Annotated in this window: 53 protein-coding genes (2 of these 53 only partly in view); 32 read left to right on the top strand and 21 right to left on the bottom strand. The window is 70.4% G+C overall.

Annotation, left to right across the window (positions count from 1 at the left end; all coding sequences use genetic code 11):
- Positions 1-160, top strand: partial view of a DNA polymerase I gene (gene polA / locus Pph01_RS02370; protein ID WP_204071187.1) — the final stretch only. 2,522 nt of this gene lie to the left of the window's left edge; only the last 160 of its 2,682 coding nucleotides appear in the window; its start codon lies beyond the left edge, outside the window; it ends in the stop codon at positions 158-160.
- Here the strand turns inward: polA and Pph01_RS02375 are convergent.
- Entirely contained in the window at positions 154-1,155 is a 1,002-nt protein-coding gene (locus Pph01_RS02375) for a DUF2127 domain-containing protein (RefSeq protein ID WP_204071188.1), read from the bottom strand. The genes polA and Pph01_RS02375 overlap by 7 nt on opposite strands.
- A gap of 51 nt (positions 1,156-1,206) precedes the next feature.
- Here Pph01_RS02375 and Pph01_RS02380 point away from each other — a divergent pair, with 51 nt between their 5' ends.
- The 7 genes from Pph01_RS02380 to uvrB all read left to right on the top strand — a co-directional run bounded on the left by Pph01_RS02380 (position 1,207) and on the right by uvrB (position 9,593).
- Positions 1,207-2,283 (top strand): polysaccharide deacetylase family protein, encoded by a 1,077-nt coding sequence (locus Pph01_RS02380; RefSeq protein ID WP_204071189.1) that lies wholly within the window; start codon positions 1,207-1,209, stop codon positions 2,281-2,283.
- A gap of 199 nt (positions 2,284-2,482) precedes the next feature.
- Positions 2,483-3,952, top strand: a complete 1,470-nt coding sequence (gene rpsA / locus Pph01_RS02385) for a 30S ribosomal protein S1 (protein ID WP_204071190.1) — start codon at positions 2,483-2,485, stop codon at positions 3,950-3,952.
- Positions 3,953-4,164: 212 nt separating this feature from the next.
- The gene (locus Pph01_RS02390; protein ID WP_239116362.1) at positions 4,165-4,620 is read left to right on the top strand and encodes a GNAT family N-acetyltransferase; all 456 of its coding nucleotides are present in this window, start codon (positions 4,165-4,167) and stop codon (positions 4,618-4,620) included.
- Positions 4,621-4,644: 24 nt separating this feature from the next.
- Positions 4,645-5,235 (top strand): dephospho-CoA kinase, encoded by a 591-nt coding sequence (gene coaE / locus Pph01_RS02395; RefSeq protein WP_204071192.1) that lies wholly within the window; start codon positions 4,645-4,647, stop codon positions 5,233-5,235.
- A 56-nt stretch (positions 5,236-5,291) separates the two neighbouring features.
- Complete coding sequence (locus Pph01_RS02400) at positions 5,292-6,476, top strand: ArsB/NhaD family transporter (RefSeq protein ID WP_373315613.1); 1,185 nt, start codon at positions 5,292-5,294, stop codon at positions 6,474-6,476.
- Positions 6,477-6,592: 116 nt separating this feature from the next.
- Positions 6,593-7,348 carry a helix-turn-helix domain-containing protein gene (locus Pph01_RS02405; protein ID WP_239116363.1) on the top strand — a complete coding sequence of 252 codons (756 nt, stop codon included), beginning with the start codon at positions 6,593-6,595 and terminating at the stop codon, positions 7,346-7,348.
- A 133-nt stretch (positions 7,349-7,481) separates the two neighbouring features.
- Entirely contained in the window at positions 7,482-9,593 is a 2,112-nt protein-coding gene (gene uvrB / locus Pph01_RS02410) for an excinuclease ABC subunit UvrB (RefSeq protein WP_204071195.1), read from the top strand.
- A 216-nt stretch (positions 9,594-9,809) separates the two neighbouring features.
- Here the strand turns inward: uvrB and Pph01_RS02415 are convergent, their stop codons facing one another.
- Positions 9,810-11,117 carry an MFS transporter gene (locus Pph01_RS02415; RefSeq protein ID WP_204071196.1) on the bottom strand — a complete coding sequence of 436 codons (1,308 nt, stop codon included), beginning with the start codon at positions 11,115-11,117 and terminating at the stop codon, positions 9,810-9,812.
- A gap of 83 nt (positions 11,118-11,200) precedes the next feature.
- On the opposite strand from Pph01_RS02415, the gene Pph01_RS02420 reads away from it, so the two are divergent.
- Positions 11,201-11,704, top strand: coding sequence for an ArsR/SmtB family transcription factor (locus Pph01_RS02420; protein WP_204071197.1), 504 nt, complete (start codon positions 11,201-11,203; stop codon positions 11,702-11,704).
- A gap of 3 nt (positions 11,705-11,707) precedes the next feature.
- Positions 11,708-12,397: a hypothetical protein gene (locus Pph01_RS02425; protein ID WP_204071198.1), complete on the top strand. Its 690-nt coding sequence runs from the start codon at positions 11,708-11,710 to the stop codon at positions 12,395-12,397.
- On the opposite strand, the gene Pph01_RS02430 is transcribed toward Pph01_RS02425, so the two are convergent.
- Entirely contained in the window at positions 12,387-13,004 is a 618-nt protein-coding gene (locus Pph01_RS02430) for a DUF4126 domain-containing protein (protein WP_204071199.1), read from the bottom strand. The genes Pph01_RS02425 and Pph01_RS02430 overlap by 11 nt on opposite strands.
- 202 nt (positions 13,005-13,206) lie before the next feature.
- Positions 13,207-13,908 (bottom strand): acyltransferase, encoded by a 702-nt coding sequence (locus Pph01_RS02435; protein WP_204071200.1) that lies wholly within the window; start codon positions 13,906-13,908, stop codon positions 13,207-13,209.
- A gap of 102 nt (positions 13,909-14,010) precedes the next feature.
- Between Pph01_RS02435 and pyrG the strand changes: the two genes are divergently transcribed.
- The 4 genes from pyrG to Pph01_RS02455 all read left to right on the top strand — a co-directional run bounded on the left by pyrG (position 14,011) and on the right by Pph01_RS02455 (position 18,323).
- Positions 14,011-15,750: a CTP synthase gene (gene pyrG / locus Pph01_RS02440; RefSeq protein ID WP_275412786.1), complete on the top strand. Its 1,740-nt coding sequence runs from the start codon at positions 14,011-14,013 to the stop codon at positions 15,748-15,750.
- 2 nt (positions 15,751-15,752) lie between these two features.
- Complete coding sequence (locus Pph01_RS02445) at positions 15,753-16,358, top strand: NUDIX domain-containing protein (RefSeq protein WP_239116364.1); 606 nt, start codon at positions 15,753-15,755, stop codon at positions 16,356-16,358.
- A 35-nt stretch (positions 16,359-16,393) separates the two neighbouring features.
- Complete coding sequence (gene xerD / locus Pph01_RS02450) at positions 16,394-17,308, top strand: site-specific tyrosine recombinase XerD (protein ID WP_239116365.1); 915 nt, start codon at positions 16,394-16,396, stop codon at positions 17,306-17,308.
- A gap of 121 nt (positions 17,309-17,429) precedes the next feature.
- A complete protein-coding gene (locus Pph01_RS02455; protein WP_425570109.1) occupies positions 17,430-18,323 on the top strand; it encodes a ParA family protein in 894 nt (297 codons plus the stop codon).
- 208 nt (positions 18,324-18,531) lie between these two features.
- On the opposite strand, the gene Pph01_RS02460 is transcribed toward Pph01_RS02455, so the two are convergent.
- Entirely contained in the window at positions 18,532-19,656 is a 1,125-nt protein-coding gene (locus tag Pph01_RS02460) for an NAD(P)/FAD-dependent oxidoreductase (protein ID WP_204071201.1), read from the bottom strand.
- 98 nt (positions 19,657-19,754) lie between these two features.
- Between Pph01_RS02460 and Pph01_RS02465 the strand changes: the two genes are divergently transcribed.
- The 6 genes from Pph01_RS02465 to Pph01_RS02490 all read left to right on the top strand — a co-directional run bounded on the left by Pph01_RS02465 (position 19,755) and on the right by Pph01_RS02490 (position 26,722).
- On the top strand, positions 19,755-20,111 hold the full coding sequence (locus Pph01_RS02465; protein ID WP_204071202.1) for a winged helix-turn-helix transcriptional regulator: 357 nt from the start codon (positions 19,755-19,757) through the stop codon (positions 20,109-20,111).
- A 1,008-nt stretch (positions 20,112-21,119) separates the two neighbouring features.
- A complete protein-coding gene (locus tag Pph01_RS02470) occupies positions 21,120-21,998 on the top strand; it encodes a segregation and condensation protein A (RefSeq protein ID WP_204071203.1) in 879 nt (292 codons plus the stop codon).
- Positions 21,999-22,473: 475 nt separating this feature from the next.
- A complete protein-coding gene (gene scpB / locus Pph01_RS02475; RefSeq protein ID WP_275412789.1) occupies positions 22,474-23,016 on the top strand; it encodes an SMC-Scp complex subunit ScpB in 543 nt (180 codons plus the stop codon).
- The gene (locus Pph01_RS42580; protein ID WP_239116367.1) at positions 23,013-25,103 is read left to right on the top strand and encodes a pseudouridine synthase; all 2,091 of its coding nucleotides are present in this window, start codon (positions 23,013-23,015) and stop codon (positions 25,101-25,103) included. The genes scpB and Pph01_RS42580 overlap by 4 nt, the downstream gene beginning before the upstream one ends.
- 113 nt (positions 25,104-25,216) lie before the next feature.
- A complete protein-coding gene (gene aroH / locus Pph01_RS02485) occupies positions 25,217-25,576 on the top strand; it encodes a chorismate mutase (protein WP_203880467.1) in 360 nt (119 codons plus the stop codon).
- Between the two features lie 51 nt (positions 25,577-25,627).
- Entirely contained in the window at positions 25,628-26,722 is a 1,095-nt protein-coding gene (locus Pph01_RS02490; protein ID WP_204071204.1) for a prephenate dehydrogenase, read from the top strand.
- A gap of 54 nt (positions 26,723-26,776) precedes the next feature.
- Here Pph01_RS02490 and Pph01_RS02495 read toward each other — a convergent pair whose 3' ends face one another.
- Entirely contained in the window at positions 26,777-28,933 is a 2,157-nt protein-coding gene (locus Pph01_RS02495) for an MMPL family transporter (RefSeq protein ID WP_204071205.1), read from the bottom strand.
- Positions 28,934-29,088: 155 nt separating this feature from the next.
- Here Pph01_RS02495 and Pph01_RS02500 point away from each other — a divergent pair, with 155 nt between their 5' ends.
- The 5 genes from Pph01_RS02500 (at position 29,089) to Pph01_RS02520 (ending at position 33,971) form a co-directional block, all read left to right on the top strand.
- Positions 29,089-29,718, top strand: coding sequence for a MerR family transcriptional regulator (locus Pph01_RS02500; protein ID WP_204071206.1), 630 nt, complete (start codon positions 29,089-29,091; stop codon positions 29,716-29,718).
- A 143-nt stretch (positions 29,719-29,861) separates the two neighbouring features.
- Positions 29,862-30,509: a (d)CMP kinase gene (gene cmk / locus Pph01_RS02505; protein WP_204071315.1), complete on the top strand. Its 648-nt coding sequence runs from the start codon at positions 29,862-29,864 to the stop codon at positions 30,507-30,509.
- 26 nt (positions 30,510-30,535) lie between these two features.
- Positions 30,536-32,014 carry a ribosome biogenesis GTPase Der gene (der, locus tag Pph01_RS02510; protein ID WP_204071207.1) on the top strand — a complete coding sequence of 493 codons (1,479 nt, stop codon included), beginning with the start codon at positions 30,536-30,538 and terminating at the stop codon, positions 32,012-32,014.
- Positions 32,015-32,085: 71 nt separating this feature from the next.
- Positions 32,086-33,333, top strand: coding sequence for a sensor histidine kinase (locus tag Pph01_RS02515; RefSeq protein ID WP_204071208.1), 1,248 nt, complete (start codon positions 32,086-32,088; stop codon positions 33,331-33,333).
- Positions 33,324-33,971, top strand: a complete 648-nt coding sequence (locus Pph01_RS02520; protein WP_204071209.1) for a response regulator transcription factor — start codon at positions 33,324-33,326, stop codon at positions 33,969-33,971. The genes Pph01_RS02515 and Pph01_RS02520 overlap by 10 nt, the downstream gene beginning before the upstream one ends.
- Positions 33,972-33,978: 7 nt before the next feature.
- Here the strand turns inward: Pph01_RS02520 and Pph01_RS02525 are convergent, their stop codons facing one another.
- The 3 genes from Pph01_RS02525 to Pph01_RS02535 all read right to left on the bottom strand — a co-directional run bounded on the left by Pph01_RS02525 (position 33,979) and on the right by Pph01_RS02535 (position 36,795).
- Positions 33,979-35,460 carry an MFS transporter gene (locus Pph01_RS02525; protein ID WP_204071210.1) on the bottom strand — a complete coding sequence of 494 codons (1,482 nt, stop codon included), beginning with the start codon at positions 35,458-35,460 and terminating at the stop codon, positions 33,979-33,981.
- Between the two features lie 7 nt (positions 35,461-35,467).
- Positions 35,468-36,121: an LppX_LprAFG lipoprotein gene (locus tag Pph01_RS02530; protein ID WP_239116368.1), complete on the bottom strand. Its 654-nt coding sequence runs from the start codon at positions 36,119-36,121 to the stop codon at positions 35,468-35,470.
- Between the two features lie 206 nt (positions 36,122-36,327).
- Positions 36,328-36,795, bottom strand: a complete 468-nt coding sequence (locus Pph01_RS02535; protein ID WP_204071211.1) for a MarR family winged helix-turn-helix transcriptional regulator — start codon at positions 36,793-36,795, stop codon at positions 36,328-36,330.
- Positions 36,796-36,829: 34 nt separating this feature from the next.
- Here Pph01_RS02535 and Pph01_RS02540 point away from each other — a divergent pair, with 34 nt between their 5' ends.
- Positions 36,830-37,795, top strand: coding sequence for a cation diffusion facilitator family transporter (locus Pph01_RS02540; RefSeq protein WP_239116386.1), 966 nt, complete (start codon positions 36,830-36,832; stop codon positions 37,793-37,795).
- Between the two features lie 16 nt (positions 37,796-37,811).
- On the opposite strand, the gene Pph01_RS02545 is transcribed toward Pph01_RS02540, so the two are convergent.
- A complete protein-coding gene (locus Pph01_RS02545; RefSeq protein WP_204071212.1) occupies positions 37,812-38,459 on the bottom strand; it encodes a 4'-phosphopantetheinyl transferase family protein in 648 nt (215 codons plus the stop codon).
- 252 nt (positions 38,460-38,711) lie between these two features.
- On the opposite strand from Pph01_RS02545, the gene Pph01_RS02550 reads away from it, so the two are divergent.
- Positions 38,712-39,140, top strand: a complete 429-nt coding sequence (locus Pph01_RS02550) for a CBS domain-containing protein (RefSeq protein WP_204071213.1) — start codon at positions 38,712-38,714, stop codon at positions 39,138-39,140.
- Between the two features lie 53 nt (positions 39,141-39,193).
- Here the strand turns inward: Pph01_RS02550 and Pph01_RS02555 are convergent, their stop codons facing one another.
- Positions 39,194-42,532 (bottom strand): S8 family serine peptidase, encoded by a 3,339-nt coding sequence (locus Pph01_RS02555; RefSeq protein WP_275412787.1) that lies wholly within the window; start codon positions 42,530-42,532, stop codon positions 39,194-39,196.
- 248 nt (positions 42,533-42,780) lie between these two features.
- Here Pph01_RS02555 and Pph01_RS02560 point away from each other — a divergent pair, with 248 nt between their 5' ends.
- Positions 42,781-43,032, top strand: a complete 252-nt coding sequence (locus Pph01_RS02560) for a Smr/MutS family protein (protein WP_203880454.1) — start codon at positions 42,781-42,783, stop codon at positions 43,030-43,032.
- 16 nt (positions 43,033-43,048) lie between these two features.
- Here the strand turns inward: Pph01_RS02560 and dhaM are convergent, their stop codons facing one another.
- The 3 genes from dhaM to dhaK all read right to left on the bottom strand — a co-directional run bounded on the left by dhaM (position 43,049) and on the right by dhaK (position 45,151).
- Positions 43,049-43,423 (bottom strand): dihydroxyacetone kinase phosphoryl donor subunit DhaM, encoded by a 375-nt coding sequence (dhaM, locus tag Pph01_RS02565; RefSeq protein WP_204071214.1) that lies wholly within the window; start codon positions 43,421-43,423, stop codon positions 43,049-43,051.
- 20 nt (positions 43,424-43,443) lie between these two features.
- Positions 43,444-44,073, bottom strand: a complete 630-nt coding sequence (dhaL, locus tag Pph01_RS02570; RefSeq protein ID WP_204071215.1) for a dihydroxyacetone kinase subunit DhaL — start codon at positions 44,071-44,073, stop codon at positions 43,444-43,446.
- Between the two features lie 85 nt (positions 44,074-44,158).
- A complete protein-coding gene (gene dhaK, locus Pph01_RS02575; protein WP_204071216.1) occupies positions 44,159-45,151 on the bottom strand; it encodes a dihydroxyacetone kinase subunit DhaK in 993 nt (330 codons plus the stop codon).
- Between the two features lie 369 nt (positions 45,152-45,520).
- Between dhaK and Pph01_RS02580 the strand changes: the two genes are divergently transcribed.
- Entirely contained in the window at positions 45,521-46,294 is a 774-nt protein-coding gene (locus Pph01_RS02580) for a cyclase family protein (RefSeq protein WP_204071217.1), read from the top strand.
- Positions 46,291-48,048 carry a thiamine pyrophosphate-binding protein gene (locus tag Pph01_RS02585; protein ID WP_204071218.1) on the top strand — a complete coding sequence of 586 codons (1,758 nt, stop codon included), beginning with the start codon at positions 46,291-46,293 and terminating at the stop codon, positions 48,046-48,048. Before Pph01_RS02580 ends, Pph01_RS02585 begins: the two co-directional genes overlap by 4 nt.
- 45 nt (positions 48,049-48,093) lie before the next feature.
- Here the strand turns inward: Pph01_RS02585 and Pph01_RS02590 are convergent, their stop codons facing one another.
- A complete protein-coding gene (locus Pph01_RS02590; RefSeq protein WP_204071219.1) occupies positions 48,094-48,519 on the bottom strand; it encodes a PPOX class F420-dependent oxidoreductase in 426 nt (141 codons plus the stop codon).
- Between the two features lie 186 nt (positions 48,520-48,705).
- Here Pph01_RS02590 and Pph01_RS02595 point away from each other — a divergent pair, with 186 nt between their 5' ends.
- Positions 48,706-49,578, top strand: coding sequence for an LLM class F420-dependent oxidoreductase (locus Pph01_RS02595; protein ID WP_204071220.1), 873 nt, complete (start codon positions 48,706-48,708; stop codon positions 49,576-49,578).
- 104 nt (positions 49,579-49,682) lie between these two features.
- On the opposite strand, the gene Pph01_RS02600 is transcribed toward Pph01_RS02595, so the two are convergent.
- The 3 genes from Pph01_RS02600 to Pph01_RS02610 all read right to left on the bottom strand — a co-directional run bounded on the left by Pph01_RS02600 (position 49,683) and on the right by Pph01_RS02610 (position 53,448).
- Positions 49,683-50,513 (bottom strand): hypothetical protein, encoded by an 831-nt coding sequence (locus Pph01_RS02600; protein WP_204071221.1) that lies wholly within the window; start codon positions 50,511-50,513, stop codon positions 49,683-49,685.
- Between the two features lie 301 nt (positions 50,514-50,814).
- A complete protein-coding gene (pruA, locus tag Pph01_RS02605; protein ID WP_204071222.1) occupies positions 50,815-52,506 on the bottom strand; it encodes an L-glutamate gamma-semialdehyde dehydrogenase in 1,692 nt (563 codons plus the stop codon).
- Between the two features lie 30 nt (positions 52,507-52,536).
- Entirely contained in the window at positions 52,537-53,448 is a 912-nt protein-coding gene (locus tag Pph01_RS02610; RefSeq protein ID WP_204071223.1) for a proline dehydrogenase family protein, read from the bottom strand.
- Between the two features lie 83 nt (positions 53,449-53,531).
- Here Pph01_RS02610 and Pph01_RS02615 point away from each other — a divergent pair, with 83 nt between their 5' ends.
- The gene (locus Pph01_RS02615; RefSeq protein WP_239116369.1) at positions 53,532-54,587 is read left to right on the top strand and encodes a PucR family transcriptional regulator; all 1,056 of its coding nucleotides are present in this window, start codon (positions 53,532-53,534) and stop codon (positions 54,585-54,587) included.
- A 21-nt stretch (positions 54,588-54,608) separates the two neighbouring features.
- On the opposite strand, the gene budA is transcribed toward Pph01_RS02615, so the two are convergent.
- The 3 genes from budA to Pph01_RS02630 form a co-directional block, all read right to left on the bottom strand.
- Positions 54,609-55,472: an acetolactate decarboxylase gene (gene budA, locus Pph01_RS02620; protein WP_204071225.1), complete on the bottom strand. Its 864-nt coding sequence runs from the start codon at positions 55,470-55,472 to the stop codon at positions 54,609-54,611.
- A gap of 38 nt (positions 55,473-55,510) precedes the next feature.
- Entirely contained in the window at positions 55,511-56,560 is a 1,050-nt protein-coding gene (locus Pph01_RS02625) for a glycosyltransferase (RefSeq protein ID WP_204071226.1), read from the bottom strand.
- A gap of 112 nt (positions 56,561-56,672) precedes the next feature.
- A protein-coding gene (locus Pph01_RS02630; protein WP_204071227.1) for an anti-sigma factor RsbA family regulatory protein crosses the window boundary here: on the bottom strand, positions 56,673-56,986 show its 3' portion. It continues 613 nt past the right edge of the window; 314 of the gene's 927 nt are visible here — the last part of the coding sequence; the start codon falls outside the window, past its right edge — the gene reads right to left on this strand; the stop codon is at positions 56,673-56,675.

Here is a 56,986-nt window from a genome sequence, read left to right on the forward strand (position 1 = left end):
CCTGCAGGTCCACGACGAGCTGGTGTTCGAGGTGGCCCCGGGAGAGCTCGACGAGCTCACCGCGATGGTGCGGGAGCAGATGAGCGCCGCCTACTCCCTGCGGGTGCCGCTCAGCGTCTCCGTCGGCGTCGGCTCGACCTGGGAGGACGCCGGTCACTGAGGGAGCCCGCGCCGTCTCCCGCCGAGGGGGCCGGACGGCTCGTCCCCGGCATTCGGGGGTTGTCCACGCGGCGTGCCCGGCGGTTGCCGGGAGGGTGAGGGTTGCCCGGGTGGTGTGCCCGGTGCCTGCCCGGGCGTGGCCGGTGGCTGTCCGGCGGGCGAGGGCGACGTCCCGGCACGCCCGTAGGCGCCGGGTGGGCCCGCGGTTCTCCCGTCCCCATCCGACGCTCCACCGGCGGCCGTCCGGCGCACGGCCGCCGCCTCGACCTCGAGGATGCTCGCCTCACGCCGCTCCTCCTCGTGCGCGGCCCGACCGCCTCGCAGTCCGAACAATCGCTTGCTCAACGCGATGTAGAGGACGACCGCGATGTTGATCAACAGGATGATCAGGCGTGTCGGAGTGACCTTCCCCACCAGCTCGTGGACCTCCACGGGGATGAACGACGAGGTCGCGATCACGGAGAAGTACTCGCCCCAGCGCTTCAGCAGCCACAGGCCGAGGCCCTCGATCATCCACAACGTGCCCAGGGCGATCAGGGCGAGCATGATCCAGGTCAGCGTCGTCGTCGTTGCCGCCAGGACGGTCCTGACCGTGTGGACCACGCCGGACTGGTCGAGGTTCCAGCCCAGCCGGTCGGCCAGCGGCTGGAGCAGCGGCAGGCTCTCCTTGAAGGCCCGGTTGACGGCGTCGTGGTCGGCCCGGAACCGCCACACCCCGTACGCCGCGCCGAGGACGAGCACGCCTTTCACCCACCGGAACATGGCGATCAGCCGGAGTATCGTGGCGTCACGCAGAGCCCTGCCGCGCAGTACGATCGGCGCGGCTCCGGCAGGCCCGGAGCCGTGGACCTCGCCGACGACGAAGTCGCCGCATCGGAGGCACCGCCAGGCCTCGCCCATGGCGGTGTCCGCGCGGAGACGGCCGCACAGCGCCGGGTCATCGGGCGCGTACGTGACGTGACCGTGCCGGCCGCACGCTCGCAGGCTCCAATCCACACAAAAATTGCAACACAGGCCATCTCGGGCGGAGGGCGGCACTAAGGTCAAATGACTGTGCGGAGTGTTGCCCGAGCCGGTGTTCTCGCCAACGTGGCCGTGGTCGCCGTCGGCCTGGTCGTCGTGGCGCTCCTGCCCTCGTCCGACCACGGCGCGGCGCCGGAGGGCAGAACCCGGATCACCCCCGCCCCGTCGCCGTCCGCGAGCCGTCAGGCCGCCCAGCCGGCGGCCGCCGAGTCCGCACGGAAGGTGAAGGCCAACGAGGCGGGCATGATCCCGGTGATCATGTACCACCGGCTGATGGCCAAGCGGCGGGCGTCCATCGACCGGACCCCCAAGCAACTGCGGGCCGAGCTGGAGCGGCTGGTCCGGGAGAAGTACATGCCGATCACGGCCGCGGAGCTCGTGTCGGGCAAGTTCAACGTCCCGGCCGGGATGCACCCCGTCGTGCTCACGTTCGACGACGGGAGCCCCAGCCACTTCGCCCTCGACGCCCATGGGAACCCCAAGAAGAACACGGCGGTCGAGATCATCTACGAGGTCGCCAAGAAGCATCCGGGCTTCCGCCCCGTCGCCACCTTCTGGGTCAACCGGAACCCGTTCGGGATCAAGGACAGGGCCCAGGAGAAGCGGGCGGTCGCATGGCTCGTCGGGCACGGGTTCGAGGTCGCCAATCACACCTACACCCACCCCGACCTGCACCGGCTGAAGGCCAAGAAGGTGTCGGAGCAGATCGTCAAGCAGGAGCGGCTGCTCAAGGAGATCGGCGTTCCGTCGTCCTCCACGTTCGCCCTGCCGTACGGCTCGGCTCCGAAGAAGCGGGGCGTGGCCCGCGAAGGGGCTTGGGACGGAACGAAGTACCATTTTGACGGAGTTTTTCTGGCGTCTGCCCGGCCGACCGTTTCGCCCTACGCGAAAGGGTTCGATCGCAACGCGATCCCGCGGGTGCAGTCGAACGAGAAGAAGACGGGATGCCCCGTCTACTGCACGCAGTACTGGCTCGATTGGCTGGACAAGAGGCCGGGGGAGCGGTACACGTCGGACGGCGATCCCGCCCACATCGCGGTCCCGAAGAAACTCAGGGGTAAAATCACTCCAAGCAGGGCCAAAAACGTCATCGCGTACTAGCGTGTTCAGGCTTGTATCGGATTGACCCAGCACGCCACGTCTCATATGCTGATCGCTGCGTTGTGGGCTCGCGCGCGTCTCGTACGGAGCGGCTCGCGCTCGATCATCCGATGCTTCGCCAGGTGCCTCCGATGACCGAAAACAGGCCCGCCGCGCTTCCGTCACAACGACATCTGTCCGGTTCGGAGCAACTCCACACATGACGAGCAGCACTGAGGCCACCTCGAACACCCCGCAGGTAGCGGTCAACGACATCGGTTCCGAGGAGGCCTTCCTCGCCGCGATCGACGAGACCATCAAGTACTTCAACGACGGAGACATCGTTGAAGGCACCGTCGTCAAGGTCGATCGAGACGAGGTCTTGCTCGACATCGGCTACAAGACCGAGGGTGTCATCCCCTCGCGTGAACTCTCCATCAAGCACGACGTCGACCCCGCTGAGGTCGTCGCGGTCGGGGAGCACGTCGAGGCCCTGGTTCTCCAGAAGGAGGACAAGGAAGGCCGTCTGATCCTGTCCAAGAAGCGCGCTCAGTACGAGCGGGCCTGGGGCACGATCGAGAAGATCAAGGACGAGGACGGCATCGTCACCGGCACGGTCATCGAGGTCGTCAAGGGTGGTCTCATCCTCGACATCGGCCTCCGCGGCTTCCTGCCGGCCTCCCTGGTCGAGATGCGCCGCGTCCGCGACCTGCAGCCGTACGTCGGCCGCGAGCTCGAGGCGAAGATCATCGAGCTGGACAAGAACCGCAACAACGTGGTCCTGTCCCGCCGCGCCTGGCTCGAGCAGACCCAGTCCGAGGTGCGTCAGACGTTCCTCAACACCCTGCAGAAGGGTCAGGTCCGCAAGGGCGTCGTCTCCTCGATCGTCAACTTCGGCGCCTTCGTGGACCTCGGCGGAGTCGACGGTCTGGTCCACGTCTCCGAGCTGTCCTGGAAGCACATCGACCACCCCTCCGAGGTCGTCGAGGTCGGCCAGGAGGTCACGGTCGAGGTCCTCGACGTCGACATGGAGCGCGAGCGGGTCTCGCTGTCGCTCAAGGCGACGCAGGAGGACCCCTGGCAGCAGTTCGCCCGCACCCACCAGATCGGCCAGGTCGTTCCAGGCCGGGTCACCAAGCTGGTGCCGTTCGGCGCGTTCGTCCGGGTCGAGGAGGGCATCGAGGGCCTGGTCCACATCTCCGAGCTGGCCGAGCGTCACGTGGAGATCCCGGAGCAGGTCGTGCAGGTCGGCGACGAGATCTTCGTCAAGATCATCGACATCGACCTGGACCGTCGTCGCATCTCCCTGTCGCTGAAGCAGGCGAACGAGGGCGCGATCGGCGCCGACGTCGAGTTCGACCCCACGCTGTACGGCATGGCGGCGACCTACGACGACCAGGGCAACTACATCTACCCCGAGGGCTTCGACGCCGAGACCGGCGAGTGGCTCGAGGGCTTCGACAAGCAGCGTGAGGAGTGGGAGCGGCAGTACGCCGAGGCTCAGGCCCGCTTCGAGGCGCACAAGACGCAGGTCGAGAAGGCTCGCGCCGAGGAGGCGGAGGCCAGCGAGGCCGCGCCGTCCTCCTACAGCGGCGAGACCGCCAGCCAGGCTCCGGCGACCGGTGGCGCGCTGGCGTCCGACGAGGCGCTCGCCGCCCTTCGCGAGAAGCTGGCCGGCGGCCAGAGCTGACCGCACCTGAAGTGAACGCAGGCAAGGCCCCGCTTCGGCGGGGCCTTCCTCATGTCCGGGCCTCATGTCCGGGCCTCATGTCCGGGCCTCATGTCCGGGCCTCATGTCCGGGCCTCGTGTCCCGCCCTCGTGTCCTGAGCCGTCCGGGCGGCCTGGCCCCGGAGCGGACGACGGCGCGGCCGGGACTCCGGACCGCCGATAGGGTGTGCGGCGTGGTGGACATCACGCGCGCCCTCCCCGACGACGCGGGGGAGATCCTCACCGTCCAGCGGGCCGCCTACGTGACCGAGGCCCAGTTGTACGGAGACCCGTTCATCGGGCCTCTGGTCGAGACCGCCGAGCAGGTCCGTGAGTTCATCGGGACCGGGGTCGTGCTGAAGGCGACGGCGGGCGGGCGGATCGTCGGGTCGGTCCGGGGCAGGCTCAACGGCGCCACCTGTCTCGTGGGCCGCCTCGTCGTCGTCCCAGACCGCCAGGGCGAGGGGATCGGGGGCGGCCTGCTGTCCGCGCTCCACGACGCCGTGCCGGACGCCACCGCCTTCGACCTGTTCACCGGCCACCTGTCCGGCGGGAACACGCGGCTGTATCGCCGTCTCGGCTACCGCGAGACGCACAGGGAGCGCGTCCAGGACCACCTGACCCTGGTGCACCTCCGGCGCGACGTCTGAGGCCCCTGTCGGTAGGCTTCGGGCGTGCTGAAGGTTGGCCTGACGGGCGGCATAGGTTCGGGAAAGAGCGAGGTCTCCAAGAGGCTCGCGGCCGTGGGCGCGGTGGTCATCGACGCCGACAAGATCGCGCGTGAGGTGGTGGAGCCGGGAACCCCCGGCCTCGCCGAGATCGTCGAGGCCTTCGGCGAGGACATCCTGCGCGCGGACGGCACGCTCGACCGGGAAAGGCTCGGCTCGATCGTCTTCGGGGACGCCGCGAAGTTGAAGATCCTCAACGGGATCGTCCATCCCAAGGTGGGCGCCCGGATGCAGGAGCTCCAGCAGACGGCGCCCGACGACGCGATCGTGGTCTACGACGTCCCGCTGCTGGCCGAGAACAATCTCGCGGGCCTCTACGACGTGGTGATCGTCGTGGACGCCTCCGACGAGATCCGCCTCGAGCGTTTGCGTAAGTTCCGCGACATGAGCGAATCCGAGGCGCGAGCGCGGCTCGCGGCTCAGGCCTCCCGCGAGGACCGCTTGAAGGTCGCGGACATCGTGATCGAGAACGAGGGCACTCTGGACGCCCTCGACGACCGCGTCGCCGAGGTGTGGGCCGGTCTCCAGTCCAGATGACCCCCGGGTGACGCGGGCCACAGTGTCATCGCCCGCCCTTGGGGAAGATGGCGCCGGTGAGGTTGCGGCGGCTGGGCGTACTCGACTGGATCAGCGTGGGGCTGCTCGCGCTGGGCCTGTTGTTCGTGGTCACGGGGCTGCTTCCGGCCGCGGCGGCGCGGGAGAGCGTCGACCGAATCGCGCCGCTTCTGCTCTTCCTGTGCGGGGTCGTCGTGCTCGCGGAGCTGACGAAGGAGGCCCAGGTCTTCGACGTCGTCGCCACCCGGCTCGCCATCGTCGGCCGCGGCAGCTACGCCGTACTTTTCGTGCTTTGTACGGCTTTTGCATCTTTGGTGACGATATTTCTGAATCTTGATACCACGGCTGTGCTGCTCACCCCCGTCATGCTGGCGCTCGCGCCCCGAGCCGAGATCGCGCCGATGCCGCTCGCGATGACGACGGTGTGGCTCGCCAACACCGCGAGCCTGCTGCTGCCGGTCTCCAACCTCACCAATCTCCTCGCGGTGAGCCGGGTGGCGTCCGGCACGCGGGAGTTCGCCGCCCGCATGTGGGCGCCGGCCCTGGCGGCCGTATCGGTCACGATGGCGTTCCTGTGGATCTTCTACTGGCGGCGGGGGGAACGCGGAGACGACCGCTACGTGCCGCCTCCGGCTCCTGCGATCGCCGACCGGACGCTGTTCGCCGTCGCCGCCGCGGCCTGTGTGGTCTTCGCCGGCGCCATCCTGGCGGGGGCGCCGATCGAGGCGGCCGCGCTGGTCGCCGCGGTCGCCGTCGTCGTGGCCTTCGTCCGGCGCGACCGAAAGAGGCTCGGCTGGGGTCTCATCCCCTGGCGGCTGCTCGTGTTCGTCACCGGATTGTTCCTCGTGGTGCCCACGCTCGGCAGGTTCGGCCTCGAATCCGTGATGAGCACGATCATCGGGCAGGACGGCGCCGGTGACGGGGCCTTCCGCGCGGCCGCCGCCGGCGCCGGGTTGTCCAACGTGGTGAACAACCTCCCGGCGTACGTCGCGGGGGAGCAGGTCATCCCAGCAGGGCACCATGTGCCCCTGTTGTCGCTGCTGATCGGTGTCAACCTGGGGGCGGTGGCGACACCGTGGGGCTCCCTGGCGACCCTGCTGTGGTTCGAATGGTGCCGCCGCTGGGACGTGCGCGTCCCTGTGGGCAAGTTCATCCTCACCGGCGCGGGCCTCGCCGTCACTGGCGTCGCCGCCGCGGTGACCGCGTTGCTGCTCACGGCGTGAGCCGTCCCCGTGGGCGGGAGCACGCCGAACCGGCCACCGTGGTCCTGAAGGCCGGAGCGCCCCGATTCCCCGGGGGGAATGGCCAGACCGCGGGGGCGGGGGCTACAACTGACCGGGTGGACTTTCCTCAGGCGCTGCGGGAGCGGCGTAACGGGCGCCGGCTGAGCCAGCTCGACCTCGCCCTGCGGGCGGGGACGACCCAGCGGCACCTCAGCTTCATCGAGAGCGGCCGGTCGGCTCCGGGCAGGGCCATGGTCGTGCGGCTGGCCGAGTCGCTGGAACTGCCCCTGCGGGAGCGCAACGAGCTGCTGCTGGCCGCCGGATACGCGCCCGCCTACCCGGAGACCTCCCTCGACGCCCCCGCCCTGGCGCCCGTGCGGGCCGCGCTGGGGCACATCCTGGCCGGTCACGAGCCCTACCCGGCCATCGTGGTCGACAGGTACGGCGATCTCGTCGCGGCCAACGAGGCGTTCGGGCTGATCACCGAGGGAGCCGCGCCCGAGCTCGTCGGGCCGGGGACCAACGCCTACCGCCTGGCGCTGCATCCGGACGGCCTGGCTCCCCGGATCATGAACTTTCCCGACTGGGCCCGCCACATCCTCGAACGGCTCCACCAGGCGGCCCCGCACGACCCCGCGGGCCGGATCGCGGCGCTGCACGCCGAGCTGGAGACGTACGTCCCCGAGGTGCCGCCGTCACCGGACCACCTGGGGTTCGCCGTACCGTTGCACCTGCGGTCCCCGCGCGGCGAGCTCCGGCTGATGACCACGGTCACCACTTTCGCCACAGCCGTGGACGTCACGCTCGCCGAGCTGAAGCTCGAGGCCTTCCTGCCCACCGACCAGGCCACGGCGTCGCTCCTGTCCGCCTGACGCGGGCAGGGGGATCCGCACCGGAATTGTCGGTGCCCGCGCGTAGGTTATGGAGGTGTGGGGCCGGCGCGGCGAGCGGAGTCGCCGCCGACGGATGGTCGCCCCGCGGCAAGCGAAGAGTGGAGATCGGCCGATGAGACCTGTCACGGACCTGCAGCGGAGCGTGGCGCCTTTCGAGGTCGTCACCGGCATGACCCCCTCCGGGGACCAGCCGACCGCGATCGCCGAGCTGGAGCGCCGGGTAAGTGGCGGGGACAAGGACAACGTCCTGCTGGGCGCCACGGGCACCGGCAAGACGGCGTCGGTGGCCTGGCTGATCGAGCGGCTCCAGCGCCCGACGCTGGTCATGCAGCCGAACAAGACCCTGGCGGCCCAGTTCGCGAATGAGTTGCGCGAGATGCTCCCCAACAACGCGGTGGAGTATTTCGTGTCGTACTACGACTACTACCAGCCTGAGGCGTACGTCCCGCAGAGCGACACCTACATCGAGAAGGACTCCTCGATCAACGAGGAGGTCGAGCGGCTGCGTCACTCGGCGACGGAGTCGCTCGTGACCCGCCGCGACGTCGTCGTGGTCGCCTCCGTCTCGTGCATCTACGGCCTCGGCACTCCGCAGGAGTACGTGGACCGCATGGTCGGCCTCAAGGTCGGCCAGGTGATCGAGCGCGACCGGCTCCTGCGCAAGCTCGTCGACATGCAGTACGCGCGCAACGACGTGGCCTTCACCCGCGGCACCTTCAGGGTGCGCGGCGACACCATCGAGGTCATCCCCGTCTACCAGGAGCTCGCCGTACGGATCGAGATGTTCGGCGACGAGATCGAGAAGCTGTCCACGCTCCACCCCCTGACCGGCGAGATCGTCAGCGAGGACACCGAGCTGCACATCTTCCCCGCGACCCACTACGTCGCGGGGCCGGAGCGGATGGAGCGGGCGATCACCGGCATCGAGGCCGAGCTCGTGGACCGGCTCGCCGAGCTGGAGCGGCAGGGCAAGCTGCTCGAGGCGCAGCGGCTGCGCATGCGGACGACCTACGACATCGAGATGATGCGCCAGATCGGCACGTGCGCCGGCATCGAGAACTACTCGCGGCACATCGACGGCCGCGAGGCCGGCTCCGCGCCGCACACGCTGCTCGACTTCTTCCCGGAGGACTTCCTGCTCGTCCTCGACGAGTCGCACCAGACGGTCCCGCAGATCGGCGCGATGTACGAGGGGGACGCCTCGCGCAAGCGGACCCTGGTCGAGCACGGGTTCCGCCTGCCGTCCGCCATGGACAACCGCCCGCTGAAGTGGGAGGAGTTCCTGGAGCGCATCGGCCAGACCGTCTACCTGTCGGCAACCCCCGGCCCCTACGAGCTCGGGCGGAGCAAGGGCGACGTCGTCGAGCAGGTCATCCGTCCGACCGGCCTGATCGACCCCGAGGTCGTGGTCAAGCCGACGAAGGGCCAGATCGACGACCTCATGGAGGAGATCAGGGCCCGGGCGGAGCGCGACGAGCGGGTCCTCGTCACGACGCTGACCAAGAAGATGGCGGAGGACCTGACCGACTACCTCCTCGAGAACGGCATCCGCGTCCGCTACCTGCACAGTGAGGTCGACACCCTGCGCCGCATCGAGCTGCTGCGTGAGCTGCGGATGGGCGAGTTCGACGTGCTGGTCGGCATCAACCTGCTGCGTGAGGGCCTGGACCTGCCCGAGGTGTCGCTGGTCGCGATCCTCGACGCGGACAAGGAGGGTTTCCTCCGCTCCGAGACGTCGCTGATCCAGACCATCGGCCGGGCCGCGCGAAACGTCTCCGGCCAGGTGCACATGTACGCCGACAAGATCACGCCGAGTATGGAACGGGCGATCGACGAGACCAACCGGCGGCGGGCCAAGCAGGTGGCCTACAACGAGGCGAACGGCATCGACCCCCAGCCTCTCCGCAAGAAGATCGCCGACATTCTCGACAGTCTGGCTCGGGAGGACGAGGACACCGCCCAGCTGCTCGGTGGGGGCGGGCGGCAGCAGTCGCGCGGCAAGGCCCCGGTTCCCGGCCTGGCCTCTCGTGGGGCCGGCCAGCACGCGAAGGCCATCGCGGGAGAGATGCCCCGGGCCCAGCTGGAGTCGCTGGTCGAGTCGCTCACCGAGCAGATGCACGCGGCCGCCGCCGACCTCCAGTTCGAGGTGGCGGCCCGGCTTCGCGACGAGATCAAGGAGCTGAAGCGCGAAGTCCGCGACATGCGCGAGGCCGGCGTCAAGTGACCCCGCACCCCGCCTGACGGGCCGTGCATGAGCGGGCCGTGCCGGTCCCGCCTGGCGGGCCGCGCCCAAGGGGTCTTGCCCGGTCTCGCCTGACCCGTCCCGCCTGCCTGACCGTCCCCTCCGGGTGAGGCCGGGGGAGACGGCCCGCGGACGGTTACGGGTGCCCGGCGGGGTCACGAGCGCGGCAGGCCAAGCAGAAGGGTCACAGCAGCAGGATCAAGGAGTACGGACCGTTTCGGGGCCCCGGACGGTCTCGGGGGTGCGGACAACCTCCGCCGGGGTGCGAGGGGACGTCGCCGGGGCGTCTGAGGCGTCCTGGCCCTGCCTCCGCGAGACCGCTCCGGCGACCACGGCCAGCAGTGCCAGAACCAGGACCAGGGCGCCGTATGCGGTGGCCGTGGTGTGCAGCCCGACCGACGGGACGGCCAGCCCGGCCAGGACGGCGGGCACGCTGAACGCCAGGTAGCTCACCACGTAGATGGAGGCGAACAGTTCCGCCCGCTCCGCGGGCTCGGCGAGCTGCGCGAGCGAGCGGAACGCGCCGAGGAAGGCGGCGCCGAAGCCGCTGCCTGCGACGGCCGTACCGACGAAGAACAGCGGTGCCGACTCCACGGCCATCGCCGTCAGGGCCAGCGCCGTTCCGACGGCCAGCGAGACCGATCCCGCGATCATCACGCGCCGCGGATCCATGTCGCGGACCACCAGGGAGGCGACGGCTCCGGCACCGGTCAGGGTGGTGACCACGAGGCCGCCGACCAGGTGGTTGGAGACGTGCAGGACGCTCGCCGTCACCGAACCGCCGAGGGACAGGTAGAGCCCGCCCATCGCCCAGGTCGCCACGAGGCAGGGGACGGCGGCGAGGAACGCCCGCCGGGCCCGGGGCGGCACGGACGCGCGCGGGCGCAGCGACGAGAGGGCTCCCGGGCGCCGCGAGACCGTCTCCGGCAGGAACGCCACACCGGCGGCCAGGATCACGAAGACCACCGCGAGAAGGGCGAACGGCAGGGTCGTCGGCGCGGGAGCGTACTGCAGCAGCAGCCCGGCCCCCAGCGCTCCTACGGCCAGGCCCACGGTGGGCGCCACGCTGTTCGTCAGCGCGCCCTGGCGTGGACTGCGCTGCAGGTCCACCACGGCGGCGCTGATGGCGCCGGCCGCGGCGCCCGTCGCGAGGCCCTGCAGGATCCGCGCCAGCAACAGGAGCCCTACTCCGTCGGCGGCCATGAAAACGACCATGGCGACCGCCTCGGCCAGCAGGGCGACGGCCAGGACGGGCCGCCGGCCGACATGGTCGGAGATCCCCCCGACGGTCAGCAACGCGATCAACAGGGCCAGGACGTAGACGGCGAACACGGCGGTCAGCACGGCGGCCGAAAAGTGCCATCGCTGCTGGTAGACCACATACAGCGGGGAGGGTGTGCTCGAGGCCGCCATGAAGGCCAGCAGGGTCCCGCCCACCAGCCAGAAACCGGCCTGCCGGGGAATCCGCCGCCCGGTGCGGTCGGTTGACGGGGGAGCGCCAGTCATGTGCGTGCTCCTTAAAGTTCCAAAATTTTCGAACTGTTGGAGAGTACGCCCCCGATGCGCGTCGGTTCAACTATTCTCGAACTATGAGTGGAAACTCACGTGAGCTCGCGCATCCGGACGCGGCGGACCTGGCCCTGACCGACGTGCTGTTCGCCCTGAGCGATCCGTCGCGGCTGGCGATCGTGCGGTCGCTCGTCGAGGGGCCGATCGAGGTGGCGGCGTGCCAGCCGGCCGGCGCGGAGATCCCCAAGTCCACGCTCTCGCATCACCTCAAGACGTTGCGTGAGGCCGGGGTGATCCGCAACGTCCCCAGCGGCCGCCAGCGATACGTCAGCCTGCGCAGCGGCGACCTGGACGGGCGATTCCCCGGACTGCTGACCGCCGTCCTCGGCGCCGCGCCCGGCCCGGCCGCAGACCCGGCGCCCGACGTGGCGCCGATCCTGGCCGCGGGCTCCTCGCGCGGCACGGCACGGAAGGAAACGTCCGGTGCAGCGCCCTCGGGCGACACCCCACGCAAACCCCGAAGCGAAACCCCAGGCGACGCTCCGCACGACACCGAAGGCGCGCCCCTGGGCGCCCGGAGCTGACGCGTGAGACCGGCTGTGGGTGAGCCGCTGCGGCGGTGCACGGCCTGCGGCGGCTGGGAGTACGGCGGAGCGCCGAGCTGCGCGCGCTGCGCCGCGCTCGTCGACGACATCGTCGAGGACGCCTGGCGGGAGTTCCTCACGCGGATGCTCGGCACGCGGCCGGGCGTTCAGGGCGCCGGAGCGGGCGAGCTCGACGCGCGGGGCGCGGGAGGCCACGTGCCCGGCGCGGGGAGCACCGGGGCGGCCGGTGACGGGCGGACCGCGGGGGACGAGCGGGCCGTCGCCGAGATGGTCGCCGAGGAGCCCGACCGGCACGACTGGCGGGTGTTCGACGCCGCGCTCGACAGGCTGACCTGCGACGACTGCGGCGACCGGTTGGGAAGGGGCCTGGCGGGCTGTCCTGGGTGCGACCTGGCGCACGGCTTCCGTTACGCGGCGATCGAGACCGACCGGTCGGGTGTCCCTCCGGGGAACGAGCACGCGATCCGGGTGAACGTCTCCGTGGTGCGCCGCCCGCACGGCATCTCGGCGCCCGAACTGCTCGGCAGGAGCCTGTTCCTGCCGTTCCTGCTGGCCGGGGCGCTCCCCACGACGCGGCAGGCGCAGCGGATGTCCGCTCTCCTGAAGAGTGGGGTCACCCGGGAGGAGGTCGCGGCGCTCGTCGACGCTGTGTCGGCGGAGTTCAGCCGCTGACGCTCCCCGGCGGCGGCACCGTGCGTGCTCTGCGGGACTCCCGATAGCGCCGCACCCGGACCATTAACCGCCATCCGGCGAGCGCCAGCACCGCCATCGCCACGATGACGAGCACCGGCAGGAAGATCGCGACGAGGCTCATGCCCAGCGCGCTCGCGTCCTCGACCGTGCTGACGACGGGAGCGCCGAATCCGGCCGTGGTCGCGTTGACGACCGGCCGGGCGCCCGACTTCACGAGGTGCACGGCCAGGGCGACCACGATGCCGAGGACCCAGCCGACCGCCGGATGCTCGGCCATCCAGGTGGAGTTGTCGAGCTTGGCCGCCGCCGCGGTGGCGCTGAACACCACGCCTCCGGAGGCGGGCCGTACGGCCGTCTGCACGATGTCGTTGACGTGGTCGACCACGGGGACCTTGTCGAGCACGAACTCGGCGACGAGCAGCACCCCGATGATCGTCAGCACCCAGCCGTTGGACAACCATTCGTAGCCCTGCGGCAGCCGTACGGCGTCGGTGAAGTTGGCGAGCAGGCCGACGACCATGAGCGGGATGTAGGCGTTGAGCCCCGCCGCCGTCGACAGGCCGAGCCCGGTCAGAGCCGCGAACATCAGCACCTCCACGCAGTGCGAGACGATCTCGCGCAGACACCAACGGACGATTCTGCCCCTGTGTCCCCGTTCCGCCGTCCCAATCTTCGGGGAACGGAAACTCCTTCATAGCCGCTTATCCCGGTCATTTCCGGTGAACCGGTCTCCTGATCGGGCGACGGCGTCCCGCCGGCCGGATCGGCCCTGGTCGGGAGGATGCGGCTCAGGCGGTGCCGGTTCCGGCGGCGGACACGCCGGGTGCCGTACGGGGATCGGGGAGGGAGACCGGCTCGACCGGCAGGAGCGGGCTGTGCCATCCCCGCTCAGGGGAATGCCGCCGGACGATCTTTGCGGGGACGCCCGCGATGACCGAGTGGTCGGGGAACTCGCCGCGGACGACCGCCCCGGCCGCGACGACCGACTGGCGGCCGATGCGCGTGCCCGGGAGGATGATCGCCCCCGTGCCCAGCCACGAGCCCGAACCGATCGAGACGGGATTGTTGCGCGGCCACTGCCGTCCGATCGGCTTCTCGGGATCGTCGTAGACGTGGTTCTGGTCGGTGATGTAGACGTACGGGCCGGTGAACACGTCGTCGCCGATGTCGATCGACTGGTGCCCGACGATGTGGCTGCCCCTGCCGATCGAGCAGGCGCGGCCGATCCGCACGATCGACCCGGGTCCGAGATCCACGCCGGGGCCCATCCCGGCCGAGATCGAGACCCGCTCCCCGATCAGCGTGTGGTCCCCGATCTCGATCCACGCCTCGCCGAAGATCGCGCCGAGCGGGAAGGAGACGCATGCCCCCTCACCGAGGCGCCGGAACCGGTAACCGCCCGTGGAGCCGGGGCTGAGCGCGGCCGCATCGCGCAGGTAGGCCCACCCCCGGTGGGCCAATCGGCCCACGACACGCTTCACGATCGACATAACGGGACAAGGTACCCGCTGGTCCCGCCCTTGACCATGGTGGGTTCGCGCACGTAGGGGCACCAATCATGTAAAGCGTTTGATATTCTGAGAGCCCGTGGCATGGCGGTCGCCGATTTGGCGGCCGAGCAAAGACAACGACCACGGGAGCCCTTCTTGCGCAGCGACGCCCACTCCAGGCCAGCACTGACCAAGCATCTGTTCGTCACCGGCGGCGTCGCCTCCAGCCTCGGCAAGGGGCTCACAGCCTCCAGCCTTGGCCGCCTCCTCAAACTGCGGGGCCTGCGGGTCACCATGCAGAAGCTCGACCCCTACCTCAACGTTGATCCGGGGACGATGAACCCCTTCCAGCACGGCGAGGTGTTCGTCACCGACGACGGGGCCGAGACCGACCTCGACGTCGGCCACTACGAGCGTTTCCTCGACACCGAACTCCACGGCTCCGCCAACGTGACGACCGGCCAGGTCTACTCGAACGTGATCGCCAAGGAGCGCCGCGGCGAGTATCTCGGCGACACCGTGCAGGTCATCCCGCACATCACCAACGAGATCAAGGACCGCATCCGGGGCATGGCCGGGCCGGACGTCGACGTGGTCATCACCGAGGTCGGCGGGACCGTCGGCGACATCGAGTCGCTGCCCTTCCTGGAGGCCGTCCGCCAGGTGCGCCACGAGGTCGGCCGCGACAACGTCTTCTTCCTCCACGTGTCGCTCCTGCCGTACATCGGCCCGAGCGGCGAGCTGAAGACCAAGCCGACGCAGCACTCCGTGGCCGCGCTGCGCAGCATCGGCATCCAGCCCGACGCCATCGTGTGCCGGTCCGACCGGCCCATCACGACCTCGCTCAAGCGCAAGATCAGCCTGATGTGCGACGTGGACGAGGACGCCGTGGTCTCGGCCGTGGACGCGACCTCGATCTACGACATCCCGAAGGTCCTCCACACCGAGGGTCTCGACGCGTACGTCGTCAGGCGGCTCGGCCTGCCGTTCCGCGACGTGGACTGGAAGGAGTGGGACCAGCTGCTGCACCGGGTGCACCGCCCGGCCACGGAGGTCACGATCGCGCTGGTCGGCAAGTACATCGACCTCCCCGACGCGTACCTGTCCGTCACCGAGGCGCTGCGCGCGGGCGGCTTCGCCAACGATGCCAGGGTCAACATCCGCTGGGTCAAGAGCGACGACTGCGAGACGCCCGAAGGGGCCGCGCGTGAGCTCGACGGCGTCGACGGCGTGCTCATCCCCGGCGGCTTCGGCGTACGCGGCATCGAGGGCAAGGTCGGCGCGGTGCGCCACGCGCGCGAGCAGAAGATCCCGCTGCTCGGCATCTGTCTCGGCATGCAGTGCATGGTCATCGAGGCGGCGCGCAACCTCGCGGGCATCGCGGACGCGGGCAGCACCGAGTTCGACCCGGACACGGCCGACGCGGTGATCTCGACGATGGCCGACCAGGAGGACGTCGTCTCCGGCGACCGCGACATGGGCGGCACCATGCGGCTCGGCCTCTACCCGGCCGCGCTCGCCGACGGCTCCCTCGCCCGGCAGCTGTACGGCAAGGCCCGGGTTGAGGAGCGGCACCGCCACCGCTACGAGGTGAACAACTCCTTCCGTGAGCGGCTGGAGAAGATCGGTATGGTGTTCTCCGGGCTGTCGCCCGACGGCCGGTTGGTGGAGTACGCCGAGCTGGCGGCCGACCAGCATCCCTTCTTCATCGGCACCCAGGCCCACCCCGAGTTCCGCTCGCGGCCGACCCGGGCCCATCCGCTGTTCAAGGGGCTGGTTCAGGCGGCCCGGGTGTACGCCGACGTCCGTGAGAGCGTTGCGAAGGCGGGCCGTAGCAAGTGAACGTGGAAGATTCCGAGGAGAGCTGGGAGATCACCGGCTCGCAGGAGCACTTCTCCGGACGGGTGATCTCCGTGCGGACCGACGCGGTGCGGATGTCCGACGGTTCGGTGGCCAAGCGCGACTACGTCGTCCACCCGGGGGCGGTCGCGGTGCTCGCCCTCGACGAGGACGACCGCGTGTTGCTGATCCGCCAGTACCGCCACCCGATGCGCCGTCTGCTCTGGGAGCTGCCCGCGGGCATCCGCGACGTGCCCGGCGAGCCGCTCGTGGACTGCGCCGCGCGTGAGCTGGCCGAGGAGGCGGCCTACCGGGCCGCCACCTGGCACACGCTGGTCGACCTCTACACCTCGCCCGGCATGAGCGACGAGCGGATCCGGGTCTTCCTCGCCCGCGACGTCAGCCCCCTGCCGGACGAGGAGAACGCGTTCGTCCGGGAGGACGAGGAGATCGACATGCCGGCGATCTGGATCCCCTTGGGCGACGCGGTGGACAGGGCCCTGAAAGGAATGATCCACAATTCTCCGGCCGTCGCCGGTATTCTCGCCGCGTACGCCGCTTCCGCCGACGGTTTCAAGGGCCTTCGTCCCGCCGACGCTCCGGAGGCATGAGTCCGTAGGGGGACGTTCTGAGCGAGCCGGAGGCGGTGCTGTCCAGCTACCTCGCGCACCTGGCGGTGGAGCGGGGCCTGGCTGCCAACACGCTCGCCTCATACCGTCGTGACCTGCGGCGCTACCTCGACCATCTCGCGGCGCAGGGAATCGACTCCTTCTCGCGGATCACCGAGTCCGACGTCGTCGCCTTCCTGACCTCGTTGAGGGAGGGCGACGAGGAGCACCCCGCCCTGGTCGCCAGCTCGGCGGCCCGGGCGGTCTCGGCGGTCCGCGGGCTGCACCGCTTCGCCGTCCGCGAGGGCGTGACGGATCACGACCCCGCGCACGAGGTCCGGCCGCCGCGCCAGCTGCGCAGGCTGCCGAAGGCGATCACGGTGGCCGACGTGGAACTCCTCATCGCCGCCGCCGGCCCGGAGGACGCGCCGCTGACCCTGCGCAATCGCGCGCTCCTTGAGGTCCTGTACGGCACGGGCGCGCGGATCTCCGAGGCGGTGGGGCTGGCGGTCGACGACGTCTCGCACCGCGAGGAGCCCGATCACGACCAGGTCCGTCTGCGGGGCAAGGGCGGCAGGACCAGGATCGTCCCGCTGGGCCGGTTCGCCCGCGGGGCCCTGGACGCCTACATGGTCCGGGCGAGGCCCCAGATCGCCGCTCACGGGCGCGGGACGCCCGCGCTGTTCCTCAATGCGCGAGGGGGCAGGCTGACCCGTCAGGGCGCCTGGGAGGTCCTCCAGGCGGCGGCGGAGCGGGCGGGCCTTTCCGGTGTTTCTCCGCATATGTTGCGGCATTCATTCGCAACCCACCTCCTTGACGGAGGCGCCGACGTTAGGGTTGTGCAGGAGTTGCTGGGCCACGCCTCGGTCACCACGACACAGGTTTACACGCTCGTGACCGTCGACAGGCTCCGCGAGGTCTACGCCGCGGCCCACCCCCGGGCGCGGCGCTGAACGTATTTGGCTCCACGCCGAATATGGCGTTGAATATCGCAGGCCCTGGCGCGCCGCCTTGCCGCATGGGGGCCTACGCTCTAAATTCGATCAGGTTCGGTCCATCAGGGAGGTTCGTCAGTTGACTGCGACCACAGATGCGACGTGGACCGCGGGGACTCCCGGCGGTGAGATCGGGCCGACCGGTCGCCCTCGTCCCGTATTCCCGGAGCCGACACCGCCGGAGACGCACGGTCCCGCGCGGATCGTCGCCATGGTGAACCAGAAGGGCGGCGTCGGCAAGACGACCACCACGATCAACCTGGGCGCCGCGCTGGCCGAGGTGGGCCAGCGGGTGCTGCTCGTGGACTTCGACCCCCAGGGCGCGCTCTCCGTCGGGCTCGGCATCGATCCGCGGCCGCTCGAGTCGACCATGTACGACCTCATCATGGAGGAGCCGGACGTCACGATCGACGACGTGCTGCTCAACACCTCCGTCGAGGGCATGGACCTGCTGCCGAGCAACATCTTCCTGTCCGGCGCGGAGATCAGGCTCGTGAACGAGGTGGCGCGCGAGTACGCGCTGCAGCGGGCGCTCGAGCCGCTCCTGCCGCACTACGACCTCGTGCTCATCGACTGCCAGCCGTCCCTCGGCCTGCTCACGGTCAACGCGCTGACCTGCGCGCACAGCGTGATGATCCCGCTGGAGTGCGAGTTCTTCGCCCTGCGCGGCGTCGCGCTGCTGATGGAGTCGATCGGCAAGGTGCAGGAGCGCCTGAACAAGGACCTTGAGATCGACGGCCTGCTGGCCACGATGTACGACCCGCGCACCCTGCACGCGCGCGAGGTGCTGGCGACGATCATGCAGGGCTTCGGCGACAAGGTCTTCCACACCGTCATCAACCGGACCGTGCGGTTCCCCGACGCCACCCTGGCCGGCGAGCCCATCACCCAGTTCGACCCGGGTTCGATGGGAGCCACCGCCTATCGCGAACTGGCTCGTGAGCTGCTCGTCAGGTGGCCCTCCCGGGTCTGACACCACGCGCGGTTCCGAGCCCCCGCTTCGGGACCGTACGCGCCGGGTGTGCTCCGGCTAGGCCAGCCCCGCCCAGGCCGAGGGGCTCTTGGGGGAGTCTCGGCCCGGTGCCCGCAGGCCACGTCACCATAGGGCGGCGTGGCCGTACGGGCCGGGTCCGCTCGGGGCCCGCGCGCCACGATGCAGCCGGGGCCCCCGCGCGGCTCGATCAGGACCGCGTGCCGCCAGGACCGTCGAACAGCGCGCTGTAGTTGTCGACCAGCATCGCGCTGCCCTTGACCGCCGAGGTCACGTCGGCTCCGGCCAGCTTCCCGACGCCGTCTTCGCCCGGGAGCCAGGCGGCGCCCTTCTCCGGGCCGAGCGGCACGACGATGATGGGCGGCAGCGGCTGCCACGTGCCGAGCTCGCCCTCTCCGGTGATCAGTGTCCGGAGATTTCCCGCGAGCAGCTGGCCCTGGTAGTTCGCGGCGCCGGCCGTGTTTCGGTCGGCGTCGGTGATGTCGCCGAGGGCGTACACGCGGTCGTGCCCGATCACCTGCAGATGCTCGTCGACGCGGAGGTAGCCGTTCGCGTCGCGGGTGTCCGCGAGGGAGCCCTTCAGATAGCCGGACTGCGGCGTGAGGCCGAAGCAGCGGAACCAGATGTCGGCGGTCAGCTTGTCTCCGTCCTCGGTGGCGACCGTGATCTCGCCGAACGTGGCGGGAACGGTGTCCGGCAGCGCCGTCAGCGCGGTGCCGAGCTTGACCTCGACGCCGATCTCGTCCAACTGGCGGCGGAGGTCGTCGCGGAGCGACTGGTCGAACGGGCCGGGGAGGATGTCGGCGCCGACGTCGACGATCGTCACGTGCTTGTCGGGGAAGAACGCCTTGATCTCGCCCGCGAGCTCCAGACCGGTGGGGCCGGCGCCGACGAGCAGTACTCGGGTGGCGCGCCGGAGTTCGTCGTGCGCGGCCCGGTGCCTGGCCCGTGCCGTCTCGGCGTTCGGCGCGTCCGTCTTGGCGGGGAACGGATACGTCGACCCGGTCGCCAGGATGAGGTAGTCGGGCTCGAGTTCCCTCCCCGATTCGAGAGTGACGCGCCGGCCGTCCACCGCCACGGCACGGTCACGCAGGAACCGCCCCTGCTTCAACAGGCGGTCGTAGGGCATGAAGATCCGCTCCAGCCAGACGGGCTCGACCAGGGCCCGCCATGCCGCGACGTTGTGCACGAAGATCTCGCTGGCGTCCACGAGGGTGACGTCGGCCACGTCGTCGAGACCTTTGGCGACGTTGACGCCGCCGTATCCGCCGCCCACGACCACGACGCTCGGGCGTCCACCGGTGTTGCTGGTCATGACGATGCTCGTCCTCTCACTTGTCATTTAGTGGTGACGAGGCGAAGAGTAGCAGCTAGGAAAGTCGAAGTGACAAGGGAGCGGATAGGATGGCGACCGTGACGCCCAAGCCCCCCGCACCCACCGAGGTGGAGTGTTCTAAGCGCCTCGACGACGCGCTGACGAGGGCCTTCTCGGTTCTGGGGAAACGCTGGAGCGCTGTGGTGCTGGGCTGCCTCCGCCCGGGTCCCGCCGGATTCCGCGAACTGTCACGTGCCATCGGGGGAGTGAGCGACTCGGTGCTCTCCGACCGTCTGTCGGAGCTGACCGAGATGGGACTCGTCACCCGCACCGTCTGCGAGGGACCGCCCGTCACGGTGTCCTATCAGCTGACCGAACGGGGCGAGGCGCTCATGCCGGCGCTGGACCAGATCTCCCGCTGGGCGCGCGAGCATCTTCCCGTCGAGAAGGTGTAGAGCAGCCGTCCTCCGTCGGCCGCCCGGGTGTGCTCTCCACAGGCTGACCTGCTGTGACAAACGGCGAGTGCCGTGCCGGGCCGTCGCCTGGTGCGGCACTCGTTGTCTTTCAGCGAACTCAGTTCGACGGCGGCGTGTGATCCACGAACGTCGTGCAGTTCGCCGGGTGGGCAGGAGGCCCGCCCCGGTTTCCTGGCGCGAGGAACCCGCCGAGCGGGAGCGGAATGCCGATGGCGCCCGCCGGCGAAGTCGTCGCCGCCGCCCGGGCAGTGCTTTCCGCTGTATCCGTCATCGTCGTCGTGGAGCATTCTGCTCAGATGCCGCGAACTTTCGGCAATACGAATGACATTGCGAATCGCGCGAGGGTTGTCGAACTCGTTGCCTCTCGCTTCGATAGGGGTCGCCTCTGTCGCGCCGACGATGGCACGTACCGGTGTTTGGCATGCAAGTGCCAATATGGCGCCGCTCGCCGTAGTCGCCACCCCAATGCCCGGATGCTCTTGCCGGAGCCGGGAGTGGAAGCACGCCTGTTGCTACTAGAAGCCGTCGCATTCCATGTCGTTTGTGATTCGAGAGAATCAAATCCGTGAACCGCTGAAGCGGCTGCGAACAAGGGGTAACCGGCCATAGTCGCGACAATGCTGTCTCTTCGTTGACAGGGTATGAATGGGTTCGTCGACGATGAGAAATCGTCCAAATTCGTCGAATTTGCTCGAAGGGTTCCATGGAGAATGCTGCCCTTGATTCCCATGCCTGAGTCACGAGTCTTCATTCGCTATAAGGCGATCCCGGTTTTGTCGATTTGGGGCCATGTGCCGCCGATTCCAGGCTCATTCGAGCCGGTCGAATATGTCGGATTCGGCGAGTTGCCGATGATTCATCCGGCCATCGCGGGTCCGAATGACCCGTATCGAGTTCTTGGTCTGAGAAAAGCGAGATGTTCGGCCGTCGCAGGCCGTCGAAATGGATTCCCCAGGCCTTCGGCAGCGGTCCTCCGTGTGAGGGAGAATGGGAGGCGTGATCGAGCAGGAGACCGAGCGGGAGAGCCCGGCGCCGGACGGCTTCCAGGTGCATCTGGACGTCTTCGAGGGCCCGTTCGACCTGCTGCTCGGACTGATCTCCAAGCACAAGCTCGACATCACCGAGGTGTCCCTGCACCAGGTCACCGACGAGTTCATCGCGTACATCCGGTCGCGAGGCCCCGAATGGGACCTCGACCAGACCAGCCACTTCCTTCTCGTCGCGGCGACGCTGCTCGATCTGAAAGCGGCCAGGCTCCTGCCCACCGGCGAGGTGGAGGATGAGGAGGACCTCGCCCTCCTCGAAGCCCGTGACCTGCTGTTCGCCCGCCTGCTCCAGTACCGGGCGTACAAGGAGGTCGCCAAGATCTTCTCTGGCCGGATGGCGGAGGAGGCCCTGCGCTTCCCGCGGGCCGTGCCCATGGAGAAGCGGTTCGCCGACCTGCTGCCCGAGCTCGTGCTCGGCATCGGGCCCGAGCAGCTGGCGAAGATCGCGGCGAGGGCCTTCACGCCCAAGGCGCCGCCGTCGGTGTCGGTGAGCCACATGTATCAACCGCTCGCCAGCGTGCGCGAGCAGGCCGCTATCCTTGTCGAACGGCTGAGGCGGGTGAAGAGGGCCACTTTCCGGTCGCTGACAGCCGACTGCGCGGGGACGTGGGAGATCGTCGCCCGCTTCCTGGCCGTCCTGGAGCTCTTCCGGGAGGCCGCGGTCTCCTTCGAGCAGGTCGAGCCTCTGGGCGACCTCCACGTGACGTGGACGGGCGCCGACGACGGCGACGTCACCGTCGGAGACGACTACGACGACGGCAAGCCGGGCGCCGCCGGGGAGCGCGGGGACGGCGGGGCCGCAGAAGGGCCGGATGAATGAGCCGGACCGACCGGACCCCCGGGAGCTCCGCACCCGCTCTCCGGAGTGACGGCCGCGACGATCGTGACGGCCGTCGCGGTGTTCCGGCACCATGAGCACGCTGCGCGATGATCAGGGCGAGCCGCGGCACGACGAACACGGCGACCCGCCGGACGACGACGAACGAGGAGTTATGGAACGCAGCGACGCCCCCGGCCCCGTCGGGCGTGAGGCGAACGTGCCGGATGAGCCCGATGGCGCTGAAGGCGCGGCCGCCGGCGTTCCGGCCCTGGTTCCGAGCCAGGTCGCGAGCCGGATGGAGAACATCCCCGACGAGCCGGATGAGCTCGGCGAGGAGAACGAGGCCGCCAGGGCCGACGCGACCCAGGCCGACGAGGCCGGCGCGGAGGAGGCCCTCGGGGCTGACGAGACCACCGGGGCAGGCGAGGACGAGGCGGACGAGACCCCAGGGGAGGACGACCAGGACGCCGCGGGCGTGGGGCCCAGCCTCGGCGCGGCGCTAGAGTCGATCCTGATGGTGGTCGACGAGCCCGTGGCCGAGATCACGCTCGCCCAGGTCCTGGAGCGCCCCACGAACGAGGTCACCGCGGCCCTGCGCGCCCTGTCCGCGGAATACACCGCCGCTGGGAGGGGTTTCGACCTGCGGGAAGTGGCGGGCGGCTGGCGCTTCTACACACGGGCGGAGTGCGCCCCGCTGGTGGAGCGGTTCGTCCGGGACGGCCAGCAGGCGCGGCTGACCCAGGCCGCACTGGAGACGCTCGCCGTGGTTGCCTACCGGCAGCCGGTGAGCCGGGCCAGAGTGGCGGCGGTGCGTGGTGTGAACAGCGACGGCGTCATGCGGACGCTGCTCGCGCGAGGCCTCGTCGAAGAGGCCGGGGTCGATCCGGAGAGCCAGGCCGTGCTCTACCGGACGACCAGCTACTTCCTGGAGAGGCTGGGGCTGAAGGAGCTCGGAGAGCTTCCTGAACTCGCCCCCTTCCTCCCGGACAACGTGGAAACCCTAGAGGAGCAGAAGTGAACAGCAGGCCTACCCCGTCCGGTGATGGACGCGGTCGAAGCCGGAACACCGGCCAGCGCGGAGGAACCGGCGGGTTCGGACGCGGTGCCGGAGACGCCAGAAGAGGGTCGGGCGGCCGCTCGGGAGACTCGCCCAGAAGCGGATCGGGCGGCGGGTTCCGGAGCGGATCCCGTGGATCCCAGGGACGCCCCCAGGACGACAGGCGCGGCGGTTCCCGCGGCTCGGAGACGGGCTCCGGCTACCGGGCGGACAGCGCCGGATCCCGCAGGGACGGCGGATCCCGTTACGACGGCGGATCCCGCTACAGCGATTCAGGCGACCGAGGCGGCTCGTACGGCAGGCCTGACGGCGACAGGGACCGCTACAGGAGCGGCGACCGCGACTCATCCCGTGACTCCTTCCGCGCCGACCGCGGCGGTTCACGAGGCAGGTACGGCCAGCAGGACGGCGCCCGCGGCGACCGCCGTCAGGACGACCGCGGCGGCCGCGGCGACGACCGCGCCTTCAGCCGCGACGACCGTGGCCGTGAGGATCGTGGCCGTGAGGACCGCGGCTTCAGCCGGGGTCCCGGCGCATCCGACCGCGGCTTCGGCCGTGACGACCGTGGCCGTGGCTTCGGGCGGGACGAGCAGAGCCGTGAGGGCCGTGGCTTCGGCCGTGACGACCGTGGCCGTGGCTTCGGGCGGGACGAGCAGAGCCGTGAGGGCCGTGGCTTCGGCCGCGATGACCGTGGCCGCGATGACCGTGGCCGTGAGGACCGTGGCCCCAGCCGTGGTCCCGGCTTCGGGCGTGGCTCCGGCTCATCCGACCGCGGCTTCGGCCGTGACGACCGCGGCTCCGACCGTGGGTACGCGCCCCGGCGCGACGACGCGCGCGCGGCCGGCCGGGACGGCGGTCGTGACCGGCGTGACCAGGGTGAGAGCCGGGACCGGCGTGATGATCGGCGTGGCGGTGGCCGCCCTTCCGGGCAGGACAGGCCGGGGTTGCGGGCCGACCGCGGTGGCGCCCGAACCGGTTACTCCCGCAGGAACGACCGGTCGGACGACGTCCAGACGATCGGCGACAGCGCCCGCCGTGGCGGTGCCCGCGGCGACGGGGCCGGCCGGAGCGGCGGAGGCGAGCGCGGCGGCTCGCGGGCCCGGTTCGGCAGGGACAGCTCTCGCCGCGACCTGCGCGCGGGCGCGCCCCGAGGAAACAGGTCGGAGGCCAAGCCGTACGGAACGCGCGGTGGCGGCCCGGCGGGCGCGCGCGGCGGTGCGGGGAACGCCGGCGAGAACCCGTTCAAGACCTCCCGGCAGCCGCTGCGCGACCCGGACTTCTACGACGCGGACTACGTCGACGAGCGCGACACCACGGAGGTGCCGGGCGGCGAGCGGCTGCAGAAGGTCCTCGCGCAGGCCGGCATCGCCAGCCGCCGGGCCAGCGAGGAGATGATCGGCGACGGCCGGGTCACGGTCGACGGCCAGGTGGTCCGCAGGTTCGGGGCCCGGGTCGACCCCGTCAAGCAGGTCATCCACGTCGACGGCAAGCGCATCCCGACCTCGCCCGAGCTCGTCTACTACGCCCTGAACAAGCCGATCGGCGTCGTGAGCACCATGGAGGACCCGGACGGCCGTCCGTGCCTCCAGGACTACGTCCAGGACCTCAACACCCGGCTGTTCCACGTGGGACGGCTGGACACCGAGACCGAGGGCCTGCTCCTGTTCACCAACGACGGAGAGCTCGCCCACCGGCTGACCCACCCGAGTTACGGCGTGCAGAAGAAGTACTGGGCCAAGGTGCCCGGTCCCGTTCCGCGCGACCTGCACCGGGTGCTGCGCAAGGGAATCGAGCTCGAGGACGGCCTGGCCAAGGTGGACGAGTTCCACGTCGTCCAGGAGCACGGGCAGCAGGCGCTGGTCGAGATCATCCTGCACGAGGGGCGCAAGCACATCGTCAGGAGGCTGCTCGAGGCGTCCGGGCACCGGGTGATCGACCTCGCCCGCATCGAGTTCGGCCCGGTCAAGCTGGGCCGTCTCAAGCCGGGCACGATCCGGACACTGAGCGTCCAGGAGGTCGGCGAGCTCTATGCGGCGGTCGGCCTCTAATCCGGCCCGTCCGGCGGCGAACTTCGCGAGTCGGGCACAATGTCCTGGGAGGTCACAGTGATGGGCCGCGACGGAGCGGACCCGTCACTGCAGTCTGGTGGGAGGGGAACGACATGGTCCGGGCCATCCGGGGAGCCATCCAGGTCGACGGCGACGATCGGAACTCGATCATCGCGGGCACGACCGAACTGGTGACCGCGGTGATGGAGCGCAACAGGCTCACGACCGATGACGTCATCTCGGTGATCTTCACGGCCACGCCCGACCTGACCGCGGAGTTCCCCGCCCTCGCGGCCCGCAAGCTGGGATTCCACGATGTCCCCCTGCTGTGCGCCTCGGAGATCGCCGTGCCGGGCGCACTGCCGCGGGTGGTGCGCCTGATGGCCCACGTGGAGACCGACCGGCCCCGCCAGGACATCCAGCACGTGTACCTGCGGGGCGCGGTCGCCCTGCGGGTGGACATCGCCCAGTGACCGGCGCGGTCGCCCGCCCGGACGAGAAGGCACGCTAGGACGACGAGGACCATGACTCCCATCGAGGGTGCGACGATCGGCAGTGCCGTCGTCGTCGGAACCGGGCTGATCGGCACATCGATCGCCCTCGCGCTGCGTCAGCGGGGAGTGCGGGTCTTCCTCACCGACCGCGACGCCGCGGCCGGACGGCTCGCCCGGGAGCTCGGCGCGGGGGAGGAGTGGCCGGCCGACCGCACCGTGGATCTGGCGATCATCGCCGTGCCCCCGCGGTTCGTCGCGCAGCAACTGCTCGACCTGCAGAAGAACGATGTCGCGCGGGTCTACACCGACGTCGCCAGCGTCAAGGTCCTCCCGCTGGAGCAGGCTGCGCAGCTGGGGTGCGACCTGTCGACCTACGTGGCCGGGCATCCGCTCGCGGGGCGGGAGCGTTCGGGGCCCGCGGCCGCGAGAGCCGACCTGTTCCTCGGCCGCCCCTGGGCCCTGTGCCCGTCGGCGGAGACCACCGAGCAGGCGGTGGAGACGGTCCAGGAGCTGGTCGAACTGTGCGGGGGGAACTCCGTGCGGGTCGGCGCGGAGGAACACGACCGGGCCGTCGCGGTCATCTCCCACGCACCTCACGTCACCGCGGCGGCTGTGGCCGCGCAGTTGTCGGAGGCGTCCGACACCGCTCTCGGCCTGTCAGGACAGGGCGTGCGGGACGTCACACGCATCGCGGCGGGCGACCCGTCGTTGTGGACCGGAATCCTGACGGGCAACGCCGGCCCGGTCGCCGAGGTCCTCGAGGCCCTGGTGGAGGACCTGTCCGCCGTGGCCAGGTCGTTGCGGGCGTTCGCGGGCGAGGGTACGGCCGTCGCGGGGGTGACCGATCTGCTCGAACGCGGCGTCCGCGGGACCGGCAGGATCCCCGGCAAGCACGGCGGCCCGGCCCGCACCTACGCCGTCGTCCAGGTCGTCATCGGCGACCGCCCCGGCGAGCTCGCCCGGCTCGTGCAGGCGGCGGGCGAGACCGGCGTCAACATCGAGGACATCCGGCTGGAGCACGCCCCCGGCCTGCCTCTCGGCGCGGCGGAGCTGTACGTCCAGCCGGAGGCGGCGGCCGCGCTCGCGGACGGCCTGCGCGAGCGCGGGTGGCACCTGCCCGTCTGACCTGCCCGTCTGGCCTGCCCGTCTGATCTCCGCGCTCCCCGGCCGTACACGCGTTCACGTGGGACGTGCGACCTCGGCGGGCCTCGCGGCGGGCGAGGCCGCGTGACCGTGTCCGACCGCGCCACGGCGACGCCACCAGCGGGCGAGCGGTGCGGGCGCCCACCACGCCCACCGGCCGAGCAGCCGCATCGTGGCGGGGACGAGCAGTGCCCGCACGACGAAGGCGTCCACCACCACGGCGATCACCAGCCCCACCCCGGCCATCTTCATGAAGACGATGCCGGACAGGGCGAATCCGCCCACGACCACGGCCACCAGAAGGGCCGCGCTCGTGATGACGCGGCCGGTCCGCTGCAGTCCGAGCGCCGTCGACTCGGCCACGTCGCCCGTCCGGTCGTACTCCTCCCGGACGCGTGACAGCAGGAACACCTCGTAGTCCACGGCGAGGCCGAAGGCGATCGCGACGATCAGCACGGGGAAGTTCACGTCCACCGCGCCCACGGCTTCGAGTCCCAGCAGGCCGTCGAGCAGGCCGTCCTGGAAGATGAGCTTGATCGCGCCGAAGGCCGCTCCCAGCGAGAGCAGGTTGAGCAGCACCGACTTGATCGGCAACACCACGGATCCGAGCGCCAGGAACAGCACCACGAACGACACCGCCGTCGCGAACAGGGCCATCCACGGCAGCCTCGAGGTGACCATGTCCACGATGTCCGCCCGGGAGGCCGGCATTCCGGTGAACGACGTCGTACCGCCCTCGGGCGGGGCGACCGCCCGGAGATCCGCGACCATGCGCCGGGCGTCGCGGGACATCGGGTCCATCGAGTAGCCGAGGGTGATCCTCGCCTGGTCGCCACTGACACCCGTGACCGCCGCTCCCTCGATCCCCGGCACGCCGTCCAGACGGGCGGCGTAGGCCTCGAGGGCGGCCCGGCCGGCGGGGCGGGGCGACTCGACCACGGCCGTCACCAGCTTGCCCGGGTCGGCGGCGAACCGTTCCGTCATCACCTGGGTGACGACGCGGGCGTCGGCGCTCGACGGCAGGACCCAGTCGCCGGGGCGGGCCCAGTTCACGCCGAGGAACGGCAGGCCGAGCGCGCCGAGCACGACGACGATGACGACGGCGTTCCGCCACGGGCGCCGCATGACGGCGTGGGCGGTCCGGTACCACCGCCCGGCCGCCGGGTCGCCCGTCCGCGCCCTGGCCGGGTTGAGCCGCGGCCCCATGGCGGTGAGCAGCGCGGGCAGCACCGTGAGCGAGGCGAGGACGGCCATGACGACGGTGCCCGCTCCCGCGTAGCCCATCGACAGCAGGAACCGCGACGGGAACAGGGTGAGCCCCGCGAAGGACACGGCCACCACGGCGCCGGAGAACGCGATGGTGCGGCCGGCGGTCGCCATGGTCCGCTCCACCGCCGCCTCCACCGTGGCGCCCGCCGCCAACTCCTCGCGGAACCGGGTCACGGCGAGCAGCGCGTAGTCGATGGCCAGGCCCAGGCCGAGGATCGTGATGACCTGGATGGCGAAGGTCGAGATGTCGGTTAAGAACGTGACGAACCGGAGCAGAGCCAGCGATCCGAGAGCCGCGGTGAGGCCGATGATCAGCGGAAGCGCGGCGGCCAGGAGACTTCGGAAGATCACGATCAGCAGGATCAGCAGAACGGGTATCGAGACGGCCTCCGCGAGCGCCAGGTCGCGCAGCGTCAGCCTGTTCACCTGGTCGGTCATCGCCGTGGTGCCCCCGAACCGCACGGTGAGGCCGTCGGCGCGGAAACTGTCCTGGATCTTCCTCAGCTGCAGGACCCGCTCCTGGTCGTCGGCCGACCGCAGTTGCACCGCGGCGTACGTCGCGCGCCTGTCCCCGGACACGTACGAGGACGAGCCCGTCGACCAGTAGGAGTCGAGCCGGATGACGTCGCCGCGGGGCACGCTCGAAAGGGCCCGCTGAACCGGACCGGCGAAGCCCTGGTCGTCCACCGTGAGCCTGTCGCTCTCGTAGAGGACGACCACGTCGTTGGCGTGGCGGCCGAGCGGGCCTGCCAGCAGTCTGTCCGCGTGGGCGGACGGGCTGCCGGGGTCGTCGAAGCCGGCGCCGCCGCCGAGGCGGCCGAAGACGCCGGTTCCCCAGACCGCCGCGAACGCGACGAGCAGCAGCGTTCCCACCATGATCCACCGACGGCGTCTGCCGGCGAACCTGCCCAGAGTGCCGAACATGAAAGCCTCCCCAGTATGGATAGTGGAAAGTATTGCTATCCATATTATGGATAGTGGCGCTATCCGCTTCGTGCGTCAAGCCGCCGGCCGCCGCGCACGCCCGTCCGCATGGCGGGCGGTCCTATCCTGGGAGCACGCGGTGAGGGAGAGGGACGATGAGGATCGCTGAGCTGAGCAGGCGCACCGGCGTTCCGATCCCGACGATCAAGTACTACCTGCGGGAGGGGCTCGTCCCCGCCGGTGAGCGCACGGGGCCCAACCAGGCCCAGTACGGCGAGGCGCACGTCAAGAGGCTGAAGCTGGCCCGCGCCCTCGTCGAGATCGGCGGCCTGTCGATCGCCTCCGCACGTGAGGCGCTCCGCCTGATGTTCTCTGCGGGGCTGTCCGAGCTCGACACCATCGGCAAGGCCCAGTACGCCATGACCCCCGCGAGGGAGTACGTGGAGGACGAGGCGTGGGACGAGGCCGTGGCCGAGGTGGACGAGCTGATCGCCAAGCGGGGCTGGCAGGTCAAGGCGACCAACCCGGCCCGCCGCACGCTGGCCGACGCGCTCGCCACGCTGCGGAGGCTGGACCAGGACGACTACTTCGAGCTGCTGGACTCCTACGCGGAGACCGCTGAGCGGCTCGCGGACACCGAGATCGAGACGGTCGCCCGCAGGGGGGACCTCGACAGCGTCGCGGAGGCCGTGGTGGTGTGGACGGCGGTCGGCGACACCGTCCTCGCCTCCCTCCGCAGGCTCGCTCAGGAGGACAGGTCGACCCGGCTGCTCGGGAACCCCTGAACCGACGCAGGAGGCCCGGTCCCCGGCGGGGGCCGGCCACGCTCCGATGCGTGGTTGGGTGCCGAATCCCGGTAGCCTCAGGGGCGACAGCTCGAAGGGGCGCGAAAAGCAAAGGAGAGACCGTGTCGGGTCTGGTCGTCGCCATGGATGGCCCTTCGGGGTCCGGCAAGTCGAGCGCCTCACGGGGTGTCGCGCGCGCGCTGGGCCTGCGCTACCTGGACACGGGTGCGATGTACCGCGCGATCACCTGGTGGATGCTCCAGCAGGAGGTCGATCTCGCCGATCAGCGGGCGATCGCCGAGCGTTCGGGCGAGCCGTCCCTGGTCATGAGCACCGACCCGGACGCCCCGGGCGTCACCGTCGACGGCGTCGACGTGAACGGCCCGATCCGCGGTCCCGAGGTCACGGGCGCCGTCTCCGCGGTGAGCGCGGTTCCCGAGGTCCGCCGCCGGCTGGTCTCCCTTCAGCAGGAGATCATCGCCGAGTCCCTGCCCGGTGGGGGCATCGTGGTCGAGGGACGCGACATCGGCACCGTCGTGGCGCCGGACGCGCCCGTCAAGGTCTACCTGACCGCGAGCGCCGACGCCCGTGCGCAGCGCCGTACGGCCGAGCTGACCGGGACCACCGTGGAGACGCAGAAGGCCGAGATGGCGCGTCGGGACACGCTGGACTCGACGAGGAAGGCCGACCCGCTGGCGATGGCGGCGGACGCGATCGAGCTGGACACCACACCGCTGACCTTGGACGACGTGATCGCCGAGGTCCTGCGGTTCGTCAAGGAGAGAGCCTGATCCTCTCCGGATCGGGAGAGGAAGCGATGAGCAGGGACGTGACGGGGGAGTACCGCGACGAGAGCGGCTGGGTCGAGGCCGGGGACGAGGACTTCGACGAGTTCTCCTACGACGAGAGCGAGTTCTCCGAGGACGAGTCCGAGTACTCCGACGGCGAGACCGGTGAGGCGGCGGGACCCGACGCGGGCCCGCTCCCCGTGGTCGCGGTGGTCGGCCGGCCCAACGTGGGCAAGTCCACGCTGGTCAACCGCATCATCGGCCGTCGTGAGGCGGTCGTCGAAGACGTTCCGGGTGTGACCCGCGACCGGGTGACCTACGAGGCGACGTGGCGGGGCCGCCGCTTCACCCTGGTCGACACCGGCGGCTGGGACCCGGACGCCACCGGCATGGCGCTGCGCATCGCGGAGCAGGCCCAGATCGCCGCCGAGCTGGCCGACGTCGTGCTGTTCGTGGTGGACGCCAGCGTCGGCGTGACCGACTCGGACGAGGCCGTGGGGGCCGTGCTCCGCCGTTCCGGCAAGCCCGTGGTACTCGCGGCCAACAAGGTCGACAACCAGCAGATGGAGCTGGAGGCGACCGGGCTGTGGTCGCTGGGTCTCGGGGAGCCGCAGCCGGTCTCCGCCCTCCACGGCAGGTCCAGCGGCGACCTGCTCGACATCGTGCTCGACGCGCTGCCGGAGACGCCGCCCCAGACCTTCGGCGAGCACCGGGGCCCGCGCAGGATCGCGCTGCTGGGCAAGCCCAACGTCGGCAAGTCGTCCCTGCTGAACCGGGTGGCGGGTGAGGAGCGCGTGCTGGTCGACCCGATGGCGGGGACCACGCGCGACCCGGTGGACGAGCTGGTGGAGCTGGGCGGCAGGACCTACCGCTTCATCGACACCGCGGGCATCCGCCGCCGTGACCGGGAGCTGAAGGGCGCCGACTTCTACGCGGCCATGCGCACCCGGGCCGCCCTGGAGCGGTCGGAGGTCGCCGTCGTCCTCATCGACGCCTCCGAGGTGCTGACCGAGCAGGACCTGCGCATCCTCGGCCTCGTCATCGAGTCGGGCCGGGCGATGGTCGTGGCCTTCAACAAGTGGGACCTCGTCGACGAGGACCGGCGGTACTACCTGGAGAAGGAGATCGACCGCCAGCTCGTCCGCACGCCCTGGGCGCTGCGGGTCAACATCTCCGCGAAGACCGGCCGCAACGTCGAGAAGCTGGTGCCGGCCATCGAGCGGGCCCTGGACTCGTGGGGCACGCGCGTCCCGACCGGCCGGCTCAACCAGTTCTTCACCGACCTGCTGCGCGCGACGCCGCCGCCGGTGCGCTCGGGCAAGCAGCCCAAGATCCTGTTCGCCACCCAGGCGTCCACCGAGCCGCCGAAGTTCGTGCTGTTCACCTCGGGGTTCCTCGAGGAGACCTACCGCCGCTTCCTCGAGCGCCGGCTCCGCGAGGAGTTCGGCTTCGCCGGTTCGCCCATCGAGGTCACGATGAAGATCAGGGAGAAGCGGAAGAAGAAGTAGGGTATTCCCTACCCTGAACACTCCCGAACACGGGATCGATCGGAGATCTCCGGCTGCTTAGCGTGGGGGACATGCGAAGACTTCTCTCCCGACTCGCCGGGGACTCGGTGTACCTCCTCGTGGGGTTTCCCCTCGCGATCGTCGCGTTCTGCCTGGTCGTGACAGGTCTGTCCGCGGGTGCCGGCATGCTGGTCGTCTGGCTGGGCGTGCCCATCCTCGTGCTGACCGCTCTCGCGGCGCGGGGGATGGGCGAGATCGAGCGGGTGCGGATGCGCGGTGTCCTGGGCACGGAGGTGCCCAGGCCCCGCTATCCTCAGTCCCCGCCCGGCGCGGGCTGGTTCCGCAAGACGCTGACCCCGCTCGCCGGCGCCCAGCCGTGGCTCGACATCCTCCATGCCCTGGTGGGCTTCCCCGTCGCCATCGTGACCTTCTGCGTGACGGTCACGTGGTGGTCGATGGCGATCGCCGGACTGACCTATCCGCTCTACGGGTGGGTGCTCGCGAACATCCCGGACAACCAGGGCCTCGCCGAGCTGATCGGGCTCGGTCACGGGTACGTCCCGGAAAGCCTGTTGAACGTGTCCTTCGGCGTCATCGCGGCGCTCACGCTGTACCCGGTGATCCGCGGTTGCGCGCTGCTCCAGGCGTCGCTCGGCAAGTCGCTGCTGACCGGCGTCGCCCAACTGCAGGAGCGCATCGAGGACCTGACCGAGGGGCGCAACGCCGCCGCCTATGCCGAGGCGAACGCCCTGCGCAGGCTGGAGCGCGACATCCACGACGGGCCCCAGCAGCGTCTCGTGCACCTGGCCATGGAGCTGTCCCGGGCGCAGCGCGAGCTGGAGAAGGACGCGGCCGCCGCCCAGTCGACCATCGGCAAGGCGATCACCGCCACCAGGGAGACGCTGGACGAGTTGCGCGCGCTCTCGCGCGGCATCGCGCCGCCGATCCTGGCCGACCGCGGCCTGGCTCCCGCGCTGGCCGCGCTGGCGGGCCGCTGCACGGTGCCCGTGGAGCTCGACGTCCAGACTGAGGAACGGTTCCCCGCGCTGATCGAGAACACCGTCTACTTCGTGACGGCCGAGGCGCTCACCAACGTCGCCAAGCACAGCCGGGCGGAGATGTGCTCGGTCACGCTGACGAGGATCGGCGACACGCTGATGCTCACGATCGGCGATGACGGGGTCGGCGGCGCGCACGTCGCCAAGGGACACGGCCTGTCCGGCCTCGCCGAGCGGCTGCGCGGAGTGGACGGCGAGCTGACCGTGCGGTCCCCGGCCGGCGGGCCCACTTCGATCACGGCGGAGGTTCCGTGCGGGTAGTTGTCGCCGACGACGCCGTCCTGATCAGGGAGGGCCTGGTACGTCTGCTCGAGGAGTTCGGCTGCGAGGTCGTGGCCGCGGTGGGCACGGGCGACGACCTCGTCGAGGCCGTCGCCGAGCACCGTCCCGACGTGTCGGTGGTCGACGTGCGGATGCCGCCGACGTTCACCGACGAAGGGCTGAGGGCGGCCGTCGAGGCCCGGCGCAGGGTCCCCGGGGCGCCCGTGCTGATCCTGTCCCAGTACGTCGAGGTGTCCTACGCGGACGACCTGCTGGCCGACGCCAAGGGTGCGGTCGGCTACCTGCTGAAGGACCGCGTCGTCGACGTGGAGGAGTTCATGGAGGGCCTGCGCAGGGTCGCGGGCGGGGGTACGGTCTTCGACCCCCAGGTCGTGGCGCAGCTCATGGTCCGGCGCCGCCGGGGCGACCCGCTCGCGTCGCTGACCCCGCGCGAGCGTGAGGTCCTCGAGCTCATGGCGGAGGGCCGGTCGAACCCCGCCATCGGCCGCCGCCTCGTCGTCACGGACGGCGCGGTGGAAAAGCACATCCGCGGCATCTTCACCAAGCTCGGGCTGCACGCGGAAGACGGGGACCAGCACCGGCGGGTGCTGGCCGTGCTCGCCTACCTGCGCTCGTGAGCCGTCCTCAGGCCTGAGGCGTGCGCCGGGGGAGGGCGAGCGCCGTCAGCACGCCGACCGTGCACAGCACCGCGGTGATCAGGAAGATCTCCGAATACTCGACGTGCAGCGCGGCCTTGACCTGGGTGGTGTAGTCGGCCAGTTTCCTGGTGAACTCGGCGGCGTCCATCCCCATCGGAAGCGGAGTGTCGAGGTCGGCCGTGAGCGACTGGAACCGGTGGAAGCCCCAGGCCGACAGCGCCGCCACTCCGAGCAGCATCCCCATCATCCGCGCCACGACGACCGCGGCAGAGGCCACGCCGTGCTGTACGGCGGGCACGACCCGAAGCGCGGCCGACGAGACGGGCGCGATGACGGCGCCCAGGCCGAGACCGGCGATGACGAGGTCGACGTCCACCCGAAGGCCGGCCGCCGCGAGGTCGGCGGGCCAGCGGGAGATGAGCACGTAGCCGACGGCGGCGACCGCCATCCCCGCCGCGGCCACGGCGCGCTCGCCGAACCGGCGGGTCAGCATGCCGCCGAGGAACGCGGCGACCGCCAGCGCGGCCAGGAAACGGGTGAGCACGAGCGCGGCGGGCACGGTGTCCTTGCCCATGAGCGTCTGCGCGGCCAGCTGGACGTCGACCAGCGTGACCAGCAGCGCCGCCCCGGCGAGGAAGCTCACCCCCAGCGTCGCGAGCAACGGGCGCCGGGGGATTCCGGTGAGGTCGAGCAGGCGGACCGGCGACCGGATCTCCCAGGCCACGAACAGGACCGCCACGACGATCCCGGCGGCCACGCACGGCAGGCCCCAGGGCGGCAGCACGGACGCGTCCGGCGACGGGTTGTAGAGCCCCGCGACGAGCAGCCCGAGGGCGAGCGCGAGCAGGACGCCGCCCACCACGTCGACGCGCACGGAGATCCTGCCGGTCCCGCGGGGCCCGGCAGGCACGGCCCGGTGCACGGCGACCGCTGCGAGCAGGGCGAGGGGAATGTTGATCCAGAAGATTCCGCGCCAGCCCGCCAGCGCCGCCACGCCCGCGCCGTACAGGGGGCCGAGGACGCTGCCGAGTTCCTGCGCGGCGCCGACGGCGCCCAGGGCCACCGGCCGGCCACGCTCGTCCCACAGGTCTCCGATGAGGGCCATGGTGATCGGGAGCAGCGCACCGCCCGCGACGCCCTGCAGCGTACGGCCCGCGACGAGGCCGGGCACGCCCGTGGACAGCGCGGTGATCAACGACCCGGTGGCGAACCCGGCCAGGCAGGCGTGGATGAGGACGCGTCTGCCGTACCGGTCGGACAGCTGGCCGAGCAGCGGCATCGCCGCGATGTAGCCGAGCAGGAAGCCGGTCACGATCGGCGTCGCGCGTTCCAGATGGTTCAGCGGGACGCCGGCGTCCCCTGCGACCTCGGTGAGGACGGTCACCACGACGTACGCGTCGAGCGCGGCGAGCAGCACCGCGGCGCCGCCGACGCCCAGCACGACGCGGCGGTTCTCCACTGTGGTCATGACGCGGTCACGAGGTGGGGGGAGCGATGGTCACGGGAGCGTCGTAGTCGTCGAGACCCACGGTCACGCTGCCGCCCGTCATCGGCAGGTCGATCTTCAGCAGCCTGCTGGAGTCCTTGGCGATCCACACCGTCCCGTTGACGCCCTGCTGCACGCCGGGGACGAGCTTGGCCAGCGCCTGCTGCGGGAAGGTCGCGGCCACCCGGTAGGCGTCGGAGCCGCCGACCTCCTCGGACTCCTCCGAACGGACGTCCTGCGCCGCCGCGAGCAGTTGCGGGACCCCGGTGAGCACGGCCGAGGGGTCGTAGATCGCCGCCAGCTGCTCGCGGGTCATCGTCTGGTAGCCGCCGGTCGCGCCCTTGAAGTGCACCGTGTCCCCGGACACGATGAACTCGAACTCCTGCAGGCCGCCGAAGTCGATCTGCAGCGAGCCCTTGGCGTCGCCCTCGCTGGTGAGAACACCCTCCGCGTGCCTGACCGGTACGGCGGGGCGGTCCTTGGTGTCGATGGTGAAGGCCACCGTCTTGACCGTCTTCATCGCCTCGGCGGACTTCGCGAGCAGTTCGGGCCCGCTCGGGACCGCGGCCTCGCTGCTGCCGGAGCTGCATGACGTCACGAGGAGGAAGGCTGCGGCCATGGCCAGCCAGACGATTCTTCTCACACGCGGATCGTAGCGATCGCCACCTGAACAGCGGGCTATTGCGGCATATCGGTTCGGCACTTCCCTGCGGCGAGTCTCATGCGAGGGGCCGGTCGCCTGCCTGCGCGCGACCGGCGCTCACCTGGGCCTGCTCGGGCCTCTGGATCTCCCTGCGCCCGCTCTGGGTCTCCTTGCGCCCGCTTGGGCCTTCCTGTGCCCGATTGCGCCTACTTGGCCGAGCGGATCGAGTGGAGGTGATCGACGACCTGGGTGTAGATCTCCTCCACCGTCGCCACCTGCTCGGGCGTGAGCAGGTCGATGAAGTGCTCGCGGACGCTGGCCACGTGCTCGGGGGCCACCCGCTGGATGGTCTCCCAGCCGAGGTCCGTGAGCACCGCGTAGGTGCCGCGCCGGTCGTCCTCGCAGTTCTCCCTCGTCACCAGCCCGGCCGCCTCCATGCGGGAGATCTGGTGGGAGAGCCGGCTGCGGGACTGGATGGTCGCGTCGGCCAGTTCGCTCATGCGCATACGATGCTCGGGACTCTCCGAGAGGTTCACGAGGATCTCGTAGTCGTTGAGCGACAGTCCGAACGCCTGCAGCTCACGGTCGAGCTGGTGCGACAGCAGACGGTGCGCGGCGAGGTGGGCACGCCAGGCGCCCTGTTCTCGCGGGCTGAGCCAGCCGGGGTCTTCCATGGCTTACAGCATAAGATCGCACTGATTGAGCAGGGTGGACGGAGTGGCGATGGACGAGCACGAGGCCGGCGAGAACAGTGAGAGCCTCGGCACGGTCGTGATCGCCGGCGCGGCCAATCTCGCGATCGCGCTCGCGAAGCTGGTGGCCGGCCTCATCAGCTCTTCGGCGTCGATGTTGTCGGAGGCGGCCCACTCCGCGGCCGACACCGTGACCGAGGTGCTCCTGTTCACCGCCATCCGGCACGGCGAGCGCCCCGCCGACCGGCGGCATCCGCTGGGACACGGCCGGGCCAGCTACTTATGGGCGATCATCGCGGCCTGCTTCACGCTGGTCGTCGGCGCGGGCTTCTCGCTCACCCATGGCTGGCACACGATCAGCCACGGCGAGGAGCTGGGCGGCGTCGCCGTCTCCTACATCGTGCTCGTGGTCTCGTTCGCGATCGAGTCGGTGTCGCTGTGGCGGGGGTTGTCGCAACTCAGGACGGAGGCCGGACGTCAGCAGATCTCCGCCAGGCGGCTGCTGTCCCGGACCGCCGACACCATGCTCAAGGCCGTCGTGCTCGAGGACATCGCCGCGCTGGCCGGGCTCGTGATCGCCGGTCTCGGCCTGGCGTTGTCCCAGATCACCGGATCCGCGGTCTGGGACGGCGTGGGCTCGATGGCCATCGGCCTGCTCCTGCTCGGCGTGGCCCTCACCCTGATCTGGACCAATGCGTCCCTGCTCATCGGCCAGGCCGCCCCGAGCGGGCTGGAGGACGAGATCCGCGCCGTGCTCGTGGCCCAGCCCGAGGTGGAAGGCGTGGTCGACCTCGTCACCGTGGTCATGGGGCCCAACCAGATCATGGTCGCCGCGAAGGTCGACTTTCTCGACGAGACGACGGGGGAGCGGCTGGAACTGGCCTCCGACCGGGTGGAGCGATGCCTCACCGACCGCTTCCCCGCGATCAAGCAGGTCTTCCTCGACCCCACCCCCGGCAGGTCGGCCGCCCAGGAGGCGTAGACCCGGCCCCGGCGGGTCAGCCGCCCAGGAGGCGCAGCTTCGCCGGCTCGTCGGTGATGGCGGTGGCGATCACGGTGCCCGCCCTCCATTCGAGCAGGTGCCGTCCCTCCCACTCGAGGTCGCCGGACAGGCCGTCGTCGAAGGGGAGCGCGGACAGGTCGACCTCGCGGAGCCGGTCGAGGGTCAGCTCGCCCCGTTTGACCAGGGCCTCCTTCCGAACCCACTGCCGGATGAGCCGGGCGTTGTCCCGGCCGACCAGGGCGGCCTCGGCCGGGGTCAGCGCGAGAGCGGCGAGGCTCTCGTCGGCCGGGCCGGACGTGGCGTGCTCGGCGTCGATCCCCACCCGGCCGTAGCCCGCGGCCGCGCAGACGTATCCCGACGTGTGCGCCAGGGTGATCGAGAGTTCTGGTGCCTCGGCGAGCCGTGGACGCCCGTGTGCCTGGTCGCACCGCTCGCACCGCTGCACCACGGTGAGCATGCAGGCACGTGTCCCGAGGACCTCCGCCGCGCACTGCCGTACGAGGAGGTGGGCGGCGACGAAGTCCAGGCGGTCCTGCTCGCGGGTGAACCGGTCCGCGCGGGTGCGCTCCGCCTCGGTCAGGGTGCCGCCTGCGACCTCGAGCACCTCGTCGGTGTAGCCGGCCACGGCCAGTGGGGGGCGCACGCGCTCACCCTAGGAGAGCCGTGTGACGATCAAGTGAACTGACGGCGGGAGGAGTGACGCCGATATCCATCTGAAGAGTATCGGCTGGGCACATATTCAAGCGAAAGGTGATACTTCACCTGTAGTGAGTCAGGATACTTGACGGGTCACCGTAGCCGCTGTTGCCTGGGGAAACAGGCTGATCCGCTCCCACCGGCCGGTCGGGGCGGTAGTCGGGGATCTTCCCTTGGGGCCCCGGAAAGGCGGTGCCGGTTGCTCATCGGTTCGATCTTGCAGGGTAAGGGGACCAGCGTGGCGACGGTTCGCCCGCAGGCCACGGTGACCGAGCTCCTGGCGACGCTCGCCGAGCTCAACATCGGTGCGGTGGTGGTGTCGGACGACGGCGAGACCATCGCGGGAATCGTCTCCGAACGGGACATCGTACGGCAGCTGCACGAGCGGGGCGCCGGCATTCTCAGCCATCCGGTGTCGTCGATCATGACCTCCGACGTCCGTACCTCCGGTCCGGACGCGAACGTCGACGAGCTCCGCCGCACAATGACCAACCATCGCATCCGTCACGTACCGGTCGTCCGGAATGGCCGGCTCGCGGGCATCGTCAGCATCGGCGACGTCGTCAAGAGCACCATCGAGGAGCTGGAGACGGAGAAGGACGCCCTCGTCGGCTACATCAACCGGTGAGACGGCGCGAGAGGGGCCCGGCGGTCTGACCGCCGGGCCCCTCTCCTGTGCGGTTACTGGACGGTGATCTTGTCGACTTCGACGGTGATTCCCTTCACCTGCGGGGTGGAGGTGGCCGTCGTGACCGTGCCGGTGCCCGAGGAGACGCCCTTCAGCGTGAAGGAGTAGGTGAACGTCCCTCCGGGAGTTCCCGGCGTGCTGGTGATCCGGTAGTCCTGCGTGGGCGGCCCGCTGATCTGGCTGCCACCCGTGCCGTCGGCGTTCTCGGCGCCCACGGTCAGGCCCTTCGCCGTACCGGGGTCACCCGGCAGGGCCGCGGGGTTGTAGGCGTAGGTGATGTCCTCGGCGCCGTTCAGGCCGATCCATTCCTGGAAGACCTTCGTGTCCGCCGTGCCGGCGAGATTGACGTGCCATTCGAGCACCAGCCAGCGGTTCACCTGGTCGGTGAGGAAGCCGGCGTAGACGCCCGGCGTGCCGGTGCCGTCCAGGTCGGTCCAGTACGGCGCGAGCACGCCGTTCGGCGGGGTGGCGTCGGGAAGCGTCTGCGGCGTGGCCTGGATCTGTGCCGGGTCGGTGATGCCGCCCGCGACCGCGTAGCCGTTGGAGACGACGCCGATTCTGTTGTAGGTCCGCCCGGCGAAGGTGAACGCCGGAACGTTGAGGTTCACCGCCGACTCGTTGCCGACGGGGATGGGCGCGATGCCGAAGTTCGTGAGGGACAACCAGCCTCCGGCCGGGTTCTCCCCGGGCGCGATGACCGGTCTGTCCGGCTGCTTGCCCGCGAGCGTGGCCTTGGCCGTCACGATCTGGCTGCCGACCTTGGTCGCGCCGGTCGCGCCGGTGAGGCGCAGCCTGCCGTCCAGTGTGGACAGCGCGGTGACCTCGGTGTCGTCGAAGGTGTTGTTCTGCGCCGTGACGGTGCAGGTCGACGTCCCCGAGTTCTTCGCGATGGTCGCCGGCGTGCAGGTCTGGTCGACCGGCACCACGCCCTCCTGACGGAAGAACGCCACCGGCAGGTGCTGTGCCCGGCTGCCGCCGCCGACCTGCTTGAGGTTCACCTGGCCGAAGTACTGCCCGGTGGGCAGGTCCGGCGCGGTGATGACGATGGTGATGCCGACGCTCTTGCCCGGCTTCACGGTGAACAGCGGCGGCAGCACCGTGATGTTCGCCCCGCTGACCGTGGTGCCCGTCGCGGTGTAGATCAACGTCTTGTTCGTCGTGTTGACGAGCGTGCGCTTGGCGCTGATGACGCCCGGCATCACCGGGGCGTTCACCGACGGCAGGTTGAGGTCGATCCGGTTCAGCGGGTCGTCCGCGGAGGCCCGGTAGTCGGCGGCGCTCTCGTCGAGCGTCAGGGCCGCGTCCCCCGCCTTCGTCAGGTCGATGCGGCCGCCGCCGTAGTCGAAGGGGTCGGCGGGCGTGGTGCGGTCCTGCTTGGTGACCTTGGTGGTGGCGGTGGTCTCCAGCGCGGACTTGACCTGGCCGGGAGTCCACTTCGGGTGCAGGGCGAACAGCAGCGCGCCCGCGCCCGCGACGTGCGGCGACGACATCGACGTGCCCGCGATGACCTGGTACAGGTTGCCCGGGGGGCCTTCCAGCGCGGACTCGGGAGTCGGGGTCTGGCCGGCGAGGATGTGCAGTCCGGGCGCGGTCACGTCCGGCTTGAGGAAGTCGCCGCCGGGTCCCCGGGAGGAGAACGAGGTGATCACGTCGCCCTGCCAGGTGGCCTTCTGGCCCTGGGTGAAGGAGGCCGTCGCACCCGGGTGGGAGGCCAGCCACGACAACAGGACGTCGGTCTCCGGCTTGTCGATGTGGACGGTCGGCAGCCAGTGGTTGTCGGTCATGACGTCGAGCGGCGTCGTGTTGTAGAGGATCATTCCGGCCGCGCCGCCCTGCTTGACCTGGAAGCCCTTCAGGACCCGGTTGGTCCCGCGTTCACAGGCGACGATCTTGCCGGTGAACAGCCCGGGCGGTGCCGGGTTCAGGCACTGCGGGTCGCTGTACGGCGGAGCGGACGCGAGCACCACGGGCAGCGGGGCAGCGATGCCCGAGGTGATCGAGGCGCCCTTGATCGTGGGACCGCCGGTGAGGCTGATCGTCGACTGGAACGTCCGCGACTGCGTCGAGGCGGCCACCGTGGTCACCCACGGGCTGCGGTGGTCGGTCGTCCCCGCGCCCGGGCCCGAGTTGCCCGCCGAGGCCGAGACGAACACGCCCGCGGCGTACGCGTCGAGGAAGGCCAGCTCGACCGGATCGCTGTAGGGATCGGCTCCGCCGGAGATGGAGAAGTTGATCACCCGTACGCCGTCGGCGATGGCCTGCGCGACCGCCGCGGCGGTGTCGGTCTGGTAGCAGCCCTCCGCGCCGCAGATCTTGTAGACGGCCACGTGCGCGGCGGGGGCGATGCCGTGGATCGCGCCGCGGTCGATGCCGAGGGGGTCGGCGTGCGCGACCAGGCCGCCCGCCGAGGTGCTCGCGGTGTGCGTGCCGTGCCCGTTGGAGTCACGCGCGGTGTCCGGGTAGACCTCGGGGGTCTCCGCGTTCGCCTTGTACGTCTCGAGGAACGCCTGGCCGGAGATCAACTTGCGGTTGCAGACGAAGACGTCGGTGGCAGGCGTGAGGGGGTTGTCGCCGAAGTTGCACGTGCGCGGCGTTCCGTCCGCCTTGGGCGGTGGGGCCGGGAGCGTTCCCGGATCGGCGAACGAGGGATGCTCGGGCCACGCGCCGGAGTCGAGGATGCCGACGATGACGCCCTTGCCGGAGGACTTCGAGCCCCCGAGCTGCTGGTAGACGGTGTCCGCGCCGATGAACGAGGCGCTGGAGTCGGTCAGCGGGTGCTCGAGCTTGTCCTCCTGGACGGCCGCGACGCCGGGGAGTTTGAGCAGGCTCGCCGCCTTGTCCGCCGGGAGCGTGAGGGCCACGCCGCCGTAGACCGTGCGAAGGCGCTGGCCGACCTTCGCGCCGGGGATCTTTTTGCCCAGCTCGGAGAGGAAGGCGTTCTCGACGCCCTCGATGTGCTTGGTGTACTTGGCGGCGTCGGCGCTCTTGAGATCGAGCGACCTGCCGGTCACCGATGGGCTGGTGGCGGGCAGGCCGGGCAGGCCGCCCTTGTAGGCCGCGATGGCGTCGTAGTCGAGCTTGACCACGACGCTGACGGGGGCGGGGGAGACGGACTTGAGCAGCGCCTGGTCGCTTTCGGCCAGCCGGCCGCTGTCCGAGGTCGCGCCCTGGACCTGATCGGCGACGGTGACGGGTGTAACGCTCCAAGTCGGTGAGGGTGAGGGGCTCGGCTCCGCGACGGCCGACCCTGCGGGGATCATGGCTGTGATGAGTCCGAGCCCGGCGACGACCGCGCCGGCGCGTAAGAAGGTAGGCGGGGGCTTCCTTGACACGACACCTCCCTGTGGTGCTGCGGGCGCTCGAGGCGCACGGGCATGGAGGCGTCGCGCCGCCCTGATGGCAGGGGAAGGTACGAGCCCCTCCCCGGTGGGCGACGAGCGAACGGCCACCCGGGTGGGCGGCCGATCCTGACAGGGAGTCTAACTAACGATCATTTATGCGGCTAGATCATTCTTTGTGGGAATTTGAATGGGGCTTTAGGTGATCGATGGGGCGGGCGGTGGCCCTTTAGACTCGATCCGTGAAGCTCAAGCTGGATCTCCATGACATCTACAACAAGGGCGGCGAGATCGACCGGGCGCTGCGCGGCATCATCCAGGAGGCGGTCCAGAAGAAGGCCACCCAGGTGGAGATCATCCCGGGCAAGGGTTCGGGACAGCTGAAGAAGAAAGTGCTGCGATTCCTGGAGCAGAAGGAGATCAAGGCGCTTTATCACCGGATCGACAAGGACGCCAAAAACCACGGCCGCCTGTTCGTCTACTTCCGCTGGTAGCGCTTCTTCGCGGGGGTCAGAGTTTGCGGAAGGTTCTGGCTTCTTCGGCGGAGGAGAGGACATCCGGCAGGGATCCCCCTCCTCCCACGGTGACGGCTGCCGCGATGGCACCCTCCACCAACGGCACGTCGGCGATCACCACGGATCCCGGTTCCTCGACCAGTTTGGCCGTCAGCACCGAACTGCCGAGGTCGGGGATCAGCACGACTCCCGCGCCCTGGTCCACGCTCTCGACGGCCGTGATCACCTTGTCCAGGCTGGTGCCGAGACGTCCGTCGTCGGTGCCCCCGGCCGCCGCCACCGGCACGTTCGCACCGCCGAACTCCCGGACGAGCGCCGCCACCTCCTCCGCCAGCCTCGAGCTGTGCGAGACGATGACGATCCCGACCATCGGCCGAGCCTGGCCGTCCATCAGGCCGGCCCGGCCGCCCGCCGCAGGGCGGCGAAGATCAGCGCCGTCGACGCGGCGCCCGGATCTTTGTGCCCCACGCTACGCGGGCCGAGATAGCTGGCCCGGCCCTTGCGCGCCTGCAGCGGCACGGTCGCCCGCGCACCCTCCTCGGCGGCCGCCGTCGCCGTCTGAAGGGCGTCCTCCAGATTCGCCCCGTCCTGTACGGCCTGCGCCAGGGCCCTGACGGCGGGAGCGAACGCGTCCACCAGGGTCTTGTCGCCCTCCGCCGCCCCGCCGAGCTTCTGGACCCCCTCCTGAGCCGCCTCCAGCGCCGTGACCAGGTCGGCCGGCGTGACCTCCGGCGCCTCGCCCAGCGCCCGGCCCATCTGCCGGAAGGCCGTGCCGTACAGCGGGCCGGACGCACCCCCCACCTTGCGGATCAACGCCGAGCCCGCCTGGACCAGGACGGCGCCCGGCGTCTGCGGAGGCGTGTCGGCCAAGACCTGCCGTACGGCCGCGAAGCCTCGATCCAGGTTGGCGCCGTGGTCGGCGTCGCCGATCGCGGCGTCGAGCTGGGTCAGGTGATCACGCTCGGCCTGTACGGCTGTCGCGGCCTCCTTGATCCAGGCCAGGAAGAAGGATGTGTCCAAGAGTGACTCCTTGCTGCACGGCGTTTTCTGTGGGCGGGCTTCCCGCGTCGGTGTCCTGTGGGGCGGGGTTGTGAGTGGGGAGCGATCAGCGGCCCCACCGGAGCGCCGCGGTCTCCACCGGGGCGTCCCAGAGCCGGGTGAGCTCGTCGGTCAGCCGGCAGACGCTGACCGAGAAGCCCTGCATGTCGAGGCTGGTGACGTAGTTGCCCACCAGGCAGCGTACGGCTCTCGCGCCCTTCTCCTCGAGGTAGGCGGCGACCTCGCCGTACACGATGTAGAGCTCCAGAAGCGGCGTCCCGCCCATGCCGTTGAGCAGGACGAGCGTGTCGCCGGACAGGGGGACGTCGTCGTTGACGGCGTCCATGGCCAGCCGCGCGATCTCGCGGGCCTCCCGATGGGTGGTGCGGGTGCGGCCGGGCTCGCCGTGGATGCCGATGCCGAGTTCGATCTCGGTGTCGGAGAGGTCGAACGTCGGCTTGCCGGCCGCGGGGACCGTGCCCGCCGACAGGGCGACCCCGAACGACCGGCTGCGCTCGTTGACCTCCTGGGCGAGGCGGGCGACCTCGGCGAGCGGGGCGCCGGTCTCGGCCAAAGCGCCGGCGATCTTCTCCACGAACAGCGTCGCCCCGGTGCCGCGGCGGCCGGCGGTGTAGAGGGAGTCCTGTACGGCGACGTCGTCGTTGACCAGGACGCTGGCGACCTCGATGCCCTCGTCGGCGCACAGTTCGGCCGCCATCTCGAAGTTGAGCACGTCGCCCGTGTAGTTCTTGACGATGTGGAGCACGCCGGCTCCGCCGTCGACGCCCTTGGAGGCCTCGATCATCTGGTCGGGGACGGGGGAGGTGAAGACCTCGCCGGGACAGGCCGCGTCGAGCATGCCGTATCCGACGAAACCGCCGTGGAGCGGCTCGTGGCCGGCTCCGCCGCCGGAGACGAGCGCGACCTTGCCCTGGTGCGGGGCGTTCCGCCGGTAGATCACCCGGTTCTCGAAGTCCACGCGGAGTGAGGGATGCGCCGCCGCGACACCGCGGAGGGTGTCGGTGACGATCGCGTCGACGCTGTTGATGAGTTTCTTCATGACCACGCCGTCCTTGTCCGTTCTCAAGGCCAACCAGTGCCCCGTCCGCGGCGGCGGCAAGCGTGTCCGCCGCGGGCGTCCCGCGACGGACGGTGTGCCGGGCCCGGACGAAACCTTGCCCGGGCCCTCTGCGGGCTCGGAACACCGGTGCCGTCGTCTGGGTGGACCAGGTTTTCCGATGCTATGCCCAATGTCTATTTATGCCAATAAGTCCGAATTATTAGCGCTTGCTGTGTGATGTGGGCGTAAGTTCGCCACATATGACGCCGATTCAGAGCGGCGGGCACAGAGCGGAGACGGCCGATTCCGATCTGGCGCTCGGGAGTGCGGTGTAGGAGGATCTTCCCATCCTGACAGATGGGAGTCGGCATGTCGGTGCTGCGCAAACTGGTGGAGAGCATTCGGACCGGTGGGATCGAGGTGCTCGACCTGACAGCGCCGCTGAGCGCGACGACGCCGATCCTCCTGCTACCTGAGCCGTTCGGGCAGACCGTGCCCTTCTCGCTCCAGGAGATCAGCCGGTACGACGACCGGGGTCCGGCGTGGTACTGGAACAACTTCACGACCGGTGAACACGTCGGCACCCATTTCGACGCTCCCGTCCACTGGGTGACGGCGAGGGACGGGGAGGACGTCTCCCAGGTCGCCGTCTCCAAGCTCATCGCGCCCGCCGTGGTGCTCGACTTCGCCGCCGAGGCGCAGCGGAACCCCGACTTCCTCCTCGAGATCGACCACGTCAAGCAGTGGGAGGACGAGCACGGCCCGCTGCCTGACGGAGGCTGGCTCCTCTACCGGACGGGCTGGGACACCCGGGCGCACGACCAGGCCGAGTTCCTGAACGCCGACGAGACCGGCCCCCACACGCCGGGCGTCTCGGCCGAGTGCGCCCGCTACCTCGCCGAGGAGACCCCGATCGCGGGGATCGGCGTGGAGACCGTCGGCACGGACGCCGGCGCGGCCCACTCGTTCGAGCCCGCCTTCCCGTGCCACTCGTTCCTGCTCGGCGCGGGCAAGTACGGCCTGACCCAGCTGCGCAACCTCGACCGGCTGCCTCCCACGGGCGCGGTCGTGATCGCGGGGCCGCTTCCGATCGTCGGCGGTTCGGGCAGCCCGACGCGCGTCCTCGCCCTGGTGGAGCGATGAACGTCGCGGAGGCCGTCGGCGCGGTGCTCGCCTCCTGGGGCGTCCGCGCGGCCTTCGGCGTCGTCGGAAGCGGCAACTTCCACGTGACCAACGCCCTGACCGAGCAGGGCGTCCGCTACGTCGCGGCACGGCACGAGGGCGGCGCCGCCACCATGGCGGACGCCTACTCGCGGATGAGCGGCACGGTCGCCGTGCTCACCGTGCACCAGGGGCCCGGGCTCACCAACGCCCTGACCGGCATCACCGAGGCGGCCAAGAGCCGCACACCCCTGCTCGTCCTGGCCGCCGAGGCCACCTCGCCGCGCTCGAACTTCCGGATCGACCAGGCCGCGCTCGCGGCCGCCGTCGGCGCGCACGGGGCCAGGGTCGGATCGGCGGAGACCGTGGTCGACGACACGGTCATGGCCTACCTCGCCGCTCTGCTCGGCCGCCGCACGGTGCTGCTCAACCTGCCTCTCGACGTCCAGGCCGAGGAGTTGCCCGACGACGTCGTGCACGCCGTACAGGAGCTGCGCGCGGGGCGCGGGAGCAGGCGTCAGGAGGCGGCGGGCCTCGTGCCGCCCCCGTGGGGACTCACCTTCCCGTCATTGGGGGAATCCGACGAGGAGGAGCCGATCGTCTCGGCGGCGCCGGCCGAGGGATCCGGCGCGTCCGGAGCCTTGGCGGAGCTGGCCGGCCTGCTGGCGGCCGCGGAGCGTCCCGTGTTCGTGGCGGGACGCGGCGCCCGCGGCTCCCGCATGGAACTCGAGGCGCTGGGGGAGCGCGTCGGCGCCCTGTTCGCGACCTCGGCGGTGGCGAAGGGGCACTTCCACGGCAGCCCGTGGGATCTGGACGTGAGCGGCGGGTTCGCCTCGCCGCTGGCGGCCGAGCTCATCGGCGCGGCGGATCTCGTCGTCGGATGGGGCTGCTCGTTCACGATGTGGACCACGCGGCACGGCACGCTCATCGGTCCGGACGCCAAGGTCGTGCAGGTCGACATCGACCCCGACGCGATCGGCGGGAATCGCCCGGTCGACCTGGGCGTCGTCGGAGACGTTCGGGAGACCGCGCGGACGGTGGGGGCTCTGCTGGCGGACCGATCCCCGGCCGCCGCGCTGGGCTGGCGCAGCCCTGAACTCGCCGAGCGGATCGCCCGTGAGGTCCGCTGGCGGGACGTTCCGTACGAGGACCTGGGCGGGGACGGCAGAATCGACCCCCGGACGTTGTCGATCGAGCTGGACGACCTCCTGCCCGAGGAGCGGGTCGTGTCCATCGACTCGGGCAATTTCATGGGGTATCCGACGATGTTCATGTCGGTCCCCGACGGAAGCGGGTTCTGCTTCACCCAGGCGTTCCAGTCGATCGGCCTCGGCCTGGCCACCGCCATCGGGGCGGCGCTCGCCCGTCCTGACCGGCTCCCCGTCGCCGCGCTGGGCGACGGCGGCCTGCTGATGAGCGTGGCGGAGCTCGAGACGGTCGTACGGCTGGGCCTCCCCATGGTGGTCGTGGTCTACGACGACCAGGGCTACGGGGCCGAGGTGCACCACTTCGGGCCGGACGGGTTCCCGCTCGACACGGTCACGTTCCCGGCGGTGGACATCGCGGAGATCGCACGGGGGTTCGGCTGCGAGGCGGTGACCGTACAGGACAGGGGCGATCTGGCGGACGTCGCCGAGTGGCTCAAGGGTCCGAGGGACAAGCCTCTGGTGGTCCACGCCAAGGTGGCGGCCGGCAAGCCCGCATGGTGGCTGGAAGAAGCCTTCCGCGGCCACTGACCCCGCATAACGCCGAACCTGTGCATGATCACGGCGGGGGGTGAATCAGTCGGCCATGTCCCGGATGGCGATGACACGGCCGATCCGGAGCCTCACGAGCAATTCGCCCGGCACGCCGTTGCGCTCGCCGAACTCCTTCGCCCTGTCCGCACCCATGTAGCGGCCGCCGATCACGGTCGCCCATTTGATCATGTCCTCGAGGTCGGTCTCGATCGACGCCTCGCCCTCGATCATGACGAACGCGTACGGCGCACGGTCGTCGTCGACGCACAGGCTCGCCCGGGGATCACGCTGGAGCGCCTTTCCCTTCACTCCGGTCGCGCTGGTGTTGAACAGCACGTCGTCGCCGTCGAGGACGAACCAGATCGGGGTCACGTGGGGCCGGCCGTCCGCGCGGGTGACCGCCAGTTTCCCGGTCCGTGTGCCCGTCATCACGAACTCGCGCCATTCGGCGTCCGTCATGACTTCCATGCATCCCACGCTACCCTCACCCCTCCCCACGTGATCATGCACATGTTCGGTGACTGCCACCCTTACCTGCCCCGCGTCGCCGTCCTGGAAGCCCGATCGGCTCGGCTCGGGTTCCCGGAATCCAGTGAGGCGATGGGACTTCCTGTGCCCCAGGGAAGAGGTGTAAGCATGTAATAGGAGGTACAAATGAAGGTTGGATTGCAGATCCCCGATTTCACCTACCCCGGAGGCCCCACCACCCTCGGTGCGGATCTGGCGGCGATCGCGAAGACCGCGGACGACGCCGGGTTCGCCTCCATCGCCGTGATGGACCACTTCTTTCAGATCCGCAGCGTCGGGCCCAGCGAGAACGAGATGCTGGAGGCCTACACGACCCTCGGCTACCTGGCCGCCCACACCACCAGAGCCGATCTGTTCACCCTCGTCACCGGCACCATCTATCGCGAGCCCGGCCTGCTGGCCAAGATCGTCACAACCCTCGACGTGCTGTCCGGCGGCCGTGCCTGGCTGGGGATCGGCGCGGCGTGGAACGACGAGGAGTCGCGCGGGCTGGGGTTCTCCTTCCCCGAGACGCGCGAGCGGTTCGAGCGGTTGGAGGAGGCGATCCAGATCTGCCTGCAGATGTGGACGGGCGACGAGAAGCCCTACCACGGCAGGCACTACCAGCTCGAACGGCCGCTCAACTCGCCTCAGGCCCTGACCCGGCCGCACCCGCCCATCCTCATCGGCGGGGGAGGGGAGAAGAAGACCCTCCGTCTGGTGGCCCGGTACGCCCAGGCCTGCAACCTGTTCCCCGGACCCGAGCTGGCGCGGAAGCTGGACGTGCTGCGGGCCCACTGCGAGGCCGAGGGCCGCGACTACGACGAGATCGAGAAGACCGTCTACTACGGCTACGACGTGGGAGACGGCGGTGAGAACGTCCAGCGGATCGTCGACGACCTCGGCGGGTACGCCGAAATGGGCTTCAGTCACGCCATCGGCCAGGTCAAGGGGGTTCACCGCCTCGAGCCGCTCGAGACGATCGGAGCCCGGGTCATTCCAGCGGTCTCCGGTCTCTGAGCGCCCGAATGATCCCCGAATGATCCTCGGACGGCCCCCCGGACGACCTCCGGATGAACCCTTTCGAATGATCCCCTGGGACGGCTCGCCGCCGGCCTCCGGGGTCAGGCCGGCAGTCCGTCCGGCTTCCAGAGCCAGTTCCGCCGGGGATGGATGACGGTGAAGCCGGCCCTGAGCATGTTGTTCAGTGACGAGTTCTGTCTGTTCGGGGTCGGCTTCCATGTCTCCGCGACGAGCCACCGGCAGCCGGCCGCGGCGGCGTCGCGGGCCCGTACGGCCAGCAGGGCCGACTGCGCGCCACCGAGGCGGTGCCCCGGCAACGTGGACGCGCCGGAGAACGAGGCGGTGTCTCCGTGGATGCGCAGATTGGCGGCGCCCACCATGTCGTCACCGCTCCAGGCGGCATAGGCGCGGAAGCGGCCACTCGCCACGCCGTGGACCAGCACCGGCGCCATCGTCTCCACCGGCATGCCGAAGCCGCGCAGCAGGACCGAGGCCCATTCGGCGACCTCGTCCATCTCCACGGCGGCCACCCGCAGGTCCGTCCGGGCCGGGGCGAACCCCGGCCCGGACGCCGCGCGGACCAGCTTGACCCAGGTCGATCCGGCGGAGATGTTCTGCGCGGCGCAGATGCCGGGCCACTCGGGCGGCAGGCACCCGGGGGCGATCTGCAGAACGGCGCCCGGGCTCGCCTGGTCCCGGTAGAAGTCGCAGACCTCGGCGATCAGCTTGTGGCTGACCGGCTCCTCGAATCCGAAGCCGAGCGCCTTGCTCCAGTAACCGGTCGAGTCGTGTCGCATCGACACCACGACGCCCCCGCCGATGCGGGCGGACGCGATTCCCAGGGCGGACCGCGCGGGTTCCGGCGCCTGGGCGATGAGTGCGAACAGCGACTCTGCCTCGGCGAATTCGGCGACCGCCGCCAGGTCGTCCACGGTCGGTCTCCTCTCGGCCCCGGGCGCGGACGGGGCGAGCCGCCGAGAGCGGCACGCCGTACGCCAAGACGAGAATACGCAGGGCGAGAAGAAGGGCCGCAGATATCAATCGATAGAGACGGGCCGAAAAGTCGGCTCGCATAACAGCGCGAGCCGCTCGGGCGACGTTGACCGAGCGGCTCGCGAGTGAAAGGACGGCCTCATCCGGAGGCGTTGTCCGGCGGCGTTCAGCCGGAGGCCGTCATCCGGCGCTCATCCGGTGGCCGTCATCCGGCCTGTGCCCGGTGGCGCCGTCCGGCGTTCATCCGGCGCTGCCGTCCGGGTAGCCGAGGGAGCCCAGGTCGGGCTGCGGCGAGCCGCTCTGCGGCACGTCGCCCCGGTACGGCCCTTCGACGACCGGAGGGACGAACGCCTCCTTGATCGTGCGGGCGTTGACCCACCGGATCAGGTTGAAGATCGAGCCGGCCTTGTCGTTGGTGCCGGAGGCCCGCGCGCCGCCGAACGGCTGCTGGCCGACGACCGCGCCCGTGGGCTTGTCGTTGATGTAGAAGTTGCCCGCCGCGAAGCGCAGCCGCTCCGTCGCGTCGGTGACGGCCTGCCGGTCCTGCGCGATGATCGAGCCGGTCAGCGCGTACGGCGCCGCGCTCTCCATCTGGTCGAGCACCGTGTCGTACGACGAGTCGTCGTAGACGTGGACCGCCAGGATCGGGCCGAAGTACTCCTTGACGAAGATCTCGTCCGCGGGGTCGGAGCACTCCAGGATGGTCGGCTTCACGAAGTAGCCCGTGGAGTCGTCGTACGACCCGGTGAGCACGTCGATCGAGCCGGTCGCGCGGGCCCGGTCGATGGCGTCCTTGTGCTTCGCGAACGCCCTCGCGTCGATGACGGCGCCCAGGAACGTCGACAGGTCGCCGGCCACGTCGCCCATCGTGAGCGCCTCGGCCGAGGAGACCACGTCGTCGCGCATGCGCGACCAGAGCGACCGCGGCACGTACGCCCGGGAGGCCGCCGAGCACTTCTGGCCCTGGTACTCGAACGCACCCCGGATCAGCGCGGTCGACAACACGTCGGCCGACGCCGACGGGTGGGCCACGATGAAGTCCTTGCCGCCGGTCTCGCCGACGAGCCGGGGGTAGCTCCGGTAGCCCGTGATGCCCTCACCGACCGTGCGCCACAGGTGCTGGAAGGTCGCGGTGGAGCCGGTGAAGTGGATGCCGGCCAGGTCGGGGTGCGACAGCGCCACCTCGGAGACCGCGGCGCCGTTGCCGGTCACCATGTTGATCACGCCGGGCGGCAGGCCCGCGGCCTCGAACAGCCGCATCAGGAAGTGCGCGGAGAACTGCTGCGTCGGCGACGGCTTCCAGACGACGACATTTCCCATCAAAGCCGCAGAAGCAGGCAGATTCGCGGCGATGGAGGTGAAGTTGAACGGCGTGATCGCCAGAACGAAGCCCTCCAGCGGGCGGTACTCCATCCTGTTCCACACGCCGGGCGACGACAGCGGCTGCTCGCTCAGCAACTGCCGCGCGTACGACACGTTGAACCGGAAGAAGTCGATCAGCTCGCAGGCCGCGTCGATCTCCGCCTGGTGGGCCGACTTCGACTGCCCGAGGATCGTCGAGGCGTTCAGCGTCGCGCGCCACGGCCCGCTGAGCAGGTCGGCGGCCTTCAGGAAGATCGCGGCCCGCTCCTCGAACGGCATGGCCCGCCACGCGGGCGCCGCCTGGGCCGCGGCCTCGATCGCCGCCCGGACGTCGGCGGCCGTCGCGTCGGCCGTGGTGCCGAGGACCGAGGCGTGGTTGTGCGGCTGGACCACGTCGATCGGAGCGCCCCCGGCGAGACGCCGCTCGCCGCCGATCGTCATCGTGAGGTCGAGCCGCGCGCCCGCGAGCTCCTTGATCCGGTTCTCCAGTTCCACGCGCCCCGCGCTGCCTGGCGCGTAACCGCGCACCGGCTCGTTGGCCGGTACCGGAACGCTGGTGATCGCATCCATGGCTGACCCCTCTATTCGCCGATCAGAGAACTACTTGCCGCTCAGGGAGCGGAGGAAGAAAGCGACGTTGGCCGGACGCTCGGCGAGACGGCGCATGAAATAGCCGTACCAGTCGTCGCCGTAAGGAACGTAGACCCGGGTCTGCGACCCGGCGCCGACGAGCGCCTGCTGCTTGTCGGTCCGGATGCCGTACAACATCTGGTACTCGAAGCTGTCGCGATCCCGGTCGTTCCGGTCGGCCAGCAACTCGGTGATGGCGATCAGCCGGTCGTCGTGCGTGGCCACCATCGGATAGCCCGTGCCCGCCATGAGGATCCGCAAGCATCGCACGTAGGCCATGTCGACCTCGGTCTTCTTCTGGTACGCGACCGAGGCGGGCTCGCGGTAGGCGCCCTTGACCAGGCGCACGCGCGACCCGGCCAGATCATGGCAGTCGGCCTCGCTGCGGAACAGGTAGGCCTGGATGGCGACGCCGGTCTCGGGGAAGTCCTCGCGCAGGGCCCGCAGGATGTCCAGCGTCGAGTCGACGGTGGTGTGATCCTCCATGTCGAGCGTCACCGTGGAGCCGCAGTCGCGGGCGGCCGCGCAGATCTGCCGGGCGTGATCGAGGGCCATCGTGGCGTCGAGCGCCTGCCCGAGCGCCGACAGCTTCACCGACACCTCCGCCCGGGGGCCGAGATCGAGCGGGCGGAGCGCGCCGAGCAGGGTCACGTAGGCCTTGACCGCGTCGATCGCCGCGCCCGTGTCGCGGACCTCCTCGCCGAGGTGGTCGATCGTCACCGAGAGCCCGGCCTCGGTGAGGCGCCGGGTGGCGGCGACGGCGTCGTCGGCCGACACGCCGGCGACGAAACGATCGACGACCTTGCGGGTCAGCGGGAAGCCCGACACCGCCCGCCGGGCGAGCGGGCTCCGTGAGCCTGCCAGAAGCAGCGAACCGAACATGGGCAAAGCGTAAATCCGCAGTTCACAGGTGGTCCACGGACATCCGCCACAGGGTTTTCATACAGATGTACAACAATGGACCCATGCAAGACATCGCCGATGAGATCGCCCGGATCCTCGACGCGTCGGTGACACTGGAAGACCGCTCGTTCAATCTTCTGGCCTACGGCGCGCAGAGCGGGGACATCGACACCGTCCGCCAGGAGTCGATCCTGCGCAGGCGCGCCACCGACGAGGTGCGCGCGCACTTCGAGGCGTACGGCATCGCCACCGCGGCGGGACCGGTCCGGATCCCGGGCCTTCCCGGCATGCTCGGCCGGGTCTGCGTGCCGCTGCGGCACGGCGGGGTGAACTACGGATACCTGTGGCTGCTCGACTCGGGAGCCCTGACCGACGAGCGGCTGGCCTCGGTCGCGCCGCTCGTGGACCGCGCCGCCGCGCTCCTCGCGCACGAGGCCCGGGGCAGGCGCGCCAGGCTCAGGGACTTCTTCTCCGCCGACCCCGCCACCCGGGCCGCCGCGGGGGTGGAGACGGAGGGCCCCGTGGCGGCGATGGCCGTACGGACCTCGCCCGACCGGGCGGCCGCGCTCTGGACCCTTCCGCGTGGCGTGCTCACCGAGCCGGCTCCGGAAGAGGCGCTTCTCGCGGTGCTCGCCCCCGCGTCGCAGGCCGGCGAGGTCGCGCGGAGGCTCCAGGAGATGTACGGCACCGCCGCCGGAGCCGGAGGCGTCCGGGACGACGCGGAGGAGGCGTGGGAGAGCTGGCGGGAGGCGGTCGTCGCGCTGCGGGTGGCCGAGCACGTGGAGCGGCACTCACCGGTCGCGACCTGGGCCGATCTGGGCGTCTACCGCCTGCTGGCCAGGCTCGCCCACCGGGAGCTCGCCGAGCTGGCGGCCGAGTCGGCGGCTCTGACGGCGGCCGGGGGACAGCTGGCCGCGACGGTGGAGGAGTACCTGGACCGGTCGGGTCACGCGGGGAAGACGGCCGAGCGGCTCGGCGTCCACCGCCAGACGCTCTACTACCGGCTCCACAAGGCCGAGCGGCTCACGGGGCTCGCTCTCGACGACGGCGAGGATCGCCTGCTCCTCCACCTGTCCCTCAAGGCGGCGGCTCTCGTGGGCGGCCCCCGAGCCCTGTAGGCCCTCGGGCGGCGGGTGCGGTCAGCCGCCCTCGGATCGGCGGATCTGGGCCGCCACATCCGAGGGGGAGAGGTTCGCGGCGAGGAAGGACTCCGTCGTGGGGAGACTCAGGTGCAGGTCGGCCGAGCTGCTGACCTCGATCACCCCGTGCGCCAGCTCGCAGTCGAGCAGATGGCCGCCGTGGGAGTGCTCGTCGTCGATGAAATGCAGGTGATGGCCGGCCACGGAGATCCCCTGCTCGTAGTCCGGCGTGCGGAAGCCGGCCAGGGTGCCAGTGACGCCGGTGGACTCGGTCACGGGCTCGTGCGCGGTGGCGTCCGTCAGTGATGGATAAGGTGGCGTCTGCGCCATCACCGTACGCGTGCGAACGCCGGCGAAGACGCCGCTGATCTTGATGGCGTGGATCAGGTTCGTGCTGGTGATGGACTTGTCGATCAGCGCGACGAGGTCATCTCTCGTGGCCGGCGCGCCGACTCGCACGGTGACGTCCGGGACGAACCGGGTGACCACGGCGAACGGCGTGCGGTCACCCGGAGCCGCGACTCCGGCGGTGCCGTCCGCGCGCAGGTGGTAGCAGACGCCTTCGAGGATGACCATCTCGCCGTCGAGGTGGTTGAACGTCCCCAGCCCGAAGTCGCCGTGGGTCAGCAGGTCGGCGATCGTGACGTCGCCGTCGTAGACGCCGTCGAGCAGCGCGCTCATCGTCGAGGTCTGGTAGACCGTGCGCGCGAGATCGGCGTCCTGGTGCACGCCGTGTTCACCGTGGTGGTGCGACAACAGGGTTCTGGCCCAGCGCAGGAAACGGTCCCGCGCCGGATCGGCCGTCCGGCCGCGCGGCCGATCCCGGGGCTCAGGCGGCTGACGGTCCGCCGGGTCGCCGGTCACGACGCCTCCCTCACTCGAACAGGTCTCCGGGCGGGCGGTTAGGCGCAGGTCCGTTCGTAGACCCGCAGCAGCTCCATGCTGATGCGCTCGACCGAGTACCGCGAGCGCGCCCGGTCGGAGGCCGCGTAGCCGATCGCGGTCCGCAGGGTCGGGTCGCCCAGCAGCTGGCGGATCCGGCCCGCCACCTCGGCCGGGTGGTCCGGGCGGATCAGGAAGCCGGTCACGCCGTCGACGACCGAGTCGAGGTGGGCGCCGGCGGCGGAGGCGATCACCGGAATCCCGCAGGCCATGGCCTCGAGGGCCGCCGTTCCCGTGGGCACGGTGGACGGCAGCGACAGGATCAGGTCGGCGCTGCGCATGAGCTTCGGCATCGCGGTGTGCGGCACCATGCCCAGCAGCTCAACCCGGTCGGCCACGCCGGACTCGCGGGCGAGAACGCGCAGCCGCTCGACGCTGAGGTCGTCGCCCCCCGCGATCACGAGCTCGGCCTCCGGGACGGAGGTCAGCGCGTGGACCGCGCTGTCCGCCCCGGCGTGCCCGACGTGGAGCAGGCGCGGCTTGTTCCCGCGCGGGAACGCCGGCCCCTGGCGGCGGAAGCGCTGCGTGTCGACCCCGTGGGGCACGACGGAGATGTTGCGCCGGGGGACGCCCATCCGGATGAGCTCCGACTCCTCGTCAGCGCACGCGGCGATGACGGCGCGGGCGCGCCGGCCGATCGCGCACTCGAGCCGGCGCACGGTCGCGGGGGTCCCGCTGCCGCCGGGGTCGTGGAACGTCTGGGTCACCGGAACACCGAGCCCCTCGGAGCCCGCGATGGCGGCGAGCCCGCTGGACCAGGAGTGGGCGTGGATGATGTCGGGGCGGCTCTTGCTCCACCGCCGCCGCAACCCGTCACTGAAGTCGGAGATGTACGGGAGCAGATCGCTTTCGGAGAGCTCCACGTCGGGCCCGGCCGGAACGTGCTCCACCCCGGCGCCCTTGGCCCTGGACCGCGTGTAGACCGTGACCCGGTGGCCGCGTGCCAGCTCGCGGGCGATGGCGGGGGTGTCGAGAGTGAGCTCGTGAGCGGAGACGATCGCGATATCCATGGCACACCTCAAGGCAGAAAGGCGCTTGAAAAGGTGTGCCTGCGTCTTAGGCACGATCTATGTAAGCGTGTTTACCATAGCCCGTATCGAGCTAAACGCCTAATAGAGAAAATCATCCCGTCTGCAGCCGGGGTCCCGATGCGTGGAGCCTGATGGTGCAGCCCGCGGCGTCGGACCGGACGTCCACGTGGTCACAGACCTGCCTGGCCAGCCAGAGCCCGTCCTCGGCCCGCTCGACGGGACCGGGCGGCCGGAATCCGGCGAGCGGGTCGGAGATCGCCTTGCCCGGCCGCCGCAGATCGCAGACCAGCGACCCGAAGCCCGCCCACACGGCCGCCGTCAGCGGCATGCCGAGATAGCGGGCGGCCTCGTGCGCCGCGACGGCCAACAACGAGGCACCTTCTCCGGTGAGACCCCGGCGGTGCG

This window comes from Planotetraspora phitsanulokensis, from assembly GCF_016863295.1.
In the GTDB taxonomy this organism is placed as follows: domain Bacteria; phylum Actinomycetota; class Actinomycetes; order Streptosporangiales; family Streptosporangiaceae; genus Planotetraspora; species Planotetraspora phitsanulokensis.

What these genes read in the sequence shown, in the direction of transcription:
- Pph01_RS02380 (WP_204071189.1), top strand. Translation starts at nt 1,207, where the DNA reads ATGACTGTGCGGAGTGTTGCCCGAGCCGGTGTTCTCGCCAACGTGGCC.
- rpsA (WP_204071190.1), top strand. Translation starts at nt 2,483, where the DNA reads ATGACGAGCAGCACTGAGGCCACCTCGAACACCCCGCAGGTAGCGGTC.
- uvrB (WP_204071195.1), top strand. Translation starts at nt 7,482, where the DNA reads ATGAGACCTGTCACGGACCTGCAGCGGAGCGTGGCGCCTTTCGAGGTC.
- Pph01_RS02415 (WP_204071196.1), bottom strand. Translation starts at nt 11,117, where the DNA reads ATGACTGGCGCTCCCCCGTCAACCGACCGCACCGGGCGGCGGATTCCC.
- Pph01_RS02420 (WP_204071197.1), top strand. Translation starts at nt 11,201, where the DNA reads ATGAGTGGAAACTCACGTGAGCTCGCGCATCCGGACGCGGCGGACCTG.
- Pph01_RS02430 (WP_204071199.1), bottom strand. Translation starts at nt 13,004, where the DNA reads ATGTTCGCGGCTCTGACCGGGCTCGGCCTGTCGACGGCGGCGGGGCTC.
- Pph01_RS02435 (WP_204071200.1), bottom strand. Translation starts at nt 13,908, where the DNA reads ATGTCGATCGTGAAGCGTGTCGTGGGCCGATTGGCCCACCGGGGGTGG.
- pyrG (WP_275412786.1), top strand. Translation starts at nt 14,011, where the DNA reads ATGGCGGTCGCCGATTTGGCGGCCGAGCAAAGACAACGACCACGGGAG.
- Pph01_RS02460 (WP_204071201.1), bottom strand. Translation starts at nt 19,656, where the DNA reads ATGACCAGCAACACCGGTGGACGCCCGAGCGTCGTGGTCGTGGGCGGC.
- Pph01_RS02470 (WP_204071203.1), top strand. Translation starts at nt 21,120, where the DNA reads ATGGGAGGCGTGATCGAGCAGGAGACCGAGCGGGAGAGCCCGGCGCCG.
- aroH (WP_203880467.1), top strand. Translation starts at nt 25,217, where the DNA reads ATGGTCCGGGCCATCCGGGGAGCCATCCAGGTCGACGGCGACGATCGG.
- Pph01_RS02490 (WP_204071204.1), top strand. Translation starts at nt 25,628, where the DNA reads ATGACTCCCATCGAGGGTGCGACGATCGGCAGTGCCGTCGTCGTCGGA.
- Pph01_RS02495 (WP_204071205.1), bottom strand. Translation starts at nt 28,933, where the DNA reads ATGTTCGGCACTCTGGGCAGGTTCGCCGGCAGACGCCGTCGGTGGATC.
- Pph01_RS02500 (WP_204071206.1), top strand. Translation starts at nt 29,089, where the DNA reads ATGAGGATCGCTGAGCTGAGCAGGCGCACCGGCGTTCCGATCCCGACG.
- cmk (WP_204071315.1), top strand. Translation starts at nt 29,862, where the DNA reads ATGGATGGCCCTTCGGGGTCCGGCAAGTCGAGCGCCTCACGGGGTGTC.
- der (WP_204071207.1), top strand. Translation starts at nt 30,536, where the DNA reads ATGAGCAGGGACGTGACGGGGGAGTACCGCGACGAGAGCGGCTGGGTC.
- Pph01_RS02515 (WP_204071208.1), top strand. Translation starts at nt 32,086, where the DNA reads ATGCGAAGACTTCTCTCCCGACTCGCCGGGGACTCGGTGTACCTCCTC.
- Pph01_RS02525 (WP_204071210.1), bottom strand. Translation starts at nt 35,460, where the DNA reads ATGACCACAGTGGAGAACCGCCGCGTCGTGCTGGGCGTCGGCGGCGCC.
- Pph01_RS02535 (WP_204071211.1), bottom strand. Translation starts at nt 36,795, where the DNA reads ATGGAAGACCCCGGCTGGCTCAGCCCGCGAGAACAGGGCGCCTGGCGT.
- dhaM (WP_204071214.1), bottom strand. Translation starts at nt 43,423, where the DNA reads ATGGTCGGGATCGTCATCGTCTCGCACAGCTCGAGGCTGGCGGAGGAG.
- dhaK (WP_204071216.1), bottom strand. Translation starts at nt 45,151, where the DNA reads ATGAAGAAACTCATCAACAGCGTCGACGCGATCGTCACCGACACCCTC.
- Pph01_RS02580 (WP_204071217.1), top strand. Translation starts at nt 45,521, where the DNA reads ATGTCGGTGCTGCGCAAACTGGTGGAGAGCATTCGGACCGGTGGGATC.
- Pph01_RS02585 (WP_204071218.1), top strand. Translation starts at nt 46,291, where the DNA reads ATGAACGTCGCGGAGGCCGTCGGCGCGGTGCTCGCCTCCTGGGGCGTC.
- Pph01_RS02590 (WP_204071219.1), bottom strand. Translation starts at nt 48,519, where the DNA reads ATGGAAGTCATGACGGACGCCGAATGGCGCGAGTTCGTGATGACGGGC.
- Pph01_RS02595 (WP_204071220.1), top strand. Translation starts at nt 48,706, where the DNA reads ATGAAGGTTGGATTGCAGATCCCCGATTTCACCTACCCCGGAGGCCCC.
- pruA (WP_204071222.1), bottom strand. Translation starts at nt 52,506, where the DNA reads ATGGATGCGATCACCAGCGTTCCGGTACCGGCCAACGAGCCGGTGCGC.
- Pph01_RS02610 (WP_204071223.1), bottom strand. Translation starts at nt 53,448, where the DNA reads ATGTTCGGTTCGCTGCTTCTGGCAGGCTCACGGAGCCCGCTCGCCCGG.
- Pph01_RS02615 (WP_239116369.1), top strand. Translation starts at nt 53,532, where the DNA reads ATGCAAGACATCGCCGATGAGATCGCCCGGATCCTCGACGCGTCGGTG.
- Pph01_RS02625 (WP_204071226.1), bottom strand. Translation starts at nt 56,560, where the DNA reads ATGGATATCGCGATCGTCTCCGCTCACGAGCTCACTCTCGACACCCCC.